The 56341-nt window shown below is 73.2% G+C and carries 55 protein-coding genes, 1 tRNA gene and 1 other RNA gene (1 of these 57 cut by a window edge); 38 read left to right on the top strand and 19 right to left on the bottom strand.

What is annotated here, in order from left to right:
- The 5 genes in view from ACIBR0_RS25215 to ACIBR0_RS25195 are tightly spaced (each overlapping or abutting the next) and all read right to left on the bottom strand, a layout consistent with a single transcriptional unit that may run on beyond the window.
- On the bottom strand, positions 1–546 hold the beginning of the coding sequence (locus ACIBR0_RS25215; protein ID WP_396719638.1) for a DUF58 domain-containing protein. It extends 762 nt beyond the left edge of the window; 546 of the gene's 1308 nt are visible here — the first part of the coding sequence; its start codon is at positions 544–546; its stop codon lies beyond the left edge, outside the window.
- Positions 543–1535 (bottom strand): AAA family ATPase, encoded by a 993-nt coding sequence (locus tag ACIBR0_RS25210; protein ID WP_396719637.1) that lies wholly within the window; start codon positions 1533–1535, stop codon positions 543–545. Before ACIBR0_RS25210 ends, ACIBR0_RS25215 begins: the two co-directional genes overlap by 4 nt.
- Positions 1532–3046: a DUF4350 domain-containing protein gene (locus ACIBR0_RS25205; protein WP_396719635.1), complete on the bottom strand. Its 1515-nt coding sequence runs from the start codon at positions 3044–3046 to the stop codon at positions 1532–1534. Before ACIBR0_RS25205 ends, ACIBR0_RS25210 begins: the two co-directional genes overlap by 4 nt.
- Positions 3043–3630, bottom strand: coding sequence for a DUF4129 domain-containing protein (locus ACIBR0_RS25200; protein WP_396719633.1), 588 nt, complete (start codon positions 3628–3630; stop codon positions 3043–3045). Before ACIBR0_RS25200 ends, ACIBR0_RS25205 begins: the two co-directional genes overlap by 4 nt.
- A complete protein-coding gene (locus tag ACIBR0_RS25195; RefSeq protein WP_396719631.1) occupies positions 3627–4466 on the bottom strand; it encodes a hypothetical protein in 840 nt (279 codons plus the stop codon). The genes ACIBR0_RS25200 and ACIBR0_RS25195 overlap by 4 nt, the downstream gene beginning before the upstream one ends.
- A gap of 217 nt (positions 4467–4683) precedes the next feature.
- Here ACIBR0_RS25195 and mtrA point away from each other — a divergent pair, with 217 nt between their 5' ends.
- The 5 genes from mtrA to hpf all read left to right on the top strand — a co-directional run bounded on the left by mtrA (position 4684) and on the right by hpf (position 10536).
- Positions 4684–5373, top strand: a complete 690-nt coding sequence (mtrA, locus tag ACIBR0_RS25190; RefSeq protein ID WP_120733217.1) for an MtrAB system response regulator MtrA — start codon at positions 4684–4686, stop codon at positions 5371–5373.
- A 13-nt stretch (positions 5374–5386) separates the two neighbouring features.
- Complete coding sequence (gene mtrB, locus ACIBR0_RS25185; RefSeq protein ID WP_396719628.1) at positions 5387–7141, top strand: MtrAB system histidine kinase MtrB; 1755 nt, start codon at positions 5387–5389, stop codon at positions 7139–7141.
- The gene (locus tag ACIBR0_RS25180; protein ID WP_396719626.1) at positions 7138–8940 is read left to right on the top strand and encodes an LpqB family beta-propeller domain-containing protein; all 1803 of its coding nucleotides are present in this window, start codon (positions 7138–7140) and stop codon (positions 8938–8940) included. Before mtrB ends, ACIBR0_RS25180 begins: the two co-directional genes overlap by 4 nt.
- 4 nt (positions 8941–8944) lie before the next feature.
- Positions 8945–9649 carry a ComF family protein gene (locus ACIBR0_RS25175; protein ID WP_396719624.1) on the top strand — a complete coding sequence of 235 codons (705 nt, stop codon included), beginning with the start codon at positions 8945–8947 and terminating at the stop codon, positions 9647–9649.
- Positions 9650–9900: 251 nt separating this feature from the next.
- Entirely contained in the window at positions 9901–10536 is a 636-nt protein-coding gene (gene hpf / locus ACIBR0_RS25170) for a ribosome hibernation-promoting factor, HPF/YfiA family (protein WP_396719622.1), read from the top strand.
- A 57-nt stretch (positions 10537–10593) separates the two neighbouring features.
- Here hpf and ACIBR0_RS25165 read toward each other — a convergent pair whose 3' ends face one another.
- Both ACIBR0_RS25165 and ACIBR0_RS25160 read right to left on the bottom strand, forming a co-directional pair.
- On the bottom strand, positions 10594–11703 hold the full coding sequence (locus ACIBR0_RS25165) for a GNAT family N-acetyltransferase (protein WP_396719620.1): 1110 nt from the start codon (positions 11701–11703) through the stop codon (positions 10594–10596).
- Complete coding sequence (locus ACIBR0_RS25160) at positions 11700–12842, bottom strand: GNAT family N-acetyltransferase (RefSeq protein ID WP_396719618.1); 1143 nt, start codon at positions 12840–12842, stop codon at positions 11700–11702. The genes ACIBR0_RS25165 and ACIBR0_RS25160 overlap by 4 nt, the downstream gene beginning before the upstream one ends.
- 169 nt (positions 12843–13011) lie before the next feature.
- Here ACIBR0_RS25160 and secA point away from each other — a divergent pair, with 169 nt between their 5' ends.
- Positions 13012–15933: a preprotein translocase subunit SecA gene (gene secA, locus ACIBR0_RS25155; RefSeq protein ID WP_396719616.1), complete on the top strand. Its 2922-nt coding sequence runs from the start codon at positions 13012–13014 to the stop codon at positions 15931–15933.
- Positions 15934–16021: 88 nt separating this feature from the next.
- Here secA and ACIBR0_RS25150 read toward each other — a convergent pair whose 3' ends face one another.
- Both ACIBR0_RS25150 and ACIBR0_RS25145 read right to left on the bottom strand, forming a co-directional pair.
- Positions 16022–16621: an Rv3235 family protein gene (locus ACIBR0_RS25150; protein ID WP_396719614.1), complete on the bottom strand. Its 600-nt coding sequence runs from the start codon at positions 16619–16621 to the stop codon at positions 16022–16024.
- 104 nt (positions 16622–16725) lie between these two features.
- Positions 16726–16977 (bottom strand): helix-turn-helix domain-containing protein, encoded by a 252-nt coding sequence (locus ACIBR0_RS25145; protein WP_357029719.1) that lies wholly within the window; start codon positions 16975–16977, stop codon positions 16726–16728.
- Positions 16978–17171: 194 nt separating this feature from the next.
- Between ACIBR0_RS25145 and ACIBR0_RS25140 the strand changes: the two genes are divergently transcribed.
- Entirely contained in the window at positions 17172–17681 is a 510-nt protein-coding gene (locus ACIBR0_RS25140) for a DUF6912 family protein (RefSeq protein WP_396719612.1), read from the top strand.
- A gap of 22 nt (positions 17682–17703) precedes the next feature.
- Here the strand turns inward: ACIBR0_RS25140 and ACIBR0_RS25135 are convergent, their stop codons facing one another.
- Positions 17704–18687, bottom strand: coding sequence for a hypothetical protein (locus ACIBR0_RS25135; protein ID WP_396719610.1), 984 nt, complete (start codon positions 18685–18687; stop codon positions 17704–17706).
- A 232-nt stretch (positions 18688–18919) separates the two neighbouring features.
- Here ACIBR0_RS25135 and pruA point away from each other — a divergent pair, with 232 nt between their 5' ends.
- The 9 genes from pruA (at position 18920) to ACIBR0_RS25090 (ending at position 27397) form a co-directional block, all read left to right on the top strand.
- Positions 18920–20548, top strand: a complete 1629-nt coding sequence (gene pruA, locus ACIBR0_RS25130; protein ID WP_396719608.1) for an L-glutamate gamma-semialdehyde dehydrogenase — start codon at positions 18920–18922, stop codon at positions 20546–20548.
- 207 nt (positions 20549–20755) lie between these two features.
- Entirely contained in the window at positions 20756–21271 is a 516-nt protein-coding gene (locus tag ACIBR0_RS25125; RefSeq protein WP_357029711.1) for a PadR family transcriptional regulator, read from the top strand.
- Between the two features lie 19 nt (positions 21272–21290).
- Positions 21291–22412 carry a peptide chain release factor 2 gene (gene prfB / locus ACIBR0_RS25120; RefSeq protein ID WP_357029709.1) on the top strand — a complete coding sequence of 374 codons (1122 nt, stop codon included), beginning with the start codon at positions 21291–21293 and terminating at the stop codon, positions 22410–22412.
- A 118-nt stretch (positions 22413–22530) separates the two neighbouring features.
- A complete protein-coding gene (gene ftsE / locus ACIBR0_RS25115; protein WP_117665857.1) occupies positions 22531–23211 on the top strand; it encodes a cell division ATP-binding protein FtsE in 681 nt (226 codons plus the stop codon).
- A 67-nt stretch (positions 23212–23278) separates the two neighbouring features.
- Positions 23279–24154 (top strand): permease-like cell division protein FtsX, encoded by an 876-nt coding sequence (ftsX, locus tag ACIBR0_RS25110; protein ID WP_396719605.1) that lies wholly within the window; start codon positions 23279–23281, stop codon positions 24152–24154.
- A 193-nt stretch (positions 24155–24347) separates the two neighbouring features.
- Positions 24348–24827, top strand: coding sequence for an SsrA-binding protein SmpB (smpB, locus tag ACIBR0_RS25105; protein WP_357029704.1), 480 nt, complete (start codon positions 24348–24350; stop codon positions 24825–24827).
- A gap of 106 nt (positions 24828–24933) precedes the next feature.
- Positions 24934–25310, top strand: a transfer-messenger RNA (tmRNA) gene (gene ssrA, locus ACIBR0_RS25100).
- Positions 25311–25371: 61 nt separating this feature from the next.
- Positions 25372–26373, top strand: a complete 1002-nt coding sequence (locus tag ACIBR0_RS25095) for a GNAT family N-acetyltransferase (RefSeq protein ID WP_396719603.1) — start codon at positions 25372–25374, stop codon at positions 26371–26373.
- A 79-nt stretch (positions 26374–26452) separates the two neighbouring features.
- Positions 26453–27397, top strand: a complete 945-nt coding sequence (locus ACIBR0_RS25090) for a hypothetical protein (protein ID WP_396719601.1) — start codon at positions 26453–26455, stop codon at positions 27395–27397.
- A gap of 24 nt (positions 27398–27421) precedes the next feature.
- On the opposite strand, the gene mdlC is transcribed toward ACIBR0_RS25090, so the two are convergent.
- Entirely contained in the window at positions 27422–29017 is a 1596-nt protein-coding gene (mdlC, locus tag ACIBR0_RS25085) for a benzoylformate decarboxylase (protein WP_396719599.1), read from the bottom strand.
- Positions 29018–29080: 63 nt separating this feature from the next.
- Positions 29081–29884: an S-methyl-5'-thioadenosine phosphorylase gene (locus ACIBR0_RS25080; protein ID WP_396719597.1), complete on the bottom strand. Its 804-nt coding sequence runs from the start codon at positions 29882–29884 to the stop codon at positions 29081–29083.
- 149 nt (positions 29885–30033) lie between these two features.
- On the opposite strand from ACIBR0_RS25080, the gene ACIBR0_RS25075 reads away from it, so the two are divergent.
- Positions 30034–30624: a YqgE/AlgH family protein gene (locus ACIBR0_RS25075; protein WP_396719692.1), complete on the top strand. Its 591-nt coding sequence runs from the start codon at positions 30034–30036 to the stop codon at positions 30622–30624.
- Positions 30625–30710: 86 nt separating this feature from the next.
- Positions 30711–30783: transfer RNA gene (locus tag ACIBR0_RS25070), tRNA-Ala, on the top strand.
- Between the two features lie 64 nt (positions 30784–30847).
- On the opposite strand, the gene ACIBR0_RS25065 is transcribed toward ACIBR0_RS25070, so the two are convergent.
- Complete coding sequence (locus tag ACIBR0_RS25065; RefSeq protein WP_396719595.1) at positions 30848–31258, bottom strand: type II toxin-antitoxin system VapC family toxin; 411 nt, start codon at positions 31256–31258, stop codon at positions 30848–30850.
- Entirely contained in the window at positions 31255–31533 is a 279-nt protein-coding gene (locus ACIBR0_RS25060; RefSeq protein ID WP_396719593.1) for a type II toxin-antitoxin system Phd/YefM family antitoxin, read from the bottom strand. The genes ACIBR0_RS25065 and ACIBR0_RS25060 overlap by 4 nt, the downstream gene beginning before the upstream one ends.
- Before the next feature lie 146 nt (positions 31534–31679).
- On the opposite strand from ACIBR0_RS25060, the gene ACIBR0_RS25055 reads away from it, so the two are divergent.
- From ACIBR0_RS25055 to ACIBR0_RS25045, 3 genes are all read left to right on the top strand, one after another.
- A complete protein-coding gene (locus tag ACIBR0_RS25055; protein ID WP_396719591.1) occupies positions 31680–32582 on the top strand; it encodes a lytic polysaccharide monooxygenase in 903 nt (300 codons plus the stop codon).
- 72 nt (positions 32583–32654) lie between these two features.
- A complete protein-coding gene (locus ACIBR0_RS25050) occupies positions 32655–32930 on the top strand; it encodes a type II toxin-antitoxin system Phd/YefM family antitoxin (RefSeq protein ID WP_396719589.1) in 276 nt (91 codons plus the stop codon).
- A complete protein-coding gene (locus ACIBR0_RS25045) occupies positions 32927–33184 on the top strand; it encodes a Txe/YoeB family addiction module toxin (RefSeq protein WP_396719587.1) in 258 nt (85 codons plus the stop codon). The genes ACIBR0_RS25050 and ACIBR0_RS25045 overlap by 4 nt, the downstream gene beginning before the upstream one ends.
- 65 nt (positions 33185–33249) lie before the next feature.
- On the opposite strand, the gene mgrA is transcribed toward ACIBR0_RS25045, so the two are convergent.
- Complete coding sequence (mgrA, locus tag ACIBR0_RS25040) at positions 33250–34239, bottom strand: L-glyceraldehyde 3-phosphate reductase (RefSeq protein ID WP_396719585.1); 990 nt, start codon at positions 34237–34239, stop codon at positions 33250–33252.
- A gap of 40 nt (positions 34240–34279) precedes the next feature.
- Here mgrA and ACIBR0_RS25035 point away from each other — a divergent pair, with 40 nt between their 5' ends.
- The 4 genes from ACIBR0_RS25035 to ACIBR0_RS25020 all read left to right on the top strand — a co-directional run bounded on the left by ACIBR0_RS25035 (position 34280) and on the right by ACIBR0_RS25020 (position 38368).
- A complete protein-coding gene (locus tag ACIBR0_RS25035; protein WP_396719583.1) occupies positions 34280–35248 on the top strand; it encodes an aldo/keto reductase in 969 nt (322 codons plus the stop codon).
- 67 nt (positions 35249–35315) lie between these two features.
- On the top strand, positions 35316–36557 hold the full coding sequence (locus tag ACIBR0_RS25030; protein ID WP_396719581.1) for a sensor histidine kinase: 1242 nt from the start codon (positions 35316–35318) through the stop codon (positions 36555–36557).
- 14 nt (positions 36558–36571) lie between these two features.
- Positions 36572–37219: a response regulator transcription factor gene (locus tag ACIBR0_RS25025; protein ID WP_357029723.1), complete on the top strand. Its 648-nt coding sequence runs from the start codon at positions 36572–36574 to the stop codon at positions 37217–37219.
- A gap of 78 nt (positions 37220–37297) precedes the next feature.
- A complete protein-coding gene (locus ACIBR0_RS25020) occupies positions 37298–38368 on the top strand; it encodes a hypothetical protein (protein ID WP_396719579.1) in 1071 nt (356 codons plus the stop codon).
- A gap of 50 nt (positions 38369–38418) precedes the next feature.
- Here ACIBR0_RS25020 and ACIBR0_RS25015 read toward each other — a convergent pair whose 3' ends face one another.
- Entirely contained in the window at positions 38419–38883 is a 465-nt protein-coding gene (locus ACIBR0_RS25015) for a GNAT family N-acetyltransferase (protein WP_396719577.1), read from the bottom strand.
- A 94-nt stretch (positions 38884–38977) separates the two neighbouring features.
- On the opposite strand from ACIBR0_RS25015, the gene ACIBR0_RS25010 reads away from it, so the two are divergent.
- From ACIBR0_RS25010 to ACIBR0_RS25000, 3 genes are all read left to right on the top strand, one after another.
- The gene (locus ACIBR0_RS25010) at positions 38978–40411 is read left to right on the top strand and encodes a magnesium chelatase (RefSeq protein ID WP_396719575.1); all 1434 of its coding nucleotides are present in this window, start codon (positions 38978–38980) and stop codon (positions 40409–40411) included.
- Position 40412: 1 nt separating this feature from the next.
- Complete coding sequence (locus ACIBR0_RS25005; RefSeq protein ID WP_396719573.1) at positions 40413–42368, top strand: VWA domain-containing protein; 1956 nt, start codon at positions 40413–40415, stop codon at positions 42366–42368.
- 245 nt (positions 42369–42613) lie between these two features.
- Positions 42614–43078 (top strand): hypothetical protein, encoded by a 465-nt coding sequence (locus ACIBR0_RS25000; protein WP_357035676.1) that lies wholly within the window; start codon positions 42614–42616, stop codon positions 43076–43078.
- A gap of 61 nt (positions 43079–43139) precedes the next feature.
- On the opposite strand, the gene ACIBR0_RS24995 is transcribed toward ACIBR0_RS25000, so the two are convergent.
- The gene (locus tag ACIBR0_RS24995; protein ID WP_396719570.1) at positions 43140–44153 is read right to left on the bottom strand and encodes a GlxA family transcriptional regulator; all 1014 of its coding nucleotides are present in this window, start codon (positions 44151–44153) and stop codon (positions 43140–43142) included.
- 56 nt (positions 44154–44209) lie between these two features.
- Between ACIBR0_RS24995 and ACIBR0_RS24990 the strand changes: the two genes are divergently transcribed.
- Entirely contained in the window at positions 44210–45508 is a 1299-nt protein-coding gene (locus ACIBR0_RS24990; protein ID WP_396719690.1) for an MFS transporter, read from the top strand.
- A gap of 16 nt (positions 45509–45524) precedes the next feature.
- On the opposite strand, the gene ACIBR0_RS24985 is transcribed toward ACIBR0_RS24990, so the two are convergent.
- On the bottom strand, positions 45525–46250 hold the full coding sequence (locus ACIBR0_RS24985; RefSeq protein WP_357035673.1) for an RICIN domain-containing protein: 726 nt from the start codon (positions 46248–46250) through the stop codon (positions 45525–45527).
- Positions 46251–46308: 58 nt separating this feature from the next.
- Entirely contained in the window at positions 46309–46593 is a 285-nt protein-coding gene (locus ACIBR0_RS24980) for a DUF427 domain-containing protein (RefSeq protein ID WP_396719568.1), read from the bottom strand.
- 83 nt (positions 46594–46676) lie between these two features.
- Between ACIBR0_RS24980 and ACIBR0_RS24975 the strand changes: the two genes are divergently transcribed.
- The 9 genes from ACIBR0_RS24975 to ACIBR0_RS24935 all read left to right on the top strand — a co-directional run bounded on the left by ACIBR0_RS24975 (position 46677) and on the right by ACIBR0_RS24935 (position 56175).
- On the top strand, positions 46677–48065 hold the full coding sequence (locus tag ACIBR0_RS24975) for an FAD-binding oxidoreductase (RefSeq protein ID WP_396719566.1): 1389 nt from the start codon (positions 46677–46679) through the stop codon (positions 48063–48065).
- A complete protein-coding gene (locus tag ACIBR0_RS24970) occupies positions 48062–49405 on the top strand; it encodes a class I SAM-dependent methyltransferase (RefSeq protein WP_396719564.1) in 1344 nt (447 codons plus the stop codon). Before ACIBR0_RS24975 ends, ACIBR0_RS24970 begins: the two co-directional genes overlap by 4 nt.
- A 91-nt stretch (positions 49406–49496) precedes the next feature.
- Positions 49497–50054, top strand: coding sequence for a helix-turn-helix domain-containing protein (locus tag ACIBR0_RS24965; RefSeq protein ID WP_396719562.1), 558 nt, complete (start codon positions 49497–49499; stop codon positions 50052–50054).
- Positions 50047–50910 carry an SRPBCC family protein gene (locus ACIBR0_RS24960; protein WP_396719560.1) on the top strand — a complete coding sequence of 288 codons (864 nt, stop codon included), beginning with the start codon at positions 50047–50049 and terminating at the stop codon, positions 50908–50910. Before ACIBR0_RS24965 ends, ACIBR0_RS24960 begins: the two co-directional genes overlap by 8 nt.
- A gap of 120 nt (positions 50911–51030) precedes the next feature.
- Positions 51031–51264 (top strand): zinc-ribbon domain-containing protein, encoded by a 234-nt coding sequence (locus tag ACIBR0_RS24955; RefSeq protein ID WP_396719558.1) that lies wholly within the window; start codon positions 51031–51033, stop codon positions 51262–51264.
- Positions 51265–51588: 324 nt separating this feature from the next.
- Positions 51589–52677, top strand: a complete 1089-nt coding sequence (locus tag ACIBR0_RS24950; RefSeq protein ID WP_396719556.1) for a hypothetical protein — start codon at positions 51589–51591, stop codon at positions 52675–52677.
- Positions 52674–54146, top strand: coding sequence for a hypothetical protein (locus tag ACIBR0_RS24945; protein WP_396719554.1), 1473 nt, complete (start codon positions 52674–52676; stop codon positions 54144–54146). Before ACIBR0_RS24950 ends, ACIBR0_RS24945 begins: the two co-directional genes overlap by 4 nt.
- Positions 54147–54218: 72 nt before the next feature.
- Positions 54219–55304, top strand: coding sequence for a hypothetical protein (locus ACIBR0_RS24940; protein WP_396719552.1), 1086 nt, complete (start codon positions 54219–54221; stop codon positions 55302–55304).
- A gap of 112 nt (positions 55305–55416) precedes the next feature.
- Positions 55417–56175, top strand: a complete 759-nt coding sequence (locus ACIBR0_RS24935; RefSeq protein WP_396719550.1) for a MerR family transcriptional regulator — start codon at positions 55417–55419, stop codon at positions 56173–56175.
- Positions 56176–56341 lie beyond the last annotated feature (166 nt).

Raw genomic sequence — 56341 nt, 5'->3', positions numbered from 1 at the left:
GGTGCCGTCGATGACGCGCAGCCGGGACAGCTTCTCCGGCAGGTGCCGGCGGGAGTCGAACCGGGGCAGCACCCGCAGTGTCCACGCGGGCGTCGCCGGGCGGCCGGAGCGTTGCCGGAACGCCAGGCCCAGCGGGCCGACGGAGCGGACGGTGAGCGCCGTCGCCGGGCGGTCGCCGCGCCGCAGCGGGGTCAGCCGGGTGGGCAGCGACACCGTTCCGCCCGGCTCGACCCGGACGACCCGGGACGGCGGTACGTCGGGGTGGGCGCCGGCCGACGGCACCCAGGCGTCGCGGACCCGGGCGCGCAGCGTACGGCCGGTGGGGTTGTGCAGCACCAGCGCGACGGTGGCCGTGTCGCCGAGCCGGACCGCGCGGTCCCCCTCGCGTGCGGCGGTGAGGGCGCCCGGCGGCACCGCCAGCGTCCGGTCGAGCAGGGCCACCAGCAGCACGGCGGAGGCCATCACCAGCAGGCCGGCGAACGGCGACGGCCAGAGCGGCAGGGTGACCGCGCCCGCCGCCAGCAGGGCCGCCGCCCGCCAGGTCATCGCGGCGTCGGCACGGTGGCGAGCACCGTGTCCAGCACCGCGTCGACGGTGACGCCCTCCAGCTCGACCTCGGGCCGCAGCCGCAGGCGGTGCCGCAGGGTGGGCCGGGCGACCGCCTTGACGTCGTCCGGGACCACGTAGTTCCGGCCCGCCAGCCACGCCCACGCCTTCGCCGTGCCGAGCAGTGCCGTCGCGCCCCGGGGGGACGCGCCCAGCTCCAGGGCGGGGGTGGCGCGGGTGGCCCGGCACAGGTCCACGATGTAGCCGAAGAGTGGTTCGGCCAGGTGGACCTGCCCGACCGACGCGCGGGCGGCCGCCAGGTCCGCGGCCGTCGCCACCGGCCGTACGCCGGCCGCCCTGAGGTCCCGGGGGTCGAAGCCGGCGTGGTGCGCCCGCAGCACGCCCAACTCCTCCTCCCGGCTGGGCATCGGCACGGTCAGCTTGAGCAGGAACCGGTCGAGCTGCGCCTCGGGCAGCGGATAGGTGCCCTCGTACTCGACCGGGTTCTGGGTGGCGGCCACGATGAACGGGTCGGGCAGCGGACGCCGCTCGCCCTCCACCGAGACCTGCCGCTCCTCCATCACCTCCAGCAGCGCCGACTGAGTCTTCGGCGGGGTGCGGTTGATCTCGTCGGCGAGCAGCAGGTTGGTGAAGACCGGCCCCTCGCGGAAGGCGAACGCGGCGGTGTGCGGGTCGAAGATCAGCGAACCGGTGACGTCGCCGGGCATCAGGTCGGGGGTGAACTGGACCCGCTTGGAGTCCAGGTCCAGTGCCGTGGCCACGGTGCGGATCAGCAGGGTCTTCGCCACTCCCGGCACGCCCTCCAGCAGCACGTGCCCCCGGCAGAGCAGGGCCATCAGCAGGCCGGTGACGACCCCGTCCTGCCCGACCACCGCCTTGGCGACCTCCTGGCGCAGGCGGTGGAGGGCGGCACGGGGGTCGTCCGGGGCGGTGGCCGTCGGCTCGGCGGTTCCGGCGGGTCGGGTCACCGGGGTTCTCCTTCGGGTCGGTGCGGGTGCGGAGCCTCGGCCGGCGGGAGCGGCCCGGCGGGGTGCGGGGCCACCGTACGGGCCACCCGGTCCAGGGCGCGGGCCAGCTCCAGCAGCTCCTGGTCGGAGTCGGGCGCCGGCCCGTACAGCAGGTCGTCGGTGCGGTCCTCGCTCTCGCCGGTGTGGGCGGTCACCGCCGTGACGATCTCGCCCGGTGGGGTGGTCGCCGGGAGGTTCAGCCGGGGCAGGAGCCGGGCCAGGGTGGCGGTGCGCAGCGTACGGGCGGCGGCGTCCCGGGCACCGGCCTGCTGGTAGAGGCGTGCGCGACCGAGCACCGTCTCCGTCGACCGGACGGTCACCGGCAGTGGTTCCGTGCTCGGCGGGCCGAGCCGGCGGCCCCGCCAGAGCGCGGCGAGCAGTGCGGCCAGGGCGAGCTGGAGCAGCAGGGCCCAGAACCAGCCGGGGAAGGCGTTCCAGAGCGGGTTCGGCGGGTCGGAGGCGCCGTCGGCGGAGTCGTCGCCGTCGGTCGAGCCCTCGCCGTCGGTGGATCCCTCGCCGGAGCCGTCCCCGTTGCCGGGCCCACCCGGGCGCCCGTCCCCGTTGCCGGGCCCACCCGGGCGCCCGTCCCCGTTGCCGGGCCCACCCGGGCGCCCGTCCCCGTCGCCTGTCCCGCTACCGTCGCCGGTGCCGTCACCGGAGCCCGGTCCCCGGTCCCCGGGACGGTCGCCGGTGGGGCCGGAGGCGTAGGTGGGCGCCGGCGCCGGACCGTCGAGGTCCAGCCAGACCACCCGGCCGGTGCCGCCGAGCAGGGCGGTGGCGAACGCGCGGTTGTCCCACTCGTCGAGTCGTGCGTTGCGGAACGGGTCGCTCGCCCCCACCACGACGGTGTCCGCCGTCGTGGACCCGAGCCGCACCAGGTGATCCGCGAAGCAGAAGTCGGCGTCCACCACCCGGTCCGAGGAGGTCGTCCAGCGCTGGAGACCGAGGGCGACCCGGCCGGTCCCGGTCAGCTCGGGCAGCGGGCAGGACAGCCCCCGGGCGTCCGGCCCGACCTCCCGCGCCGCCCAGCGGCGGTCGCCCGGGGCCACGGACAGCCCGGCGGAGAGCAGCACCCGCAGCGGCGGGTCGACCAGCACCACCCGGGTACGGGCGGGCAGGGCACCGAGGGCGGCGACCGTCCGGGGGTGCACCAGGGCCGGGGACGGTACGAACAGCGTGGCGGACCCGGACCGGGCGGCCGCCAGCGCGCGCAGGGTGTCCGTCTCCCGCTGCACGGTCACCCCGCGCTGTCGCAGCGCCTCGGCGAGGCGGCTGCCGCCGTCCGCGCCGGTCGACACGGGGGACAGGAAGCCGCCGTCGGTCGGGTCGGGCTGGTCGACGGCGTGGGTGACCAGGGTGGTGACGAGCAGCGCCGCGGCCAGGCCGAGCGGGAGCAGGATCCGGTGCCGGCGTCGCCGGGGGCGAGCGGTGGCGCGGGACGCCGGTGGGGCGGTGGTGACGCCGGCGGTCACGGTGCCTCCCCGGCCAGCAGGCGGTGCAGGTCGTCGGCATGCTCTCGCATGCGGCGGTCGTGCTCGGCCGTGGCGGGCTGCCGCGCGTACCACAGCTCGGTGAAGATCGCCCCGGCGGCGCCGAGCGGTGGCGCGACCGGTGGGCGGTTCCGGGCCGCGGCGGCGACCACCTCGACCACGGTCATGCCGGGTTCCGGCGTCAGCACCCGTCGGGTGACCAGTTCGCCGATCATCGCCCGCAGGCGCTCCCGGACCGCCTCGGCGTAGCGGCCCTGCGTCGCCAGCCGGTCCGCCAGGGAGACGTGGCCGGGCAGCGTCGGCTCCGCCTCGGGTTCCCGGGGCGACGGTACGGCGGGCGCGGCGCCGGCCTGTGCCCGTGCCCGCCGGCGCCGTTTCGCCCGGCGGGGCAGCCGCAGACGGGGCAGCCGCAACCGGGGCAGCCGGCGGGGCACCCAGGCCGGGAACGTGTACCAGGCGACGGCGACCAGCACCGCCCCGAGCACCAGCAGCAGTGCCACCAGCGGAAGCGGTACCCGGTCACCGAGGTTCGCGGTCGTCTCGGTCCACCACCGGCTGAAGCTCATCGGCCGACCGCCAGCAGCGTCTCCTCGGGTGCCTCCGCACGAGCCCGGGACAGCCGGATGTCCAGCCCCTCGGTGCGCATCCGGGCCTCCAGGTGCAGCACCGCGTCCAGGCAGGCCAGCGCCGGGTACGCGACGGCGTTGACGGCCGCCCACAGCCCCAGCGACAGCGCGACGGCCCAGTCGTCGTCCAGCAGGTTCAGGGTCTCGACACCGTAGAAGACGCCCACACCGAGCCCGACCCGCACGATCCACCACACCAGGTAGCCGAGGAGCCGCAGGGCGGCCGCCCGACCACCGCGTACGGCCAGCGCGGCCGAGCGCGGCAGGGCCCGGGCGGCACCCACCCGGTCCACGACCAGGGCCGGGGCGATGCCGCCGAGCAGGGCGAAGCCGAGCAGCCAGACCGGGCCGAGGAGGGCGGCGACCACCATGACCAGCGCGACCAGGGGAGCGTTCAGCAGGGTGGCGCCCCAGCGTGCCCCGGCGGGACGCACCAGTTCCCGCGCCCCCGCCGTACGCCCGACCAGGGCGGCGCCGGCGGCCCGCCCGGCCGGGTTGCCGAGCAGCAGGACGATCACCGCCTCGACGGCGGCGCCGACGGCCAGCAGCGGCCAGAACAGGGCGAACCCGTCAAAACCCACGATCCAGGTGGGCGGCCCGGTGCCGGCGGCGAGGCGCAGCGGGTACAGCAGCAGCTGCTCGCCCACCGTCAGCACCAGGGCGAGCGGGACCAGCACCGCGGCGTGGTCGCGCAGCAGCAGGACGGCCGAGTCGAGCACCTCGCCCACCGTGAGCGGACGGCGCGGGAGGACGACGGTCGGGCCGGCGTCGGGCACGCGTACTCCTCAGGCGGTGGACGGACGGGCGCCGCTCGGCGGTGGCGCGCGGCGCCGCACGCAGGGATCATGGTGACACGTGCGGTCCCGATCGGGTGGACCGCACGCCGCCCGGCGACGCCCGGACGCCGCCTGCTGTGCGTCGGCGGCCAACGGCAGTACCGTGCCGGGTGACGCCGATCCCACGCCAACGGAACGGGGATGGAAAATTAACCCCATGAGAGCCCGGGTACTGGTGGTCGACGACGACCCCGCGCTCGCCGAGATGCTCGGCATCGTCCTGCGCAGCGAGGGCTTCCTGCCCTCGTTCGTCGCCGACGGGGAACGGGCCCTGGCCGCGTTCCGCGAGAACCGGCCGGACATCGTCCTTCTCGACCTCATGCTGCCCGGCATGAGCGGCATCGACGTGGCGCGGTCCATCCGCACCGAGTCCGGGGTGCCGATCGTCATGCTGACCGCCAAGAGCGACACCGTCGACGTGGTCCTCGGGCTCGAGTCGGGTGCCGACGACTACGTGGTCAAACCGTTCAAGCCCAAGGAGCTGGTGGCCCGGATGCGGGCCCGGCTGCGCCGGGGCGAGGACGTCGCGCCCGAGATGTTGACCATCGGCCCGCCCGACAACCAGATCACCATCGACGTGCCGGCGCACACGGTCAGCCGTAACGGCGAGGAGGTGAAGCTGACGCCGCTGGAGTTCGACCTGCTGGTCGCGCTCGCCCGCAAGCCGCGCCAGGTCTTCACCCGGGAGGTGCTGCTGGAGCAGGTCTGGGGCTACCGGCACGCCGCCGACACCCGCCTGGTCAACGTGCACGTGCAGCGGCTGCGCGCCAAGATCGAGCCGGATCCGGAGCGGCCGGAAATCATCCTGACCGTGCGGGGCGTGGGCTACAAGGCGGGTACCGGATAGCCTGGTCTGCACCGTGACCAGCACCCCGACCCCCCTGCCCGAGACTCCCGCCGGCTGGCGACCCGCCGCGCGGGCGCTCCGGCGTGCCCTGGTCGGCCGGGCCCTGGGCCTCGCCGCCGGGCTGCACCTCACCTGGCGGCGGTCGCTCCAGGTGCGGGTGGTGACCATCACGCTGGTCGCCTCCAGCCTCCTGGTCGGCGGCTTCGCGTACCTGATCGCCGACAAGATCACGAGCATCCTGCTGGACAACGCCGAGATCGACGTGAAGGCCCGGCTGGAGAGCGGCGCGACGTACGCGGCCAAGCAGTTCGGCCTCTACAACCAGCCGCAGGAGGCGCAGCTCCAGGACACCATCGACGGCACGGTCAACTACCTGGCCGGCGGTGATCCGCAGCAGGCGACCGGGGTCGTGGTCGCCCTGACGGCCGAGCGCTACCCGGGGGTCATCCAGCCGCGCACCTCGCCGGCCGTCGACGTCCAGCCGTTGATCAGCCGCGAGCTGCGTGGCGTGGTGGCCGGCGGCGACATGGCGAGCCAGATCAGCACCGGCACGGTCGCCGGCACCCGGACGAAGTACCTGGTCTACGGCTCCCCGGTGCCCACCCGGTTCGGCCAGGTGGAGCTCTACTACCTCGTTCCGCTGACCCGGCAGGACACCACCGCGGCCGACGCCCGGGCGACCGTGGTCGCCGTCGGGGTGGCCCTGGTGCTGCTCCTGGGCCTGCTCGCCGCCCTGGTCACCCGGCTCGTGGTGACGCCGGTGCGGGTGGCCGCGCGGACCGCCCAGCGGCTCTCCGCAGGGCTGCTCGACCAGCGGATGGTGGTCAACGGGGAGGACGACCTGGCCCTGCTCGCCGCCTCGTTCAACCAGATGGCGACCAACCTGCAACGGCAGATCCTCCGGCTGGAGGAGATGTCCCGTCTGCAACGGCGTTTCACGTCGGACGTCTCGCACGAGCTGCGGACGCCCCTGACCACCGTCCGGATGGCCGCCGACCTGATCTTCGCCGAGCGGGACGCGTTCGACCCGGCGGTCGCCCGCAGCGCCGAGCTGCTCCAGGCCGAGCTGGACCGGTTCGAGGAGCTGCTGACCGACCTGCTGGAGATCAGCCGGTTCGACGCCGGCTTCGCCATGCTGGACGCGGAGCCGACCGACCTGGTGCCGGTGGTGCACCGGGTGGCCGACCGGCTCGCCGGCCTCGCCGAGCGGGTCGGGGTGACCATCGAGCTGGACGTGCCCACCGCCCCGGTGATCGCCGAGGTGGACCCGCGCCGGGTCGAGCGGGTGCTGCGCAACCTGGTCGGCAACGCGGTGGAGCACGGCGAGGCCAAGCCGGTGCTGATCACCCTGGGCCTGGACGACACGGCGGTGGCGATCACCGTACGGGACCACGGGGTCGGGCTGAAGCCGGGCGAGGAGAAGCTGGTCTTCAACCGGTTCTGGCGCGCCGACCCGTCCCGGGCGCGGCAGACCGGCGGCACCGGGCTCGGCCTGTCGATCAGCCTGGAGGACGCCCGCCTGCACGGCGGTTGGCTGGAGGCGTGGGGTGCGCCCGGACAGGGCGCACAGTTCCGGCTCACCCTGCCGGCCCGGGCCGGCGACCGGCTGACCACCTCGCCGCTGCGGCTGGTGCCCGGCGACGCCGCACTGCCCTTCGGCGGTCCCCGCGACGGCGGACTGCTCGCCATCGGTCCGGGCAGCGGTGGGGTGCTGGCGATCGGACCGGCACCCGGTGGCGACGGCGGTCGGGCGGAGGTGGGCTCGTGAGGCGGCGGTTCGTGGCCGGTCTGATCGGGGGCGTCTGCCTGCTCGGCGGCACCACCGGCTGCGGCATCCCGGACCGCACCGAGGTCCGGGTCGAGGGGCCCGGCCCGGCGGTCGAGGGTGGTGCGACAAGCTCCGGCCGCATCGAGCCACCGTCCCGTACGGCCGCCGACAGCCCCGAGGACTTCGTCCGGAACTTCCTCGCCGCGCCGGCCGGCGAGCCCGACCGGGCGTACGACCGGGTGCGGCAGTTCATCGAGCCTCGCGACCGCTCCCGGCTGCAGGAGAAGCGGGGCAGTGAGGTCGGGCTGACCGTGGTACGCCTGACGAAGAGCCCGGAGATCACCCCCAACCTGGACGACATCGACGTCACGATCAGCGTCCAGCAGGTCGGCCGGCTGCGCGCCGACGGTGTGCTCGCCCCGCCGGAGGCGACCGAGACGTCGTACCGGTTCCGCCTGCGCCCGACCCTGGAGTCGGGTGACCAGACCGACTGGTACCTCGCCGACCCACCCAACGTGCTGCTGCTCAGCGTCGACGCGCTGGAGGACCACTACCTTCCCCGGCCGGTCTACTTCTGGAGCTCCGACCGCAGCCGGCTGGTCCCCGACCAGCGCTACCTGCCAAGAGCGGTGCCGGAGGACCGGCGGGTCAGCGAGGTGGTCAAGTGGCTCACCGCCGGCCCGTCGGAGTGGCTCGAACGGGCGGTCAGCCCACTGCCCGACCGCACCCAGCTGATCAACAACGCCACCCGGACGGACGACCGGTGGGAGGTCGACCTCGACATGCCCGGGGACGACCGGACCCGGGTGGACCAGCTCGGCACCCAACTGGCGTGGTCGTTGTCGTGGCTCGACGGCCAACTGGAGCTCAAGATCCGCAACCAGCAGGGCGTCACGATCGACCTGGAGCAACGCCGGCAGGAGCGGCCCCTGTACAGCGTCGAGGGCACCCCGCAGCGGTTCTGCGTGTACGAGGGGTCGATCCACGCGCTGTCGTACCCGGGTGAGCCGAGCGGGCCGGTGCCGGTGGCGGAGGCGGCCAACACCGGCGTGGTGTCCGCCGCGCTCAACCGGGCCGGCACCGGGGTCCATGCCGCGCTGGTCGTCGCCGGCCCGAACGGCCGCAAGCACCTCTCGGTCGGCAGCGGGTTCCCCCCGGTGTCCGCCTTCGCGCGCAGCGGCGGCCCGGGCTGGTCCAACGTGAGTCGCCCGGTCTGGCTGCGCTCGGCGGCGGCCGCCGCGCCGGTCGGGCTGGTCGTCGCGGACGGTGGTCTCTACCTGTTCGACGGCGGGGCAAAGGTGAGCGCGGTGCCGCTCGGTGTCACCGGCCCCGTCACCGCGGTGGCCGCCGCCCTGGACGGGCACCGGCTCGCCGTCGTCGCGGACGGCGTGCTCCACGTCGTGGCGGTCAACCTCGACGGGGGCGTGCTGGCCACCGGCCCCGCCCGGCGGCTGCCCACACAGCTGACCCGGTTGTCGGCCGTCGACTGGTACGACGAGAACCGGCTGATCGTGGCGGGTTCCGCGGCCGGCCGGTGGGCGCTGTACGAGCTGAGCGTGGACGGCGCGTTGGAGGTCACCCTCGAGCGGGACATCGGCTCCCCGGCGACCCACCTGGCGGCCTACCCGGCCAACCCGCGCGGGGGGCAGTTCGGGCTGGCGATGTACGTCGCCAACCAGGTGGCGTTCCGCACCGGGCGGCCCCCCGAGCGCATCCAGCGGGAACAGGTCGCCGAGGTCACCGCGCCGCCGAGCGGGGTCCGCCCCGGCAACCCGACCGCCCCCTTCTTCCTGTACTGAGCCCGTGCGGGACCTCGGCGGGCTCTGGGCGGACCTCACCGACCTGGTGCTGCCGGTGGAGTGCGCCGGCTGCCGGGAAAGCCGGCCGGGCCTGCGCCACGGGGTGTGCCCCGCCTGCGTCGCCGCGGTCCACGACCTGCGTCCGCGGCCGGTGCGCCCCACCCCGGCCCCACCCGGCCTACCGCCCTGCGTGGCCCTCGGCCCGTACGCCGGCCCGCTGCGCGAGATGCTGCTCGCGTACAAGGATCACGGTCGCCACGGCCTGGCCCGGCCGCTCGGCGCGCTGCTGGCCGAGGTCGTCGCGGCGGCGGTCGGTCCGGTGCGGCCGGTGCTGCTGGTGCCGGTGCCGGACACCTCGGCGGCAGCCCGGTCGCGTTACGGCGACCACCTGGACCGCCTGGCCCGACACTGCGCGGACCGCCTGCGCGCAGCGGGCTGGGCGGCGCGCGTGGCCCGACCGCTCGTGGCCCGGCCACGCGCGGACTCGCTGACGCTGGACAGCGCCGGTCGGGCGGCCGCGGCACAGGCGGCGTTCCGGATGCGGCCCGGGCCGGTGCCGGTGGCGGGCCCGGCCGCGGTGGTGGTCCTCGACGACATCGTCACGACCGGCGCCACCCTGGCTGCGGTCACCGCCGCGCTGACCGCGACCGGCCTGTCACCGACGGTCGCGGCGGTGCTCGCGGCGACCGAGAAGCGCCGGCTTCGGTAACCGTTCGTGTTTCCGTTTCACCCGTTGGTGTATGAGCTGTGAAAATTCCCGGACGGTTCCCACAACTGGGGGTGACTGCCGGACGAACACGAGTTAGCGTTTTCCTGTCGGGGGTAGGAGGTCATTCCCAGCCGCTCCCGGCGCTGGAAGGAGGCGTAGCCGTACTTGACCGGTCGACGCCGACCAGGACCCCTCCTGTAAGGCGGACGACCGGTACGCCGGATCGAACGACCACCGTACGAGGAGGTCACGTGGATATCGTGGTCAAGGGCCGTAACGTCGAAGTGCCGGACCATTACCGAGTGCACGTCGCGGAGAAACTCGCGAAGATCGAACGCTACGATCACAAACTCATCCGAGTCGACGTGGAACTGTTCCACGAGCGGAATCCGCGCCAGGCGGACCACTGCCAGCGGGTCGAGATCACCTGCGTCTCCCGTGGCCCGGTGATCCGGGCCGAGGCGTGCACGCACGACTTCTACAGCGCGCTCGACGCGGCCATCGCGAAGCTCGACACCCGCCTGCGCCGCGCGGCCGACCGCCGCCGGGTCCATCGGGGCCGGCACGCGCCGCTGTCCGTCGCCGCCGCCACCGCCGGCCTGCCGGTCGCCGGCCTCCCTCCCCTCGCCACGTCCACCGACGGCGCGTCCGCCGGTGCGGCCACCGCCGTCGCCGAGCGGGTCGAGGAGGAGTACGACGACCAGCCGTGGCACATCGCGCGGGAGAAGGTGCACCCCGCCGAGCCGATGACGGTCGACGACGCGCTGTTCGAGATGGAGCTCGTGGGCCACGACTTCTACCTGTTCCACGACAAGGAGTCGGGGCGGCCGAGCGTCGTCTACCGGCGCCACGCCTACGACTACGGGATCATCTCGCTCGCGATCTGACCCGGCCGACCGTGGTGGCGGCGGTCGCCGCCACCACGGTCGTTCCCCCGTCACGCGTCAGCGCAACTCCTCGGGGAGCAGGCCGAAGACCAGGTCGTCGACCCGGGTCCCGTTCAGGCCGGGCAGCCGCCCGCGCAGCAGCCCCTCCCGGCGGAAGCCGACGTTCTCCAGCACCCGGTGCGAGGCGGTGTTGGTGGGCATGGTGCCGGCGACCAGCCGGGCCATCCCCGCCGGCCCGAACGCCCAGCCGGCGAGCAGGCGGACCGCGCGCGTGGCGTACCCGCGACCACGCCAGGCGGGCAGCAGGGCGTAGCCGACCATGCCCTCGCCGAACGCCGGCTCGGTGACCGACAGGCCGCAACTGCCCGCCGGCTCGCCGGTCGCCGCGTCGAGGATCAGCAGGCGGGCGATGGTCCCGGTCAGCCATGCGCTGCCCGCCAGCGCGCAGCGCCGCTCGATCGCCTCCCGCGTCGGCGGCACCGGGGGCGGCTGGTTCGCCACCACCTCGGGGCGGGTGTGCAGCCGGAACATCAGATCCGCGTCGTCCGGGCCCACCGGGCGCAACGTCACCACGCCGTCGGTCAGCCGGCCGTCGGGCAGGTCGGGCAGCGCGCGCGGCGCCGGGCCGGGCGGGTCGTCGGCGAGGCGCACCCAGGCGATCAGGTCGGTCCGGCCACCGTCGCGGGTCGGGCCGGTCGCCCGGCGTACGCCCTCGTGGCGGAAGCCGGCGGCGAGCGCCACCCGCTGGCTGGCGGTGTTCTCGGCGTGGGTGAACAGCTCCAGGCGGGCGATGCCGGTGGCGACGGCGTGCTCCGCGAGCGCGCGGGTGGCCGCGGTGGCCACGCCCCGGCCCCGCGCCCACGGCGCGACCCAGTAGCCGATCTCGGCCTGCGACCGGTACGCCACGACCTGGCCCAACCCCACACCGCCGAGCAGCCGGTCGGTTTTCGGATCGGCGATCGCGTACGCGGCACCGCCGGCCGCCCAGGCGGCGGGCGCGCCCTCGGTGATCCACCAGCGGGCGTCCGCCTCGGTGTACGGCGACGGCAGACCCGGCAGAAACCGCTGGGTCAGCGGGTCGTCGCAGCCGGCGGCGGCGTCGGCGGCGTCCTCGGCGCGGTACGGCCGCAGCCGCACGCCGTGCGCCGCGACGATCTCCGGGGTCATGCCAGGTCCTCCGCGAGCAGCCCGCCGACCCAGGCGTCGACGCGGGCGCCGCGGTGGGTCAGCGCTCCGCGGACGGTGCCCTCCACGGTGAAGCCGGCCTTCTCGGCGGCCCGCCGGGAGGCGGTGTTGCCGACGTTGGCCCGCCACTCGACGCGGGTCAGGCCCAGTGTGGCGAAGCCCCAGGTGGTGAGGGCGCCCAGCGCGGCCGGCAGGTAGCCTCGGCCGCGTGCCCACGGTGCGGTGAAGAAGCCCACGTCGGCCAGGAGCGGGTCGGTGGGGTGCAGCCGCAGGTCGATCGTGCCCGCGAAGCGGTCGTCGGGATCGGCGACGGCGAAGCAGGCGCTGCTGCCCGCGGCCCAGGCGCCGCGCCCGTAGGCCAGGTACCACTCGGCGTCGGCGTGGTCGTACGGGTCCGGCACAGTCGTCCAGCGGATGGTCTCCGGGTCGCGGCAGGCGATCACCACGTCGTCGAGGTCCCGCTCCTCCAGGGGGCGTAGCCGCAGCTCACCGTCGGCGGCGGTGGTGAAGAGGGTGGGCTGGGGGCGGCCGAGGACCGCGGCCCGGCGGGCGTCCAGGGTGCCCGGCCCGGCCGGTCCGACCGCACCCGGTGCGGGGACCTCGCCGGGCAGCAGCGAGCCGATCCAGCCGTCCCGGCCGCTGTCGGGGAGGCGGAGCCGTCCCTCGACGCGGAAGCCGGTGCGCAGGGCGACGAGGCGGGAGGCGTGGTTGCCGACCTCGGCCCGCCAGATCAGCTGGCGCAGCTTGAGCGTGTCGAAGGCCCAGCGGGCGACCGCCCGGGCGGCCCGCACGGTGACGTTCCGGCCCCGCGCCCACGGGGCCGCCCAGTACCCGATCTCGCCGCTGCCGGTGCCGGCGTCGATCGTGACGAGGCCGCAGGAGCCGAGCAGGTCGCCGGTGGCCGGGTCGCAGACGGCGAACGGCGTTCCGGTGCCCCGCGCCCATGCCTGGCCGGCCATGTCGGTGACGAAACCGTGGGCGTGTTCCGGCAGGTACGGGCGCGGTACGGTGGTCCATCGCTGGATGTCCGGATCCTGGCAGGCGCGGAGGACCGCCTCGGCGTCGGTCGCCCGCCACGGCCGCAGAAGCACGCCGTCTTCGATGATCTCCACAGGCTCCATCCGTGCATGGTGCCGGATCGTTCGCCTACGGCGTAACCGGATTAGCGCGTGATTGGCGGGCGGTACGAGCTTTATGTCGGGTTGACCGGCTCCGACCGCCGCCACCAGTGACCATCGCGCCGATGGAGCGCCTACGATGGTTCGAGACTGTCTAGGGGAGCGTTGATCCGTGTCGATTCTGGAAAAGGTCCTTCGCGCCGGCGAGGGCCGCATGGTGCGCCGGCTGAAGGCGATCGCCGCCGCCGTCAACTCGATCGAGGACGACTACGTCAACCTCACCGACGCCGAGCTTGCCGGCATGACCGAGCACTTCAAGGAGCGGCTCGCCGACGGTGAGACCCTCGACGACCTGCTGCCGGAGGCGTTCGCGGTGTGCCGCGAGGCGGCCGCCCGGGTGCTCGGCCAGCGCCCGTACGACGTCCAGGTGATGGGCGGCGCGGCGCTGCACTTCGGCAACATCGCCGAGATGAAGACCGGTGAGGGCAAGACCCTGACGTCGGTCATGCCGGTCTACCTGAACGCCCTCTCCGGCAAGGGCGTGCACGTGATCACGGTCAACGACTACCTGGCCCAGCGTGACGCCGCCTGGATGGGCCGGGTGCACGAGTTCCTCGGCCTCACCGTCGGTGTGGTGCTGCCCAACCGGCCGTCGGTGGAGCACCGGGCCGCGTACGAGTGCGACATCACCTACGGCACCAACAACGAGTTCGGCTTCGACTACCTGCGCGACAACATGGCGTGGTCGAAGGAGGAGCTGGTCCAGCGCGGCCACAACTTCGCGGTCGTCGACGAGGTCGACTCGATCCTCATCGACGAGGCCCGCACCCCGCTGATCATCTCCGGCCCGGCCGAGCACTCCGCCCGCTGGTACGGCGAGTTCGCCGGCGTGGTCGCCCGTCTCCAGGCCGGCAAGGACGGCGAGGGCGACTACGAGGTCGACCACTCGAAGCGCACCATCGCGGTCACCGAGCGGGGTGTGGCGAAGGTCGAGGACCGGCTCGGCATCGACAACCTCTACGAGTCGGTGAACACCCCGCTCGTCGGGTACCTGAACAACGCGATCAAGGCCAAGGAGCTCTACAAGCGCGACAAGGACTACATCGTCAGCGACGGCGAGGTCCTGATCGTCGACGAGTTCACCGGTCGCATCCTGCACGGGCGCCGCTACAACGAGGGCATGCACCAGGCGATCGAGGCCAAGGAGGGGGTGGAGATCAAGCAGGAGAACCAGACCCTCGCCACGATCACCCTCCAGAACTACTTCCGCCTCTACGAGAAGCTGTCCGGCATGACCGGTACGGCCCAGACTGAGGCGGGCGAGTTCAACAAGGTCTACAAGGTCGGGGTCGTGACCATTCCGACCCACCGTCCGATGGTCCGCCAGGACCGCCCGGACGTGATCTACAAGACCGAGAAGGCCAAGTTCAACGCGGTCGTCGAGGACATCGCCGAGCGGCACGCGGCGGGCCAGCCGGTGCTCGTCGGCACCGTCTCGGTGGAGAACTCGGAGATCCTCTCCCAGTTGCTGCGTCGGCGCGGCATTCCGCACTCGGTCCTGAACGCGAAGTTCCACGCGCGTGAGGCCGAGATCGTCGCCCAGGCCGGCCGCAAGGGCGCGGTCACCGTCGCCACCAACATGGCCGGCCGTGGCACCGACATCCTGCTCGGCGGCAATCCCGAGTTCCTCGCCGCGAACGAGCTGCGCCAGCGCGGTCTCGACCCGATCGAGAACGAGGAGGAGTACGCCAAGGCGATGGAGGAGGTCCTGCCCCAGTGGAAGCAGGCCTGCGACGCCGAGGCGGATGAGGTGGCCACCGCCGGCGGCCTCTACGTGCTGGGCACCGAGCGGCACGAGTCGCGCCGCATCGACAACCAGCTGCGGGGTCGCTCCGGCCGGCAGGGTGACCCGGGTGAGTCCCGGTTCTACCTCTCGCTGCAGGACGAGCTGATGAAGCGCTTCCGCTCCGGGGCGGTCGAGGCGGTCATGGAGCGCTTCAACATCCCGGAGGACGTGCCCATCGAGTCGAAGATGGTCACCAAGCAGATCAAGAGCGCGCAGGCCCAGATCGAGGGCCAGAACGCCGAGATCCGGAAGAACGTCCTCAAGTACGACGAGGTCATGAACAAGCAGCGCCAGGTGATCTACGCCGAGCGGCTGCGGGTGCTCAACGGCGAGGACCTGTCGGACCAGGTCCGCAACATGATCGACGACGTGGTCGGCGCGTACGTCCAGGGCGCCACCTCGGACGGGTACGCCGAGGACTGGGACCTGGAGCAGCTCTGGACCAGCCTCAAGCAGCTCTACCCGGTCGGCATCACCATCGAGGAGATGGAGGAGGAGGCCGGTGGCTCGCGTAGCGGCATCGACGCCGACTTCCTGCTCTCCCGCCTGAGGGAGGACGCGCACGCCGCGTACGACCGCCGTGAGGAGCAGCTCGGCGAGGAGGGCACCCGGCAGCTGGAGCGGATGGTCCTGCTCCAGGTGATCGACCGGAAGTGGCGCGAGCACCTCTACGAGATGGACTACCTGCAGGAGGGCATCAGCCTGCGGGCGTACGCGCAGCGCGACCCGGTGGTCGAGTACCAGCGCGAGGGCTTCGACATGTTCGCCACCATGATGGACGGCATCAAGGAGGAGACGGTCGGCTTCCTCTACAACCTGGAGGTGCAGGTCCAGGAGCCGGAGCCGGAGGCCGAGCAGGTCACGCTCCTCGACAAGCCGGTCGAGATCCGGGCCAAGGGCCTCGACCGGGCGCCGCAGCCGCAGGGCTTGCAGTACTCTGCGCCGACCATCGACGGCGAGGCCGGCGCGGGTGCGGTGGCCCTGGAGCGTCAGGACGAGTCCGCCCCGGCGCTCGGTGTGGGCCGTCCCGTCCCGGCCGCCCCGGCGGCACCGGGCCGCACGGCTCCCGCCGCGCCGCAGCGTCCGGCGGCCGGTCTGCGGGGGCCCGGGATCGCGTCCAACGCGTCCCGTCGCCCGAACCCGGGGCAGGCCGAGGCCGGTAACGGCCCGTCCCGCAACGCGCCCTGCCCGTGCGGCTCGGGCCGCAAGTACAAGCGCTGCCACGGTTCCCCCAACGGCGGGGCCTGACGGCTTCGGGGGCGCTGCCCCACCCGGTACGAGCGAGCCGCGGTCCTCTCGGAGGGCCGCGGCTCGTCGCTGTTCCCGTACACCTGCGTCAGAGGACCTGGAGGGCGGTGCAGAGCCAGGTGCCGCGCCGGTGTTCCAGGCGCAGGGCCATCGCCCAGGTGCGTCCGCCGGTGCCGGCCAGGACCGCGGCGACCTCTACGGCCGCCGGGCGCGGTTCGCAGACCCGCAACCGGCGCAGGTGTACGCCGGGACGGGTGGAGCGGCGCCGGGGTGGACCGGATCGGGCGGTGGCCCGCGCCAGCTCGGGGAGCAGGTCGGCGGCGTGGACCGGGTCGAGAAGGGGGCGGAGCTGACCGGGCGGGCGGTACCCGTTGAGCACCTCCAGGCAGGTGCCGACGAAGCGGTGCGCGGCCCGGGTCGCCTCCGGTGTGGCGGTGACCAGCGCACCGGGCGGAAGGGGGCCGGCGGGGCGGCGGGCCGGACCGGCAGGGGTCGGCGCGAGCCGTTGTCGCCGCCGGTCCGGCGGTCGACCGGCGCCCCGGCGGGCGGCTTCGAACACGTCGAGGGCGAGCTGCTCCGGGGCGGGCCAGCGGGACACGTCCTCGTCGGTGAAGGGCGGTTCGGACGACGGCGCGGGCCGGAGCCGGACGGCAGGGCGGGACGGTCCGGGGCGGCGTGAGTCGGTCATCCGGTGACCCTCCCTGATCTTGCGTTTACCTACGTTTGCCTTCGATCAGCCCCCATTCTCGGCCAGGGAGAGCCGACGGTCAATGGCTGTGCGGAGGGATCCGGCTACTCGGGGTCCCGGTCGCTGAGCGGATTTCCGCGGACCCACTCGGCGGTCTCCGCGTACTTCCGTTCGATGTACTCCTCCAGGCGGGCACGTTCGACGCGCCACTGGCCCCGACCGCCGATCTTGATCGCGGGCAGTTCCCCGCTACGCACCATGTGGTAGACCTGCGAGTCCGAGACGTTGAGCTCGGCAGCCACGTCGGCGAGCAGCAGGAATCTCGGCTCCACGGACAAACTCCCACGGGTTGACATCGTTTGCTTGAGTTTGCCATCAACGGCCCACGCCGGACAGGTCTCGGCCCGGGTTGTCGACGAGGCCGGAGAGGGACACACCGGCACGGAACTTCCGCCGGGCCGGCGCGGGGTGTATGACGGTCACGGCGTACGGCATGATCGGCGCCCGGGACCGGCGGCCGCCGGTGCGGACTGAGCAGGGGAGACGACCGGTGACCGACGAGCTTGTCCGGGTGTACGTACCGGCGACCGTCCCGATGCTGACCCTGCTGCGCGGGGAGGGACTGCCCGCGGCGTCGGCGCACGCGGTCACTCCCGCGCTGCGCGAGTGGTACGCGGAGGGCGACGAGGAGGAGTTGGAGTACGTCGCCTTCATCCGCGCCGCCCAGGACGCCCTGCAGTTGTTGCGGGCCGACCCGGCCGCGCCCCGCCGCCGGGTCGTGGTGTCGGTGGACCTGCCCGCCCCGGCGGTCGGCCGGGGCGACGGCGAGCTCGGGTCCAGCCTGGTCGAGGTGACCGATGTCGTGCCGTTGACGGCGGTCGCCGCCATCCACGTCGACGGCAGGGACGCGGCCGAGGACGTCGCGGCGGCGGCCGACGTGGTCGTCGAGGCGCTGGCCGGCGATCCCGACGCACAGTTCACCGTCGACGGCGCCGAGGATCACGAGCTGGAGTGGTACGACGTGACCGAACTGGAGCTGCTGCTGGGCGCCACCTCCTGACGCCCCGGTCGGGCGGGGGAGGTCAGGCGCTCTCGGCCGGCTCCTCGTCCGTGTGGGCGGGGCCGAGTGTGCGGCCGAAGGCGATCATGGCGGTCAGCGCGCCGACGAAGAGCACCCAGATGGCGTTGTCGATGCGGGAGGTCCCCAGCGACGTCTGCGCGACCGCGTCCGCCTCGCTGAGCGCGCTCGCCAGGTCGAGCAGTTCCCGTCCGCCGACGCGGAGGATGACCTCGGCGACCAGCAGGAGCAGGCCCGGCCCGGCGCCGGCGAGCAGGTACGCGGGCCAGCGCAACGCGGGCGCGTCGGCGTCGACGCGGGTGGCCCGGCGGCGGGCCCAGGTCAGGTAGGCGAACGCGAGCAGCCCGGCGACCAGGCCGGCGAGCAGCGACTCGGTGCGGGACACCCACTTGGCCGCGTTGAGCAGCGACTCCTCGGTGTCCCCGGCGCCGAAGAGATCGAACAGCGGGTCCCGGGCCCGGCTGAACGCCACGACGAACACCAGGGTCCCGAGTGCGGCGGCCACCACGGACCCGACCACCGGAGCGGTACGCGCCCCGGCGACCGCTCCGCCGATGATCGCGGCCGCGGCGGTGGTGCCGGCGATCACGTTGGTGGTCGCGTTGTCGGCGTACGTCAGGTTGACCGCGAACGCGGCTGCGAGCGCCACCAGCAGGCCGGTGGCGATCGCGGCGACGAAGCGCAGGGTGGCGCGGTCGCTTCCCCGCCGGGCCAGCAGGTCCACGCCGAACAGCGCGAACGCGGCACCGGCGACCAGCGCGGCCGAGATCACACCGGGCAGCGCGAAGGCGGAGAGGCTGAGTGCGGTGATCCCGGCGGCGGCGGAGTTGATCGCCTCGCGGGTCGACCAGAGCATCGCGGCCAGCCAGCCGAGCGCCAGCAGGGCGAGCACCGGCGTCCCGGGCGCGAGCGCCTCCGGTGCCACGCCCGCCGTCGGCTCCGACCGCTCCGACTCCGCGGCGGCGGAGTTGCCGGACTGCTTGGTCATCGTCTCTCCTTCGACGGACACCGGGCGGGGCCGGCGGTTCACCGGTCACCCAGGGTACGCGTCCACCCGCCCCACGCCTCCCAGCGGGAAGCGGTCGCCGGGCGTGGGAGAATCACCGGAGGTCCCGCCGCCGCGACCGGCTCTGGCCGGATGGTGCCCGGTGTCCGGTCGTCCGGCTGGCGCCCGCGGGTCCGATTTCGCCACCGCTGTCGAGATCGCACAGGAGCCTGTGATGGACGCCGTGTTCTCCGTACCCGAGCCGCGCAACGAGCCGGTACGCAACTACGAGCCGGGGAGCGCCGACCGGGAGCGACTCCAGCGGCGGCTGACCGAGCTGGCCGCCGAGCGCATCGACCTGCCGATGACCATCGCCGGCGAGCAGCGGATGGCCGGCGGCGCGTCGATCGACGTGGTGCAGCCGCACAAGCACGCCCACGTGCTCGGCGTCACCGCCCACGCCACCCACGACGACGCCCGGGCCGCGGTCAAGGCCGCCAAGGACGCCGCGCCGATGTGGCGGGCCCTGCCGTTCGAGGAGCGTGCGGCGATCTTCCTGCGCGCCGCCGAACTGCTCGCCGGTCCCTGGCGGGACACCCTGAACGCCACCACGATGCTGGGCCAGTCGAAGACCGCGATCCAGGCCGAGATCGACGCGGCCTGCGAGTTCATCGACTTCCTCCGGTTCAACGTGTTCTTCGCCCGGAAGCTCCTGGAGGAGCAGCCGCAGTCGTCCCCGGGCGTGTGGAACCGCTTCGACCACCGCCCGCTCGAGGGCTTCGTCTACGCGGTCACCCCGTTCAACTTCACCGCCATCGCCGGCAACCTGCCCTCGGCGCCGGCCCTGCTGGGCAACACGGTGGTCTGGAAGCCGGGCCCGACGCAGCAGTTCGCCGCGCACTTCACCATGCGGCTCTTCGAGGCGGCCGGCCTGCCCCCCGGTGTGATCAACATGGTCACCGGCCGGGGCGAGGAGGTCTCCGACGTCGTGCTCGCCGACCCGGGCCTGGCCGGCATCCACTTCACCGGCTCGACCAAGGTCTTCCAGCACCTGTGGAAGACCGTCGGCGACAACATCTCCCGCTACCGTGGCTACCCGCGCCTGGTGGGTGAGACCGGCGGCAAGGACTTCGTGGTCGCGCACCGCAGCGCCGACGTCGACGCCCTGCACACCGCCCTCATTCGGGGCGCCTTCGAGTACCAGGGGCAGAAGTGCTCGGCGGCCTCCCGGGCGTACGTCCCGCGGTCGCTCTGGGAGGGCGGCCTGCGCGACCGGCTGGCGGCCACCGCGGAGGCCCTCACCTACGGTGACGTCACCGACTTCGGCAACTTCGGTGGCGCGGTGATCGACGACAAGGCCTTCTCCCGGCACACCGCCGCGCTGGAGCTGATCAACGACGACGACGCCTGCCGGGTGATCGCCGGCGGCACCGCCGACGACTCGGTCGGGTACTTTGTCCGGCCCACCGTGTTCGAGTGCACCGACGCCGCGCACGAGACCTTCACCACCGAGTACTTCGGCCCGATCCTCGGGGTGCACGTCTTCGACGACGGCCGGTTCGACGAGGTGGTCGCCCAGGCCGAGTCGATCGCACCGTACGCGCTGACCGGGTCGATCTTCGCCAACGACCGCCGGGTGGTCGAGGCGGTGGCCGAGAAGATGCGGTACGCGGCCGGCAACTTCTACATCAACGACAAGCCGACCGGCGCGGTGGTCGGGCAGCAGCCGTTCGGCGGCGCCCGGGCCAGCGGCACCAACGACAAGGCCGGCTCCTGGCACAACCTGGTGCGGTGGATGTCGCCGCGGACGATCAAGGAGACGTTCGTCCCGCCGACCGACCACACGTACCCGCACATGGGCTGAGGTCCGTAGGCGGCCCCCCGGCTCCGGCCGGGGGGCCGTCGCGCGTCCACGGTGCTCCCACCGGACCCCGCTCCGGGTCCCGCCGGGCCGGTGTCCGCGCTCCCCGCCGGACTGTCGCCCGCCGACAGTGCACATAGGAACCCCCTACCGGGTGGCGAAACCGGCAAATCCTGGACGCCGGGTCGGCAAAGTGGCAGCGTGAGGGGCATGGCGGATTCCGGAGTCAACCCCACGGCGGCGGCCCTGCTCGGGCTGCTCCACGAGGGTCCCATGACAGGCGGCCAGTTGATGGCCGCCGCCGAGCGACGGCTGGCGCCGTACTGGTCGATGACCCGTAGTCAGGTCTACCGCGAGCTTCCGGTGCTCGCCGAGAAGGGGCTCGTCCGCCTGGGCAAGCCCGGGCCGCGCTCCAGTCAGCCGTACGCGCTGACCGCGTCCGGGAAGCGGACCTTCTCCCGGTGGCTCGCGGAGGACCCGGGGCGGGACACGATCCGCAACCCGATCGCCCTGCGGATCGCGTTCGGCAACCTGCACTCGGCCAGCCAGCTGAAGAACCTCCAGGCGGCGGCGAACGAGTACCACACGGAGGCGCTCGCCCGGGTCCGGGAACAGGTGAAGAGCGCCAAGAAGGAAGGCGACCCGTACGACGCCAGCGCGCTGGAGTTCGCCGTCGCCTATCACAAGGCCGCTCTGACGTGGCTGAAGTCCGCCCCCGTCGGGTGAAGCAGTACTCTTGTCTGTCGTGACCGCTGCCGATTACGCCGAACAGCTCAAGGACCTCGACGCCACCCTCCGCAACATCGAGGCGGTGCTGGACCTCGACCGCCTGCGGAAGGACAAGGCCCGCCTGGAGCAGGCGGCGTCCGCCCCGGACCTGTGGGACGACCAGGCCAAGGCACAGGAGGTCACCTCCCAGCTGTCGTACGTCAACGGCGAGATCAGCAAGCTGGGCAGCCTCCGTTCCCGGCTGGACGACGCCCAGGTGCTGCTGGAACTCGCCGAGGCGGAGTCCGACCCGGGCGTGCTGACCGAGGTCGAGTCGGAGATCACCGGGCTGACCAAGGCCATCGAGGAGATGGAGGTCCGCACCCTGCTCTCCGGCGAGTACGACTCCCGCGAGGCCCTGGTGGCCATCCGGGCCGGCGCGGGCGGCGTGGACGCGGCGGACTTCGCCGAGATGCTGCTGCGGATGTACCTGCGCTGGGCCGAGCGGCACGGCTACCCCACCGAGGTCTACGAGACCTCGTACGCCGAGGAGGCGGGCCTGAAGTCGGCCACCTTCGCGGTCAAGGTGCCCTACGCGTACGGCACGCTCAGCGTCGAGTCGGGTACCCACCGGCTGGTCCGGATCAGCCCGTTCGACAACCAGGGCCGTCGGCAGACCAGCTTCGCCGGTGTCGAGGTGCTGCCCGTGGTCGAGCAGACCGACAGCATCGAGATCCCCGAGAACGAGATGCGGGTCGACGTGTACCGCTCCTCCGGCCCGGGTGGGCAGAGCGTCAACACCACCGACTCCGCCGTCCGGCTCACCCACATCCCGACCGGCATCGTGGTCACCTGCCAGAACGAGAAGTCCCAGCTGCAGAACAAGGCGTCCGCGCTGCGGGTGCTCCAGGCCCGGTTGCTGGAGCGCAAGCGGCAGGAGGAGCAGGCCAAGATGGCCGGGCTCAAGACCGACGCCGCCGGCTCGTGGGGCGACCAGATGCGCTCGTACGTCCTGCACCCGTATCAGATGGTGAAGGATCTACGAACCGAGCAGGAGACGGGCAATCCGTCCTCGGTGTTCGACGGTGAACTGGACAGCTTCATCGAGGCCGGGATCCGCTGGCGCAAGCAGCAGCAGCTCGCCGGCGACAGTGCGTGACGACGCCGAGGCGGAGCGCGTCATCGATCTTCTCTTTTCCCAGTGAATCGATGACGCGACCCGCATCGGAGGGGCGTGGCGCTTGGCTCCCCGGTTACACCACGTAGACTCACCTCCCGTGATTCAGCTTGAGCAAGTGACGAAGACGTACCCGAAGGCGTCCCGGCCTTCGCTCGACAACGTGTCCGTCTCGATCGAGAAGGGCGAGTTCGTCTTCTTCATCGGTCCATCCGGCTCCGGCAAGTCCACGATCATCAAGCTGCTGCTGCACGAGGTCACGCCCAACAAGGGCCGTGTCGTCGTCAACAGCAAGGACGTCACGTCGATGCGCTCCTGGAAGCGACCCCACTTCCGGCGCTCGATCGGCTGCGTCTTCCAGGACTTCCGGCTGCTGCCGAACCGCACCGCGTACGAGAACGTGGCGTTCGCCCTTGAGGTGATCGGCAAGACCAAGGCGGTCGCCCGCCGGGTCGTGCCCGAGGTGCTGGAGCTGGTGGGACTCGGTGGCAAGGAGCACCGCTACCCGCACGAGCTCTCCGGTGGTGAGCAGCAGCGGGTGGCCGTCGCCCGGGCGTTCGTCAACCGTCCGCTGATCCTGCTCGCGGACGAGCCGACGGGAAACCTCGACCCCGACACCTCGATCGAGATCATGCGTCTGCTGGACCGGATCAACCGCACCGGCACGACCGTCGTGATGGTCACGCACGACTCCAACATCGTGAACCAGATGCGCCGCCGGGTCATCGAGATCGAGAGCGGCCGCATCGTGCGCGACCAGGCCCGCGGCGTCTACGGGTGAGCCGGCTTCCCACCCCTGCGCAGCCTGACGACGAACACTTCATGCCGGAGACCCGGAGGAATCCCCGATGCGCGTGAAATACGTCCTGTCCGAGGTACTGGTCGGACTGTGGCGCAACGTGACCATGACCATCGCGATGATCATCACGATGGCGGTCTCGCTGACCATGCTCGGCGCCAGCGGTCTGATCTACACCAAGGTCGCCGACATGAAGGACCTGTACTTCGAGAGGATCGAGGTCTCGATCTTCCTGGAGAAGGACGTCAGTGAACAGCAGCGCACCGACATCGCGGCCAAGCTGGACAGCGACCCGCTGATCCGCGAGGTCACCTACGTCAACAAGGACGAGGCGTACAAGCGCTTCCAGGAGATGTTCCGGGACTCGCCCGACCTGCTGAGCGTGGTCAAGGCCGACCAGCTGCCCGAGTCGTACCGGCTCAAGCTGGTCAACCCCGCGGAGTACAAGGCCGTCTCGGACCAGTACTCGACGATCGAGGGGGTGGACCAGGTCGTCGACCAGAGCCGGGTACTGGACAAGATCTTCAACCTCTTCACCGCCGGGCAGAACATCGCCCTGGTCGCCGCGATCGCGATGGCGATCGCCGCCCTGCTGCTGGTCGCGAACACCATCCAGGTCGCCGCGTACAGCAAGCGGCGTGAGGTGGCGGTCATGAAGCTGGTCGGCGCGTCGAACTGGTTCATCCAGGCCCCGTTCGTGCTGGAGGCGGTGGTGGCCGGCCTGATCGGATCGGTTGTCGGCCTCATCGCCCTGATCGGGTTGAAGCAGTTCCTCTTCGACGGCGCGCTGAGCACCCTGCAGGGACTCTTCGCACCGGTCACCTGGGGCGAGGTGTTCCTGACCTTCCCGGTGATGGCCGGCGTCGGTGGCCTGATCAGCGCCGTCACCGCCTGGGTCACCCTCCGCTTCTACCTGCGGGTCTAGCACCCTCGCGAAGCGACGGCCCCCGTGCGTTCCCCCGGTCTCCGGGAGCGCGCGGGGGCCGTCCGTGTGCTCCGGGACGGGGTGCGTCCGGAATAAACGACGCCGGGCGGCTCTTGTCGTTCGGGTAGCATGATCTCCGCTCTCCGGCCGGTCGCGGCCGTGCCGGAGGCGACCAGGAGAGGGGGTGGCGCCGATGCCACGGGAAAAGGGACGCAAGGTCGTCGCCTCCAACAGGAAGGCCCGGCACGACTACTCGATCCTCGACACCTACGAGGCGGGGATGGCGTTGACCGGCACCGAGGTCAAGTCCCTTCGCGCGGGCCGCGCGTCGCTGGTCGACGCGTTCGCCCAGGAGCGCAACGGGGAGCTCTACCTGCACGGCATGCACATCCCGGAGTACACCCAGGGCACCTGGACCAACCACGAGCCCCGACGTACCCGCAAGCTCCTGCTCAACCGGCTGGAGATCGACCGGTTGATCGGGAAGACCCGCGAGGGCGGTCTGACCATGGTGCCGTTGCAGGTCTACTTCTCCGACGGCTGGGCGAAGGTGGAGATCGCCCTGGCGAAGGGCAAGAAGTCGTACGACAAGCGGCAGGACCTCGCCAAGCGGGACGCCGACCGGGAGATCGCCCGGGTCAGCGGCCGGCGCGGCAAGGGCATGTCTGAGTGATATGTCTGCCTTTGTCCTGGACGGCACGCCGGCCGGGACCTCGGGATGAAACCCGTTGCGGCAGGCGTTACGCTTGACGGAGCCGCCCACAGGGTGGCCACGTCGAGGGGGTGACTGGTTTCGACTTCGTACGTTGCGGCAGGGGAAGCGAGCCGAGGAAGCCGACGTCGTCTCGTGAATCGGTCGTCGGAAACCAATAAGCGCCAAGAACAATCGCGCTGACTTCGCTCTCGCCGCCTGAGGCGAGTAGCTAAGTCTGTCGGCCTGGGAACGCCTTCGTCCCAGTCAGCCGGCATCAGCTAGGAGGCTGGCCAATCGGACCCGGTCGCGGGGTCCGTGCGGCGAGATCAATCAGCGACTGGGCCCGTCACACCAACTCGCTCGCGTGATTGGTGGGGCCGAGTAGAGGCACAGCGAGCTGCGCTCGGAGAAGCCCTGACAAACCGGCGAAGGACCCGGGTTCGATTCCCGGCACCTCCACAGGAAAGGGAGAGGGAGTGTCTTCTGACACTCCCTCTCCCTTTTTGCCGTCCAGGAAAATCGGGTGTCCGCCGCGCCGATGGTGCGTACCGTGCCGGCCATGTCCCGGTTGGAGCTGCGGCCGCTGGCGGCCGCCGACCTGCCTGCTTGCGGCACACTGCTGGCCGACCGGCACCGCCGGCACCGCGTCGCCCAGCCACTGCTGTCCGCGCGGTTCGAGGATCCCGCCGTCGCCCTGGCGGAGTTGACCGCCGCGTACGAGACGCCCGACTCTTCGGGAGTCGTCGCGTACCGCGCCGGTGTCCCGGTGGGCTTCGTCCTCGGTGCCCCGAAGCCGTCACCGCTGTGGGGGCCGAACATCTGGGTGGAGGCGGCCGGGCTCGCGGTCACCGACGCCGAGGTGATGCGCGACCTGTACGCGGTCGCCGCCACCCGGTGGGTCGACGAGGGCCGCACGGCGCACTACGTCGTCGTGCCGGCGCACGACGCCGGACTGGTGCGGGCCTGGTTCCGCCTGGGCTTCGGCCAGCAACACGCGCACGCCATCCGGCCGGCCGCGCGGCTGGGGACGGGTACGCCGGCAGGGCTGTCGGTGCGCCGGGCGACCCGGGCCGACATCCCGGTGCTCGCGCAACTCGATGTCGAGTTGCCACTGCATCAGGGACTGTCCCCGACGTTCTCCGCCGGCCGGGTGGGCACGGTGGAGGAAAGCCTCGCCGAGTGGGCAGCCGACTTTGACGACCCCGCGTACACCACCTTCGTGGCCGAGTCGAACGGCCGCGTCATCGGCGCGGCCGTCGGCTGCGCACTGGAGCAGTCGAGCGGTCATCTGAGCCTGGCCCGTCCGGACCACGCGGGGTTCCTCGGGTTCGCGGCGGTCTTCCCGGATGCTCGTGGCATCGGTGCTGGACGGGCGCTCGGCGCAGCCGTCATCGACTGGGCCGTGTCGACCGGGTTCGACAGTGTGGTCACCGACTGGCGGGTGACCAACCTGCTCTCCTCGCGGACCTGGCCGGCGCTCGGCTTCGCCGAGACATTCCTCCGTCTGCACCGCCTGATCCGCTAGGAGCTCCGCAACGCCATCGAGCAACGCGGCGAGGACCGACCGGGCGGAACCGGGCGGCGACGATGGACGTCCAACCCGTATGCGCCCAGTTGTCGCCGTGCTGAGTCTGTCCCTGCTGGTCGTCGCCGGATGCGCACCGGCCGGTTCGGAGCCGGCCGCCGCCCCGCCCACGGATCGGCAGTGGCCCGCGTTCGAGCAGCGGGCCGCGGAGGTCGCTGACAGCTGGCGACCCGGCCCCCAGTGGCGCGACGGGTACGTCCCGCTCCAGGAGCCGACCGTGCTGGCCGGTGATCCTGGGTTCAGCCCGGACACCCTGACCGCCTTTCACGCGGGCTGGTACCGGGACCAGATCCCGCTGCCGGCGGATCGGCCGGGGGACGGGACCATCCGGTTCCCCGGCGGCACCCTCACCGTGCCGCTGGCCAGTGCCGAGGAGGCGTACCGGCAGCTCGGCCAGGGAGATCCGCCGACCTGCGACGGGCGGCCGAAGAACCCGGCCACGCCGCCCCCGGCCCAGCCGAGCGGGCCGGATGCTCCCATGAGCAGCACACCGGGGAGCGCCTGCATCCCGCTGACCGTGACGGGCGTCGAGCTGGGCAGTGTGCCGATCCGCACCAGTCGGGGCGAGGCCGAGGTGCCGGCGTGGCTGTTCACCGTCAACGAGCTGACCGCCCGGGTGGCTCGGCTCGCGGTCGCGCCGACCGCGGTCGGCGCGGTGCCGCAGCCCACGGCTCCCGCCGTGCCGTTGCCGGCCGAGGTGGTCGGCGCCCAGGACCTCCGCGCCGTGGACGGCGCGACGCTGACCGTACGGTTGGGGGTCGGGGCCTGCGACACCGGGATCACCCCGCTGGTGCTGGAGCGCGACGACCTCGTGGTGGTGGGTGGCGGGGTCACCCGGTCCACCGGCCCCTGCCTGGACGTACTCAAGATCGAACCGGTCACCGTCACACTGCGCGCACCGCTTGGCGCCCGGCCGGTCCTCGACGTGAACACGGGCCTGCCGCTCCGGATCACCCCGTTCTGACCCGCGAAGCCGGGCGGCGGCGAATCAGAGCAGCCCGGGGATGTCGGTACGGATCGGCACCGGCAGCACCGTCGGCCGGTCCGCCCGCAGACCCGTCGTCAGGGCCGCGCCGAGTTGGTCGGGCGTCTCGACGACCTCGGCGGCGCAGCCGTAGCCCCGGGCGAGCGCCGTGAGGTCCATCCCGGGCAGGTCCAGGCCGGGCACTCCGACGGTCTCCTTGAACTCGGCGAACGACTTCAGGATCGCGTACTGCTGGTTGACCGGGACCACCACGACCAGCGGCAGACCCAGCCGTGCCCCCGTCCACAGGGCCTGCACGGAGTAGTGGAACGATCCGTCGCCGATGACCGCGACCACCGGTCGGTGCCGGCCCGTGTCGCGCTGCGCGAGCGCGATGCCGACCGCCGCCGGCAGGCCGTAGCCCAGGCCGCCGCTGGCCATGGTGAAGTACGAGCCGGGCCGGGTGATCGGCAGCCGACGGCGTAGCGCCGACAGGTTCGACGGTGACTCCTGCACCAGCACCCCGTCGGCCGGCCAGTGCCGGGCCAGCGCGGCGAAGAGCGCGTCCGCGCTGAGCGGCGAGCCGTCCTCGGGCGGTGCGGGCGCGGACCGCGCCGGTGGCGGTGGACGGTCCATGGCCGGGATCAGGTCGAGCAGGTCCGCCATGGTCAGCCCGGCGTCGCCGAGCAGGCTGTTGCCCACCGGCGCCCGTGCCGCCTCCTCCGGGTCGTCGGTGACGTGCAGCAGGCGTACACCGGTGGGCAGGTGGTCGCCGGGGACGTGCGGGTAGTAGCGGAACACCGGCGCGCCCACCACCAGCACCGCGTCGTGCCCGCGCAGCTTCTCGGCCAGTGGCGCGATCGCGTACGGCAGCACGCCCTGGTAGTACGGGTGGTCCTCGGGGAACGGCGTCCGCTCCGGCGCGGGAGCGGTCCACACCGCCGCGCCGAGCCGCTCGGCCAGGGCCACCGCCGCCGGCCAGGCGTCAGCCCGGTCCACCGACGCCCCCAGGACCAGCGCCGGTGACCGGCTGGCCGCCAGCACCGCGGCGAACTCGCCCAGCCGGTACGGATCCGGGGCGATCCGGGTGGACACCGTCCGCACCGGCGGGGGAGGGTCGGCGGGCTGCGCCCAGTCGTCCAGCGGCAGGGACAGGAAGACCGGCCCGGCCGGTGGCTGCACGGCGGTGGCGTACGCCCGCATGACCGCCGCCGGCACGTCCTGCGCGCGCGCCGGCTCGTGGCTCCACTTCACGTACGGCTGGGGCAGCTCGGTCGCCCGGCGGCTCGTCAGCCGGGGCTCGATGAGCAGCATCTCCCGGGTCTGCTGGCCGGCGGTGACGATCAGCGGCGCGCGGTTGTGCCAGGCGGTGACGAGGTTGCCCATGGCGTTGCCGGTGCCCGGCGCCGTGTGCAGGTTCACGTGCGCGGGGCGACCGGTGACCTGCGCGTACCCGTCGGCCATCGCCACCGCCGACGCCTCGTGCAGCGCGTGCACGTAGTGGAAGTCCTCCGGGAAGGCGGCGAGGAACGGTTCCTCGGTGGAGCCGGGGTTGCCGAAGACGGTGGTCATGCCCAGGGCGCGCAGCAGGTCGTACGTGGTGTCGCGGACGGTGGCCATCGCCCTCGACGTTATCGCCGCTCAGGCGTCCCCCTCGGCGTTTCCGCGCACCCCGGCCCGGGCTCAGGGCAACGCGAAGGGCAACTTGATCCCGTCCAGTGCGCGCCCGCAGTCGCAGTCGCGTTCGGCGGGCAGCGCGGGCACGGCCTCCAGCAGCAGGCCGCGCAGCCGGTCGGTGTTCTCCCCGAAGACCCGGAACACCTCCTCCTGCGTCACCGAACCACCACCGGCCACACCGGCGTCGTGGTCGGTCACCAGGGCGATGGAGGAGTAGCAGAGGGCGAGCTCCCGGGCCAGCACGGCCTCCGGGTGCCCGGTCATGTTGACCACCGTGCCGCCGATCGAGGCGAACCAGCGCGACTCGGCGCGGGTGGAGAAGCGCGGGCCCTCCACCACCACGACCGTGCCGCCGTCGACCGCCGGGACGTTGCGCCGGGCCGCGGCGTCGAGCAGGGTACGGCGACCGACCGGACAGTACGGGTCGGCGAAGGACACGTGCACCGCGCCCCGGTCGTAGTAGGTCTGGGCCCGGCCGCTGGTGCGGTCGACGAGTTGGTCGGGCACCACGAACGTTCCCGGGCCCAGCTCGGGGCGCAGGCCGCCGACCGCGCACGGCGCGAGCACCTGGCGTACGCCGAGGGACCGCAGCGCCCACAGGTTGGCCCGGTACGGGATCAGGTGCGGCGGGTGCCGGTGGTCGCGGCCGTGCCGGGGCAGGAACGCCACCCGACGCCCACCGATCTCGGCGATCGTGACGGCGTCGGAGGGTGGCCCGTACGGCGTCTCCACCTCGTGCTCGGTGGCGCCGTCGAGGAGGGCGTAGAGGCCCGATCCGCCGATCACCGCCAGTTCCGCCGTTGGACTCACGTGGTCCTCCCTGTTCCTGTCGATCACCCGACGGTCAGACCTTAGCCACGGGCGCAGGTGCAGGCTATGGTGCCAGGCATGGCGTTGACAGCATGGACGGCACCGGCGCCCCGGCGCGTCCCGGTGGGGCCGGTCTGACGGTGTCCGGCATGCAGGGAGAGGGGCAGGCGATCGGCGGACGGGCGATGGATTCGATGACCGGGCGGCTCCTGGTCGCGACTCCGGCGCTGAAGGACCCGAACTTCGACCGTACGGTGGTGCTGCTGGTCGCGCACGAGCCCGGCGGGGCTCTCGGGGTGGTTCTCAACCGCGCCACCGAGGTCCCCGTCGCGGACGTGCTGGGCGACTGGAGCGAGCTGGCCCGGCACCCGGCGGTCCTGTTCGAGGGCGGCCCGGTGCAGCCGGACTCGGCGATCTGCCTGGCCCGGATGCGGCACCCGCTGCAGCGCGTCAAGGGCTTCCACCAGGTCTCCGGGGCCGTCGGCACGCTGGACCTGTCGGGCGACCCGGAGCGGCTGCGGGAGAACCTGGGGGCCATCCGGGTCTTCGCCGGTTACTCCGGCTGGGGCGCGGGTCAGGTCGAGCAGGAGATCGAGGACGGCTCCTGGTTCGTACTGGACGCCCTGCCCGGTGACGCCTTCGTCGACCGGCCCGACGACCTGTGGCCGATGGTGCTCCGCCGGCAGGGCGGGATGATGGCCGCGGTGGCGCACTTCCCCTCCGACGTGGCCCTCAACTGACCCGCTCCGGGGGCACCCCCGCGAGATGACCATGCCGGACGGCGTGTGTATAGTTCTTCCCGTGCCCGGGCGACCGGGCGAGGTAAGGGGCCGTGGCGCAGCTGGTAGCGCACCACACTGGCAGTGTGGGGGTCAGGGGTTCGAGTCCCCTCGGCTCCACCCTTTCGACCAGGGCGTTCGTCAGACATGACGGACGCCCTTCGTCGTTCCTGGCGAGGGAGGGTCAGTTCTGACCGGGACTTGCTACGGGCAGTCCTGCGGCCTTGGCGGATTCGAGCAGTCGCCGGTCGTAGGTCACGAAGGCGGTGAGCGCCGTTCCGGACTCGTTGGTCAGAACCTGGGCGGTGGCGAGGTGGATGGCGTCGAGGCTGCGTAGCGTCGGCTCGGCGAACGCTGCCGCAGTCGCGCGGATCGTACCGTCGATCTCGAGTCGGAAGAGCCGTCCGACGGCCGCCGGCACTCCGATCAATGCTTGCGGAGCTGATCGGCGCAACGCTCTGGGCACTTCCACCTCGACGAGAGCGGAGGAGACCAGCGGCACATCGCCGTGGGTATTGAGCCAGGAGACGAGGTCAGCACTGCATGCCTCCTGCCGAACCAGCTTGACGACAGCGGCGGAATCGAGGTAGATCACCAGCGCTCCTCGTCACGCGTCGCGGCGAGCGCGGCGGCCACGTCCACGTCCTCGTCACCGAGCTTCGGCGGTAGCGGAACAGGGCCACCGCCAGTCGGGGCGGCGGCCCGCCCCGCAGCTACCAGCTTGGCCAGCATCGACGTGTCGTCCCCTACCGGCACAAGTCGGGCGATCGGGCGCCCACGATCGGTGATCTCGACGGTCTCGCCGCCGCTCACCCGAGCCAACACCTGGCTCGTGTTCTGGTTCAGCTCCCGGACACCGATGCGTTCCATGGACCAAATTGTAGAACCAAATGTTCTACGCCGCCAGTTGCTCGCGTGACCGGGGCCTTCTCCCGCCAGGACCAGAACCGCTGTGGCGGCGTTGAATCGAACCCTTGACCGTTCGCGTCCGTACCAGTGTGCGGGAGGTCGATGCCATGCCCGTCCGCCGAGTCGTCGCCGCCGGGCTGGTCGCCGTGGCGGCCGTGCCGATGACCGGTACACCCGCCTCCGCCCACGGTGCCCCCACCAGCCCGATGAGTAGGGCCGCCGCCTGTGGACCGGAGGGTGGACAGGCGAGCACCCCGGCCTGCCAGGCTGCCGTCGACGCCGGGGCGGCGCTGCGCGAGTGGGACAACATCCGGGTGTTCGGCGTCGACGGGCGGGACCGGGAACGGATCCCGGACGGGGAGCTGTGCAGCGGTGGGCTGTCCGCGTACCAGGGACTGGACCTGGCCCGGTCGGACTGGCCGGCCACCGAGTTGACGGCCGGCGCGGCGTTCACCTTCCGCTACCGGGCGACGATCCCGCACAAGGGGACCTTCCGGCTCTACGTCACCCGCGACTCGTACGATCCGGCCCGCCGGCTCACCTGGGCCGACCTGGAGACCGTGCCGTTCTTGCGGGCGACCGACCCGCCGCTGCGCGACGGCGCTTACCAGGTGCGCGGGCGGCTGCCGGACCGCTCCGGCCGGCACCTGATCTACACCGTGTGGCAGAACTCCGACTCCCGGGACACCTACTACTCCTGCTCCGAGGTCGTCCTGCGCCTGGAGGGGGCGGCGGACGGACCCACCCCGGTAGCCGCCTCCGGCGGGGTGGCCGACGGCCCGCGTACCGAATCGGGTTTCGGGACCGTCGCCGAGCCCGGCGTGCCGGTTGCGGCGGTGACCGACCTCGGCGGCGGCCACTGGCGGTTGGTGGGTGGCGGTGGCGCGGCGGCGGTCACCCTGCTGCTCGCCGTCGTGGTCGCGGCCCGCGCGCGACGCCGGCCCGCCGCGCCGGCCGGGCCTCCCTGTGAGGTACGCAACCACCGGGCCGGCCGCCGCCGGCAGTGGTGACGACCGGCCCCGGTCCGCGCATGCTCGGGTGTACGCTTTCCTGTACATCGCAGCGTGCCCCGGAGGCGACTCGTGCGTACCGTGAACTTCAGCCATCTGAGGAAAAATCTGGCGGCCGAGCTCGACAGCGTCGTCAACGACGCGGAGGAGGTCGTGGTGACTCGCTCGGGCCACGAGCCGGTCGTGATCGTGCCGCTGGCCGAGTACGAGTCGATGAAGGAGACGGAGTACCTGCTCCGCAACCCGGCCAACGCCGGCGCGCTGCGCCGGTCGATCGAGGAACTGGACAGCGGCCGAAGCGCCGAGCGGGACCTCGTCGACCCGGCGAGCGTGCGGGATGTGGCGTGAGGCTGATCTTCACCGCGACAGCGTGGGAGCAGTACCTGAGTCACACGGACCGCAAGCTGGTCAGGCGGATCAATGACCTGCTCGCTGACGTGATGCGGAACGGCTACGAGGGCATCGGCAAACCGGAGCCGCTCCGTGGCGAGCTGTCGGGGTTCTGGTCGCGACGGATCGACCGCGAGCACCGACTGGTGTACCGGGTCAGCAAGGACGACGTCGAGATCATCGCTTGCCGGTACCACTACGGCGACCGGTGACGGCGGGACGCAACCACCGGGCCGGCCGCCGCCGGGAGTGGTGACGACCGGCCCGGGTGGTGCGCTCAGCTCAGGTGACGCTCGATCTCGGCCAGTTCGTCGGCGGTGAAGTCGAGGTTGTCCACGGCGGCGATGTTCGTCTCCAACTGGCTGACGCTGCTCGCCCCGATGATCAGGCTGGTCATCCGCGGGTCGCGCAGTGCCCACGCGAGCGCGAGCTGGGCCAGGGACTGGCCGCGGCGGGCGGCGATGTCGCCCAGCGCCCGGATGGCGGCCATCCTCTTCTCGTCGAGGTCGCTCTCGTTGAGGAAGACGCTGGTGCGGACCCGGGAGTCCTCCGGGATGCCGGCGAGGTAGCGGTCGGTCAGCAGGCCCTGGGCCAAGGGGCTGTACGCGATGCAGCCGGCACCCACCCGCTCCAGCGTGTCGAGCAGGCCGTCGTCCTCGGTCCACCGGTTGAGCATCGAGTACGACGGCTGGTTGATCAGCAGCGGCGTACCCAGGTCCCGCAGGATCGCGGCGGCCCGCTCGGTCTGCTCGGAGTCGTAGTTCGAGATGCCGACGTAGAGCGCCTTGCCGGAGCGGACGATGGCGTCGAGCGCGCTCATCGTCTCCTCCAGTGGGGTGTCCGGGTCGAACCGGTGGGAGTAGAAGATGTCGACGTACTCCAGGCCGAGGCGGCGCAGCGACTGGTCCAGGGACGAGACGAGGTACTTGCGGGAGCCCCACTCGCCGTACGGGCCGGGCCACATGAGATAGCCCGCCTTGCTGGAGATGACCAGCTCGTCCCGGTACGGCTTCAGGTCGGTGGCCAGCATCCGACCGAAGTTCTCCTCGGCGCTGCCCGGCGGCGGGCCGTAGTTGTTCGCCAGGTCGAAGTGGGTCACCCCGAGGTCGAAGGCGCGGCGGACGATGTCGCGCTGCCGCTCGTACGGGCGGTCCGGGCCGAAGTTGTGCCACAGGCCGAGCGAGATCGCGGGCAGCCGCAGGCCGCTGCGGCCGCTGCGCCGGTAGGTCATGCTGTCGTATCGCTCATCAGCGGCGAGGTAGGTCATGATCACGACCCTATCCCCGCCCGGCGGGTAGGTTCACGGCATGCGTTACGTGCAGCTCGACACGCCAAAGCCCCTGTCCAAGATCGGCCTCGGCACCTGGCAGTTCGGGTCCCGGGAGTGGGGCTACGGCCCCGACTACGAGCGCCGCGCCGCCGAGATCGTCCGCCGGGCCGTCGACCTCGGTGTCACCCTCTTCGACACCGCCGAGGTGTACGGCTTCGGCCGCAGCGAGCGGATCCTCGGCGCGGCGCTGGGCGACGAGCGGGCGAAGGTCGTGGTCGCCAGCAAGGTCTTCCCGATCCTGCCGGTCGCCCCGGTGGTGGAGCAGCGGGCCGTGGCCTCGGCCGCCCGGCTCGGCGTCACCAGCATCGACCTCTACCAGGTGCACCAGCCCAACCCGCTGGTCGCCGACCACACCACCATGCGCGGCATGCGGGCGTTGCAGGACGTCGGGCTGGTCGGCGAGGTGGGCGTGAGCAACTACAGCCTGCGGCGCTGGCAGGTCGCCGAGGCCGCCCTGGGTCGGCGGGTGCTCAGCAACCAGGTCCGGCACAGCATGGTCGACCGCGGACCGGAGCACGACCTGCTCCCGTACGCGCGGCAGGCCGGCCGGGTGGTCATCGCGTACAGCCCGCTGGCGCAGGGATTCCTCTCCGGCCGGTACGACGCGAAGAACCCGCCGAGCGGGGCCGTGCGCCGGGCCAACCCGTACTTCCTGCCGGAGAACCTGGAGCGGGGTGCCACCCTCATCGAGAGCCTGCGCCAGGTCGCCGACGCGCACGACGCGACGCCCAGCCAGATCGCCCTGGCGTACGTGCTGCGGCACCCCAACGTGGTGGCCATCCCCGGTGCGTCCAGCGTGGAGCAGATGGAACGCAACGCCGCCTCCGCCGAGATCGACCTGGCCGATGACGAGTACGACGCGCTGGCCCGCGCGGCCCGCGAGTTCCGTCCGGTCACCGGGCTGGCCGCGATGCCGCGCCTGCTGCGGGCCCGCACCGGACGGTGAGTCGGGTCGCCCTGACCTCCCCGGCGCGGGGGAGTCGGGAACGGGCGGGCGGCGGGAGAATGGGCGGGTGAACCCCCGCGCGGTCCTCGTCCCGCTGGTGGCCGGCAGCACCTGGCGACGAGGCGTGTTCCTGCTGCTCGGCGGCGTGCTCGTGCTGCCCTACGCGCTGCTGGCGGTGACCTTCGCCCAGCTGCTGACCGATCCGGACGTCCCGCGGGCGCTGGCGATCGGCCTGCTGGTGATCGCGGCGGCCATCGCGCTGGTGCCGGTCTTCCTCGACGGCAGCCGCGCGCTGGAGATCGCCGCCGTCCGGGCGTTGCTCGGCGTCGACCTGCCCGACCCGACCCCCGGGCACCGCCCCGACCGGGAGACCCGGCTGCGGTCCGCGCTCTGGATCGCCACCCACCTCGCCGTGGGCGGGCTGGTGATGACCGCGTTGTTCAGCGCCCTGCCGATGGCCGTGGCGTTCATCGCCCAGCAGTTCGGGATCGGCGACGAGTTCGTGGGGCGGGAGCAGTTCGGGCCGCTGAGCGGATGGGACACCCGCTGGGTCACCGCCACCGGAGTGGTGCTGCTGGTCGGGCTCGGGTACGCGGTGGCCGGGCTCGGCGCGCTGGCCGTGTCGATGGCACCGGTGCTGCTCGGTCCCGCGCAGGCGGAACGGATCGCCGCCCTGGAGGCACGCGCCGCCGGCCTCGCCGAGCGCAACCGGCTGGCCCGGGATCTGCACGACTCCGTCGGGCACGCGCTGACCGTGGCGACCCTCCAGGCGGGGGCCGCCCGACAGGTCCTGGACCGCGATCCGGAGTTCGTCCGGCGGGCGCTCACCGCGATCGAGGAGACCGGGCGGGCCGCCATGGACGACCTCGACCACGTGCTGGGGCTGCTGCGGGACTCCGGTGGCGGCACGGCGGCGGCTCCGCAGCGTACGCTCGCCGACCTGGACCGGCTCGTCACCGACACCCGCGCGACCGGGCTGCGGATCGACTGCCGGCGCACCGGCGACCCGGCCGACGTGCCGGCGGCGGTCTCCCGCGAGGGCTACCGGATCCTCCAGGAGGGACTGACGAACGCCGCCCGGTACGGCCGGGGCCCGGTGACGCTGCGCCTCGACGTCGGCCCGGACACCCTGGACCTGGAGCTGGTCAACGCCCTCGCACCGAGACGCCGGTCGAGTCCGGGGCGCGGCGGCCGGGGGTTGGACGGGATCCGCGAGCGGGTCCTCCTGCTCGGCGGCCGCCTCACCGCCGGTCCGGACGCCGGCCGCTGGCGGATGCGGGTCCGCCTGCCGATGGCGGGATCGCGGTGACCGACGGGGGCCCGGTGACCGGGGTGCTGATCGTCGACGACGACGAGCTGGTCCGCATCGGCCTGCGGGCCATCCTCGACGCCCAGCCCGACCTGCACGTGGTCGGCGAGGCCGGAGACGGGTCGGCGGTGCTGCCGCTGGTCGCCCGGCTCCGCCCCCACGTGGTGCTGATGGACGTGCGGATGCCCCGGATCGACGGCATCCAGGCCACCCGGCGGCTGCTCGCCGCGTCCACCGACCCGCCCCGCGTGCTGGTGGTGACCACCTTCGCCAACGACGAGTACGTCTACGACGCGCTGCGTGCCGGGGCCAGCGGCTTCCTGCTGAAGCGGGCCCGGCCGGCCGAGGTCGTGGAGGCGGTACGGGTGGTCGCCCGGGGCGAGTCGCTGCTCTTCCCGGCGGCCATCCGGCGGCTCGCCGGGGCGTACGGGGGGCGGGGCGCCGACCGGTTGTCGGCCGCCCGGCTCACCGAGCGGGAGGCCGAGGTGCTGCGCCTGATGACCACCGGCCTGTCGAATCCGGAGATCGCCGCCGAACTGGTGGTCGGGGTGGAGACGGTGAAGACGCACGTCGGCAACGTGCTCGCCAAGCTGGGGGTCCGCGACCGCACCCAGGCGGTGATCGCCGCGTACGAGTCGGGCTTCGTCACCCCCACCGGTTGACGGGTTCCCCCGGGCGGGGGAGCCGGTTCCCCGTCCTCCGGGAGGGTTTCCGGGGCGTACCGGCCGAGGCTGGGAAGCATGACGACGACCGCTCCGCACCGACACCACGACACGGCCCGCCGGCCCGACCGGCTCGCCCCGCTCGCCGCCGGCTGGCTCGGCCTGTGGGGCGTGCTCGCCCTGATCGCCACCGCCACCGACACCGGATACCCGTTCGGCGCCGACGACCCGAACCGGGAGTCGAGCCTGCTGCGTTTCCTGCCGGCCGACCTCGGGCCGCCCCTGTTCGCCGGGATGCTGCTGGTGGCCGCGGTGGTGGCGCTGGCCCTGACCGCTCCCGCGACCCGACCCGCACGCCCGGTCCGGGCGCTGCTGCTCGGCTACGGCTGGGCGGTCGCCTTCGCGCTCGCCGTCGTCGTGCCCGGCATGCAGGTGCTGGTCATCCTCGGCTACGCCCCGATGCTGCTGCTCGGTGCCCCGTTCGGCTGGCCCCCGGTCGACTACGCCGACGTCTTCACCTGGCCACTGGCCGCCCGGACCGCGTCGATGGTGGGCGGTGTGCTGCTGGCCGGAGCGGTGCTGGTCTGGCAGCGGCGTACCGCCGGTGCCTGCGCGGCGTGCGGCCGGGACGGCACCGGCCGGGGCTGGACCACCCCGGCCGCCGCCGCCCGCTGGGGCCGGTGGGCCGCCGGGATCGCCGCCGTCGTCCCGTTCGGGTACGCGCTGACCCGCTTCGCCTGGGCGGCCGGTATCCCGCTCGGCATCGACCCCGACTTCCTCACCGAGATGCGGGAGACCGACGCGGTCTGGGCGGGGGCCGGGCTGGGTGCGTTCGCCACGGTGGGCGCGGTCCTCACGCTGGGTCTGGTGTCGCGCTGGGGTGAGCGGTTCCCCCGGTGGACCCCGGTACTGGCCGGCCGGCGGGTGCCGGTGCGGCTCGCCGTCGTCCCGGCGACCGTGGTGACGCTCGCCGTCACCGCGACCGGCCTGAGCGCGCTGAGCAGCGCGAGCTTCGTGGACCTGGGCGGCGGCCCGGTGGCCTGGGGGCCGCTGCTGCTCTTCCCGCTCTGGGGCGTGGCGCTGGGCGCGGCCACGTACGCGTACCACCTGCGTCGCCGTGGCGCCTGCCGCCACTGCCGGAGGGGTTGATCCCCAAGTGGCCCGGTCCCGGCACGGGGCGGGACCGGGCCACCCGGCGTTCAGGGCAGGTCGCGGGCGTAGCAGACGGACAGTGGTTCACCCCGGTACGGCCCGAAGTTCTCGATCCGCCGGTAGCCCTCCCGCTCGTAGAAGCGCATGGCCTCGGGCTGGGCGGTACCGGTCTCCAGCAGCAGGGTGCGGATTCCGGCCTCCCGGGCGGCGTCCTCCAGCGCCCGCAGGATCGCCGTCGCCACGCCGGTGCCCCGGGCGGGCGGGTCGACGTACATCCTCTTGATCTCGGCGGAGCCGGCGTCCAGGAACCGCAACCCGCCGCAGCCCAGGGCGACCCCCGCGGCGTCGCGGGCGACCAGGAAGACGGTGACGCTCTCGGCGGTCGGCGGCGCGCCCGGCTCGTGGTCGCCGTTGCCGTAGCGGGCGTCCAGTTCGGCCCGCTGCGCGGCCCGCAACCGGGCGGCGTCGACCGAGTCCCACGGCTCCCGCTCGACCGACAGGGTCTGCTCCACGGGTCCCCCTTCCGTAACGGGTGTCACCGTAGCGCCGCCCCGGACCTGCCCTACGCACCGGTCGACGCCGATCCGGTGAGCTAGCGTTGGGCGGGTGACTGCGCCTACCCCGGTTACCCCGGTCCCCCCGGCCGACCTGCCCGCCACGCTCGGCGCGCTGCGCGCGGCCGGTCACCGGTACCGCACCGTCAAGCAGGAACTCCGCGACAACCTCCTGGCCCGGATGCGTTCCGGCGCCGACCGTTTCCCCGGCATCGTCGGCTATGACGACACGGTGCTGCCCGAGGTCGAGCGGGCGCTGCTCGCCGGCCACGACATGGTGCTGCTCGGCGAGCGGGGGCAGGGCAAGACCCGGCTGATCCGCTCCCTGGCCGGGCTCCTCGACGAGTGGACGCCGGTCATCGCCGGCTCGGTGCTCAACGAGCACCCGCTGCACCCCCTCACCCCGGCCTCCCGCGCGCTGGTCACCGAGGCCGCCGACGACCTGCCGGTGGCCTGGCTGCACCGCTCCATGCGCTACGGCGAGAAGCTCGCCACCCCGGACACCAGCGTCGGTGACCTGATCGGCGACGTCGACCCGATCCGCATCGCCCAGGGCCGCACCCTCGGCGACCCCGAGACCATCCACTTCGGTCTGGTCCCGCGCACCAACCGGGGCATCTTCGCCGTCAACGAGCTGCCCGACCTGGCCGAGCGGATCCAGGTGGCGCTGCTCAACGTGCTGGAGGAGCGGGACATCCAGGTCCGCGGCTACCAGCTGCGGCTGCCGCTGGACCTGTTCCTGGTGGCCAGTGCCAACCCGGACGACTACACCAACCGGGGCCGGATCATCACCCCGCTCAAGGACCGCTTCGGCGCCGAGGTCCGCACCCACTACCCGCTCGACCTGGAGCTGGAGCTGGACCTGATCCGCCAGGAGGCCGACCTGGTGGCCGAGGTGCCGGGCCACGTGCTGGAGGTCCTCGCCCGGTTCGCCCGCGCCGTGCGCGAGTCGCCCTCGGTGGACCCGCGCTCCGGTGTCTCCGCCCGGTTCGCCATCGCCGCCGCCGAGACGGTCGCCGCCGCCGCGCTGCGCCGCTCGGGCCTGCTCGCCGCCGGCTCCGAGGCGGCCGTGGCACGGGTGGGCGACGCGGTGTCCGTGACCAGCACCCTGCGCGGGAAGGTGGAGTTCGAGAGCGGTGAGGAGGGGCGGGAGGTGGAGATCCTCGGCCACCTGCTGCGTACCGCGACCGCCGAGACCTTCCGCGCCCGGCTCGCCGGCCTGGACCTCTCCGGCTTCACCGCGCTGGTCGAGGACGGGAAGGCGATCGAGACCGGCGAGCTGGTCGGCTCCGCCGAGCTGCTGGGGCAGGTGGGCACCGTGCCGGGCCTGGCCAAGGTGCTGGACCGGCTCGGCCTCGGCGACGCCCCCAGCCCGGAGCAGGCCGCCGCCGGTGTCGAGTTCGTCCTGGAGGGTCTGCACCTGACCCGACGCCTCGGCAAGGACGTCACCGACTCCGGCCGGACCCGCTACGGCGACCGGTCCTGACGTGGCCGGCAACCGGTTCCGGTACGGCCAGTGGCACGGTGGTCCCGACCCGCTGGCACCCCCGTACGACGTGCGGGCGGCGGTGGACGCGGTCGGTTCCGAGGTGCTGGCCGGCGGGAGTCTCCGGGAGGCGCTGCGCAACCTCCTGCGCCGTGGCCCGCAGGGGCGCGCTGGTCTCGACGACCTCGCCGCGCGGGCCCGGCGGCTGCGCCGGGAGACACTGCGCCGCGGTGACCTGGACGGGGCGGTGACCCGTGCCCGCGCACTGCTCGACCAGGCCCTCGCCGCCGAACGCGACGCGCTGCGCGGGCGTGACGACGAGAGCGCGCGGTTCTCCGAGGCGGTGCTGGACAACCTGCCCCGCTCGACGGCCCGCGCGGTGGAGGAACTGTCCGGGTACGAGTGGGCCAGCGACGAGGCCCGGCAGACGTACCAGCGCATCCTCGACGGGCTGCGCGACGAGGTGCTCGGCCAGCGCTTCGCCGGCCTGCGCGACGCGGCGCGGGCGGCCGGCGACCCGGAGGTCCAGCGTCGGCTCGGCGAGATGATGCACGACCTGAACGACCTCCTCGCCCGGCACGCCCGCGCGGAGGACACCACCGACGCGTTCGCCGAGTTCATGCGCCGGCACGGCGAGTTCTTCCCGGAGCAGCCGAAGGACGTCGACGAGCTGGTCGACGTGCTGGCCCGACGCTCGGCCGCCGGCGAGCGGCTGATGCGGTCGCTGTCCGACCGGCAGCGGGAGGAGCTGGCCGGGCTGATGCGTCAGTCCCTCGGCGACCGGCTCGCCGACGAGCTGGCGGCCCTGGACGGCAACCTGCGGGCGCTGCGGCCCGACCTGCGCTGGGGCCGGGGCGAACGGGTCCGGGGCGAGGAACCGCTCGGGTACGCCGACGCGGCCGGCGCGCTCGGCGAGATCGGTGAGCTGGACGACCTGTTGGACTCCCTCGACCAGGAGCACCCGGGCGCCACGTTGGACGACATCGACGTGGACGCGGTGTCCCGGACGCTGGGCCGGGACGCCGCCGACGACGTACGCCGGCTGCGTGAGCTGGAGCAGGAACTGCGCCGGCAGGGATGGGTGAGCCGCGACTCCGACGGCCTGACCCTGAGCCCGAAGGCGCTGCGCCGCCTCGGCGGCACCGCCCTGCGACGGGTCTTCGCCGACCTGACCGCCGGGCCGCGCGGCCAGCACGACCTGCGCTCGGCGGGCGCGGCCGGCGAGGTCAGCGGGGGCTCCCGCCCCTGGGAGTACGGCGACGAGCAGCCGCTGGACGTGGTGCGCACGCTCACCCGGGCGGTCAGCCGGGCCGGGTCGGGCGTGCCGGTGCAGCTGGCCGTCGAGGACTTCGAGGTGGTGGAGACCGAGCGCCGGGCGTCGGCGGCGGTGGCGCTCTGCGTCGACCTGTCGTACTCGATGATCTCGCAGGGCCGTTGGGGTCCGATGAAGCAGACGGCGCTGGCGCTGTCACACCTGATGGCGACCCGGTTCCCGCAGGACGCGCTCCAGATCGTCGGCTTCGGCCGCGAGGCGCTGCCACTGACCCAGCAGGAGCTGGCGGCGGTCGAGCCGGACCTGCAGCAGGGCACCAACCTCCAGCACGCGTTGCGGCTGGCCGGCCGGCACCTGCGACGCCACCCGGACTCCGAGCCGGTCGTGCTCGTGGTCACCGACGGCGAGCCGACCGCACACCTGGACCCGGACGACGGGGAGGCGCTGTTCCACTGGCCGCCGCTGCCGGAGACCATCGAGGCCACCGTCCGCGAGGTGGACCGGCTGGCCCGGTACGGCGCCACGCTCAACCTGTTCATGCTCGGTGACGATCCCGGCCTGCGCCGCTTCGTCGACGCGGTGGCCCGTCGCTCGAAGGGCCGGGTGTTCACCCCCGACCTCGACGACCTCGGCGAGTTCGTCGTCTCCGACTACCTCCGCTCCCGCCACACCCGCCGCCGCTGACACCGTGCGGCTGGTCGGCCCCTGTCGAGCTGCCCCACGAGTGAGTCCGCGCCGGCGCCGCACCGTGGTCTCACACGTGGGGCAGCTCGACAGCAGCAGGCCGTGGTCGTCGAGCGCAGCCGGGGCGTGGTCGTTCGTGGCCCGGTCGCTCCGGCGCGCACGGTTCCGGCGGTCACCACACGTCCGGGTGACCGCGACCGTCGAACGCGGGAGCGGCGCGCGGGTACCGGGGTTGACTGGAAGGCATGGACAGCGGGGCGTTGCGGCGGGCGTACTCCGACGTGCTCGCGGAGGTCGACGGCGGAGGGTTCGGGGATCCGCCGGCCGGGATGCTCGGCGCGGAGCAGATCGTGGCGCACCTCGCGGCCAACGACGAGCTGATGAGCGAGGCGACCGAGGCGGTGCTCGCCGGGGCCCCCTTCGCCTACTACGACCTCGCGGGCGTGCACCGGCCGGAACTCGACGCCCTGGCCGCCGAGTGCGGCGGCCTGGACGGCCTGGCCACCCTGCTGCGGGCCACCAGCCAGAAACTGGTGACGCTGGTCGAGCGGCTCGGCCCGGCGGCCGACACCCCGGTGGAGACCCACCTGCGCGAAGGCTTCGACCTGGTCGTCGACGGACCCCTGCCCTGGGGGCGGGTCCTCGACCTGCACACTCGCGTCCACCTGCCCAAACACCTGGCCCAGCTCCGCACACTCCACACCCCGTAACCGCCGCGCCGATCGGTGACGGCCCAGCGGTACGATACGCGGTCCTGGTGCCGCTGAGCCGTCACCGACCGGTGTGTGCCGGGTTCGGGGCGCGGCGGAACGTTCGCCGGTACGTGGACGGGGCGACGCCCACACGCTGGTGGAGTTGCTGGCGCAGGGCGGCGGCGGTGCCGAAGCCACAGCGGCGGGCGACCTGGTCGACGCCGAGGTCGGTGGTCTCCAGGAGGAGGCGGGCGTGGTCGGTGCGCTGCTGGAGCAGCCACTGCGCCGGGCTGAGCCCGGTCTCCGCCCGGAACCGCCGGGTGAAGGTGCGGACGCTCATCCGCGCCTGCTCGGCCAGGTCCCGCAGACCCACCGGCTCGTGCAGCCGCTGCCGGGCCCACTCCCGCGCCCCGGCGGTGCTGGTGTCGGCGGCCTTCGGCACCGGGCGCTCGATGTACTGCGCCTGACCGCCCTCCCGCCACGGCGGCATCACGCAGCGCCGGGCGGCCCGGTTGGCGATCTCGCTGCCGTGGTCGGTGCGGATCACGTGCAGGCAGAGGTCGATGCCGGCGGCGACCCCGGCCGAGGTGAGCACCCGGTCGTCGGGGATGAACAGCACGTCCGGGTCGAGGTCCACGGAGGGGTGCAGGCGGCGGAAGCGGTCGGCGTACGCCCAGTGGGTGGTGGCCCGCCGGCCGTCGAGCAGCCCGGCGGCGGCCAGGACGAAGGCGCCGGTGCAGATCGACAGGATCCGCGCTCCCCGCTCGTACGCCGCCCACAGCGCGCCGGCCACCTCGGGCGCGATCAGGTGCCCGTCGCGCAGCGCGTCGCCGTGCAGGCCGGGCACGACCACGGTGTCGGCGGTGGTCAGCAGCTCCAGCCCGTGGTCGGGAAGGAGCCGGTAGCCGGCGGTGGTGCGGACCGGGGCGCCGCCCGGCGTGCAGACCTCGACGGTGTAGAGAGGTGATCCGTCGGGGCGCCGGGCGGTGCCGAAGACCTGGGCGGGCGTGCCGAGGTCGAGGCCGACGACCTCGTCGAGAGCGAGGACCGCCACGCGGTGCGGAGCAGGCAGCATGGCCCGATTATTGCGCATGATGGCTTCCCGGCCACTCGTCCGGCGGCCCGTACCGGGTGAGACTCGGCACCGTGATCCGAAACCGTCGTCTCCACCCGGCCTGGGCCGTCGCGGTCGTCGCCTTCGTCGCGCTGGTCGGCGCGGCCGGCTTCCGTGCCACCCCGTCGGTGCTGCTGCACCCTCTGCACGAGGAGTTCCGGTGGCCGCTGGCCACCATCTCGGCCGCCGTCTCGGTCAACCTGCTGCTCTACGGGCTCACCGCGCCGTTCGCCGCCGCGCTGATGGACCGCTTCGGCATCCGCCGGGTCGTCGCGGCGGCGCTGCTGCTCGTCGCCGCCGGCAGCGGGCTGACCGTCTTCATGAGCGCGAGCTGGCAGCTGATCCTCTGCTGGGGCGTCCTGGTCGGGCTGGGCACCGGCTCGATGGCGCTCGCCTTCGTGGCGACCGTCACCGGGCGCTGGTTCGTGCGCCGCCGGGGCCTGGTCACCGGCGTGCTGACCGCCGGCGGCGCAGCCGGCCAGCTCGTGTTCCTTCCGCTGGTGGCGCTGCTGGTACGCGAGCACGGCTGGCGTCCGGCGGCGCTCGTGGTGGCCGGGGCGGCGCTGGCGGTCGTACCCCTGGTGGTGTGGCTGCTGCGCGAGCACCCGGCGGATCTCGGCCTGCCTCCCTACGGCGGTGCCGAGGTCGTCGCCCCGGAACCGCCGGCCGGGGGGGCGGCAGCGCGGGCCGTCGGCGCGCTCGCCGCGGCGGCCCGAACCCGGCCGTTCTGGCTGCTGGCCGGCGGCTTCGCGATCTGCGGCGCGACCACCAACGGGCTGGTCGGCACCCACTTCGTGCCCGCCGCGCACGACCACGGCATGCCGCAGACCACCGCCGCCGGGCTGCTCGCGCTGGTCGGCCTCTTCGACATCGTCGGCACCATCGCCTCCGGCTGGCTGACCGACCGGGTGGACAGCCGGCTGCTGCTCGCCGCCTACTACGTGCTGCGCGGCGCGTCCCTGCTCGTGCTGCCGAGCCTGTTCACCGGCTCCGCCGGGCCGAGCATGCTCGTGTTCATCGTCTTCTACGGGCTGGACTGGGTGGCGACCGTGCCGCCGACGGTTGCGCTGTGCCGGGAGTGGTTCGGCACGGCCGGTGCGGTCGTCTTCGGCTGGGTCTTCGCCGCGCACCAGGTCGGTGCGGCGCTCGCCGCCACCGGGGCCGGTCTGGTCCGCGACCGGTTGGGCGACTACGCGATGGCCTGGTACGTCGCGGGCGCCCTGTCCATCGGCGCGGCCGGGTTGTCCCTGCTGCTGCGCCGTCGCGGGCCGTCCGACGAGCCGATCGTCGCGGTCGTGGCCACCCCGACCCGGGCCTGGGCCTATCGTGGCTGAGCGCCTGCGGTGACCGTCAGCCCACCAGCCACTGCTGCTCCACCCCACCGCCGCACGGGGCCTGCTCGACGTCGTCGCCGGCCTCGGTGCCGCCGTCGTCGACCTGCGCGCACTTGCCGCTGTGCAGCGCGACGAGCAGCACCGGGCCGGTGCCGGTCGCGGCCATCCGCCACTGCTGGTTGGCCTGGCCGTGGCAGGGGAACTGCTGGAGCTTCGTTCCGTCGTCGCCGCTGGCGCCCTCGACGTCCAGGCAGAGCCCGTACGCCGCGTTGGTCAGCGTCACCACGTCCGGGGCGACCGGGTTGGCCACCCACTGCTGCTCGGGACCGCCGGTGCAGGCGGCGAGCTGCGCGGTCGCCTTCTCGCCGCTGCCATCGACGCCGAAGCAGAGGCCCGACGCGACCGCGCGGAACACCTTCGGCCCGCTGACCGGGGCCGGCGCGGTCGTGGGCGGGGCCGACGGAGTGTCCGACGGCGCGGCCGGGGTGGTGGGCTCCGGCTCGACCGGCGTCGGGGTCGGCTCGGCCTCCGCCGTCGGAGCGCCGGCCGCCGCCGGCACGACCGGCTCGTCGCCGCCGCCACCGAGCACACCGGTCGCGAAGAACACCCCCAGGAGTACGCCCACCACGCCGACGATCAGCGCGGTCCGCAACAACGGGTCACCGGGCAGCCCGGGGCGGGCGGCTCGACCGCCTCCGTAGACCGTGCCGGACTCGTCGGGGCGGTGCGCGGGGGCGGACATACCGGCATCCTCACCCACTCGTGGGGCCGATGGCCAGCCGGCCCCTGCGCGGACGGGATCAGTCGACGACCCGTACGTCCTTCCAGAACGCCACCCGGTCGCGCACCATCTCCGCGTCCGGCTTCGGCTCCGGGTAGTACCAGACCGCGTCGGCGCTGGTCCGGCCGTCGTGCTCCAGGGTGTAGTAGGAGGCGGTGCCCTTCCACGGGCAGACCGTGTGCGTGCCGGACTCGCGGATCAGGTCGTCGCGGAGGGCGGCGCGGGGAAAGTAGTGGTTGCCCTCCACCACCACGGTGTCGTCGCTCTCGGCCACGACCAGGTCGTTCCAGACGGCTTTCGGCATGCTCTCCACGCTATGCCGTCCGACGCCACTCGACCACCGTGGACATCCCACGGAATCGCGTGTCGGGCGCGTAAGGTGATCTCATGCACGCGTTGCGTGATCATGACCAGGCGGTGGCCCAGCTGCGACGGTCGTACGCGGCGGTGCCACCGGGGAAGCCGGTCCGGCTCGCCAAGCGCACGTCCAACCTGTTCCGTCCCCGCAGCGCGCCCCGCACGCCCGGCCTTGACGTCAGCGGGCTGGTCGGGGTGCTCGGCGTGGACCGGGCCGCCCGCACCGCCGACGTGCAGGGCATGTGCACGTACGAGGACCTCGTCGACGCGACCCTGCCGCACGGGCTGATGCCGCTGGTGGTGCCGCAACTGCGCACCATCACGCTGGGCGGGGCGGTGACCGGCCTCGGCATCGAGTCCACCTCGTTCCGCAACGGGCTCCCGCACGAGTCGGTGCTGGAGCTGGACGTGCTGACCGGGGCGGGGGAGATCGTCACCGCCCGCCCGGACGGCCCGCACGCCGACCTGTTCGCCGCCTTCCCCAACTCGCTGGGCAGCCTCGGTTACGCCACGCGGCTGCGTATCGAGCTGCAACCCGTACGCCGGTTCGTGGCCCTGCGCAACGTGCGGTTCACCCGGCTGGAGGCGCTGACCGACGCGATCGCCGAGGTCACCGCCACGAGGGCCTGGGCGGGCGAGCCGGTGGACGTCATGGACGGGGTGATGTTCAGCCCCGGCGAGGCGTACCTGGTGCTCGGCTCCTTCACCGACGACACCGGGCGCGTGCCGCCCAGCGACTACACCGGTCAGGACATCTACTACCGGTCGCTGCGCCGGCGCACCCACGACCTGCTGTCCACGTACGACTACCTGTGGCGCTGGGACACCGACTGGTTCTGGTGCTCGGCGGCGTTCGGGGCGCAGCACCCGGTGGTGCGGCGGGTCTGGCCGGCGCGCTGGCGGCGCAGCGACGTCTACCACCGGCTGGTCCGGTTGGAGCACCGGCACCGGGTGGCCGCCCGGATCGACCGGTGGCGGGGCCAGCCGGAGCGTGAACGGGTCGTGCAGGACGTGGAGATCCCGCTCGACCGCACGGCCGACTTCCTCCGCTGGTTCGCCCACACGGTCGGGATGGCCCCGGTCTGGCTATGCCCGCTGCGGCTGCGGGAGCCGGACGGGCCCGGATCGGCTCGGGCCTGGCCGCTGTACCCGCTCCGGCCCGGGAGGGACTACGTCAACGTCGGCTTCTGGGGGAGTGTGCCGATCGCCGCGGGCGCCGCCGACGGCGACGTCAACCGGGCGATCGAACGCGAGGTGTCGGAGCTGGGCGGACACAAGTCGCTCTACTCCGACGCGTACTACGACCGGGTGGTGTTCGACCGGCTCTACGGCGGCGACACCTGGCGGACGGTGAAGGACCGCTACGACCCGGACCACCGGCTCACCGGACTGTACGAGAAGGCGGTAGCGCGACAATGAGCCTGACCGATCGAGACCAGGGAGCGGCGAGCCCTCCCGCGACCCCGCCGGCGGGGGGCCGGCGTTCGGGTCCCACCGTGGCGGACGTGGTCCGTGCACTGACCACCGGGGACCTGCCGGTGCGGGTCACCGGGTACGACGGCAGCGCGGTCGGCCCGGCCGACGCCGGGATCACGCTGTTCATCCGCTCCGAGCGGGGGCTGACCTACCTGCTCACCGCCCCCGGCGACCTGGGCATGGCCCGGGCGTACGTCAGCGGGGACCTGGCCCTGCACGGCGTGCACCCGGGCGACCCGTACGAGGCGTTGACCCTGCTCAAGGACGAGCTGCGGCTGCGGACGCCGTCCGTCGCCGAGGCGCTGAACCTGGTGCGGGGGCTGGGCTGGGAGCGGCTGCTGCCGCCGTTGCCCCCGCCGCAGGAGGCGTTGCCCCGCTGGAAGCGGGTGGTGAACGGGCTGCGGCACTCCCGTACGCGGGACAGCACCGCGATCTCCCACCACTACGACGTGTCGAACGCCTTCTACGAGAAGGTGCTCGGCGAGTCCATGACGTACACCTGCGCGGTCTACCGCTCGCCGGACGACACGCTGGAGGAGGCGCAGGCGGCGAAGTACGACCTGGTCGCGCAGAAGCTGGCGCTGAAGACGGGCATGCGGCTGCTGGACGTCGGCTGCGGCTGGGGCGGCATGGTCCGCCACGCGGCCCGCGAGTACGGCGTGAAGGCGCTCGGGGTGACCCTGTCGAAGGCTCAGGCGCAGTGGGCGCGGGCGGCGATCGAGCGGGAGGGGCTGACCGGCCTGGCCGAGGTGCGCCACCTGGACTACCGGGACGCGCCTCGGGAGCAGTTCGACGCGGTCTCCTCGATCGGCCTGACCGAGCACATCGGCGTACGCAACTATCCGGTCTACTTCGGGGCGCTGCGGGACCGGCTGCGGGTGGGCGGGCGGCTGCTCAACCACTGCATCACCCGCGCCGACAACCGCGCGCCGCACCGGTCGGGCGCGTTCATCGACCGGTACGTCTTCCCGGACGGCGAGTTGGCCGGGCCGGGCCGGCTGATCTCGGAGATCCACGACGTCGGCCTGGAGGTGCACCACGAGGAGAACCTGCGGCAGCACTACGCGCTGACGCTGGCCGCCTGGTGCCGGAACCTGGTCGCGCACTGGGACTTCTGCGTGTCCGAGGTGGGTGCGGGCACCGCCCGCGTGTGGGGTCTGTACATGGCGGGTTCCCGGATGGCGTTCGAGCGCAACGGGATCCAGCTGCACCAGGTGCTCGCCACGCGGAACGGCGCGGACGGGGGGAACGGCTACCCGCTGCGCCCGGACTGGCTGGCCTGACGGATCGATCGAAGGCCGCGCCGGTCGTGCCGGCGCGGCCTTCGTCGAACCGATTGACAAACAAGTTTTGTACGTACAAACTGATTTTGCCATGAGAGACGTCCTGTACCTCGAACAGATCGAGCAGGCCGAGGTCCTGCTCAAGCCCCAGCGCGTCGAGATCCTGCGACAGCTGGCCGAGCCCCGCACCTGCACCGAGGTCGCCGCTCGGCTGGAGCAGACGCCGCAACGGGTCTACTACCACGTCAAGCAGCTCGTCGCGGCCGGCCTCGTGGAGCTGGTCAGCGAACGCAGGGTGCGGGGTATCACCGAGGGCATCTACCAGGCGGTCGCCCGGTCCTACTGGCTCTCACCCCGCCTCGTCGGCCGCATCGGGGCGCGACGGGTGCGCGACGAGCTGAGCCTGGGCTACCTCCTGGACCTGATGGAGGAGGTCCAGGCCGACGTCGCCGCCCTGGACCGGACCGCCGGAGAGCTCCCCTCGGTCGGGGTGTCCGGCGAGATCCGGGTCCCCCCGGAACACCGCCAGCAGTTCCTGCACGACCTGCAGACGACCCTGCAGGACCTGTTCACGCGCTACGGCGGCGCCGAGGGAGACGCCTTCAAGCTCGCCGTGGCCGTCTACCCGAAGGGAACCGACCATGAGTGAACCGATGATCCTGCGGGTCCGCCTCGCCGCGCCGGTCGAGGCCGTCCACCGCGCCCTCACCGACCCCGCGGAGCTGCGCGTCTGGCTGGCCGAGCACGTCGAGGTCGAGCTGCCGACGCGGTACGAGTTCTGGGGGCGGTACACCCCCGAGGGCGATGCCCCGCACCAACGGCTGCTGCACGCCGACGACCACGGCCTGCGCTTCGCCTGGCTGCTCGACGGGGTGGAGACCACCACCGGCTTCACCCTCGAGGCGGAGAGCCGGGACACCACCGTGCTGACCCTCGACCAGAGCCACGTCGACTTCGCCGAGGCGATCAGCGGCAGCACCATCGGCGTCCTGCAGACCTTCTGGGCGCTGTCGCTGGCCAATCTGGCCGCCCACCTGGAGGGGCAGCCACTGCTGCCGAAGACGGACTTCACCTCCGCCGAGATGCGCGGCGAGCTGGTCATCGCGGCCCCCGCCGACAAGGTGTGGGAGTCGCTGACGGACTCCGGACAGGCCAGCGCCTGGTTCGGCTACCCGATCGGCATCGAGCCCTGGGTCGGCGGCCGGTACGCCATGGGCGGCTTCGAGTCCGGTCACGCGGCCAAGGTGGTCGACCTCGACCCGGGTCGGCGGATGTCCGTCGACTGGGGACCGATCGGTGTCACCACCTGGGAGCTGGCCGAGTCGCAGGGTAAGACCACGCTCACCTTCGTGCAGAGCGGCTTCGACGAGCAGAACCCCCCGTACAGCGCCTGGGCCGGGTCGGTCTCCGGGCTGGCGGAGCTGCGCCGCTTCCACGAGATGGCGGACTGGCAGCCGATCTGGCTCTCGGTCGAGGTGCCCGGCATGGAGCCGCTGACCGCCTGAGGGGGTGTTCCGGGAGATCTTGGTACGAATCGGCCTCCCCGGGGCCCTTTCGTACCAAGATTTCTTCGGCGCACGGGTTGATGGGGTGATTAAGAGGGTGGAAGTGGGTACTGGCGCGCGATGTTCTTCATCTTCGGTCTCCGTACCAAGGTCACCCAATCGGGCGTCACGCAGCAGGTCTGCCGCAACTGTGGCAACCACGCGGCGCAGGTGATCACCCGCCGCGCGACCAAGTTCAGCCTGTTCTTCATTCCGCTGATCCCGGTCCGCACCCGCTACATGCAGCAGTGCACCTTCTGCGGCGCCCAGTACGACGTGTCGAAGTCCGACGCGCAGCGTCTCCCGGTCGGCTGAGGCGGGGATGGCCCGTTTCCTCTGTTGGCTGATCGGCCGGCAACCCGTCGTACCGGCCTGCGCTCCGGTGCACACCGTCTCCCGGCCGCCGTGCACGCCGGGGCGGCGCCCGCGCCGCCGGAAGCGCCGGCCGCTGGCCGGTACCGCCCTGCCCCGCTCGCCCTGGAACCGGTCCGCCGGCCGCTGACCACCTCTGTGATCTCCGCCCTCGGCTCTGCCGGTACGCGCGAACCGACCACGATCACCGCCGGTCGTTAACAAGGGGCCCTTCCTCTACGCGAGGCGTTAATGGGGGGCCCTTCCTTTCATCTAGGGTGGCGGATCGTGACGAGCAGCGAGGAGCGACTGGCGGTGATCCGGGGCGGCGTGCCCGCCCGGCGGCACAACGCGCGCACCATCGCCGCGTTGACCGGCAACCCGGGCTGCACCCGGCGGGCGATCCTGGACGGCGCCGGGGTGGACAAGCCGGCGCTGGCCGAGCGGATCGGCTTCCCCGCCCGGTTCGGGCAGTCCCGCTTCGCCATCACCCGCGGCAACGCGTTCGAGGCGCAGGTCAAGGCCGACGGCGGGGCAGAGCTGCTGCGGCTGGTCGCCGAGCGGCTGGGCGTACCGGTGCCGGAGGCGGCGAGCTGGACGGACCTGGGCGGCGCGCAGGACCTGCCGGACCGGCAGGAGCGGTCGCGGGCGGCCCTGACCGCGCCCGGCGACGGTGCGGCGCTCTTCGACCACCCGCTGCTCGCCCTCGACGTGGCCGGTAAGCGGGTGCACCTGGAGCCGGACCTGGTGGCGGCCCGGCTCGCCGGCCGGTTCCACGTCGTGGAGGTCAAGTCGTTCCCGGTGATCGACGGGCAGGCCGACCCGGCGAAGGTGTCCGCCGCCGCGATCCAGTCCGCCGTGTACGTGCTGGCCCTGCGTGACCTGCTGGCCGCCGCCGGGCAGGACCCGGAGGAGGTCTCCCACGAGGTGGTGCTGGTCTGCCCGCGCGACTTTGCCAACCAGCCGGTGGCGAGCCTGGTGGACGTGCGCAAGCAGCTTCTCGTGCTGCGCCGCCAGTTGGAGCGGATGGCCCGGCTCGACACGCTGCTCGCCACGGTGCCCGAGGACTTCACCGCCGATCCCAGCGCCGACCCGGCCACACTCAAGGCCCAGTTGTCCACGGTGGAGGCCCGCTACGCGCCGGAGTGCCTGGCCGCCTGCGAGCTGGCGTACTTCTGCCGGCACGAGGCGCGTGGCCACACCGCCGCGCTGGGCCGACCGGTGCGCGAGGCGCTCGGTGGCGTCGGGACCGTGGACGACGTGCTGGCGCTGGCCACCGGCGAGCGCACCCCGGAGCCGGAGCGGGAGGAAGCCGCCGCGCTGCTGCGGGCCGCCGCCCGCCTGCGCGCCGACGCCCTCACCGGAGACCCCGCGTGAGCACGCTGCGCGCGCTCGCGAAGGCGCAGGCGCTCACCGCCGGCCGGGCCCAGCCGGTGGCCACGGTCCGGCACGTGCACCTGGTGGAACGGCCGCTGGTGCTGGTGCCGCTGGCGCTGGCCGGTGAGGCCAACGCCCCGCTCGCCGTGCTGGTCGGCGCCGCGCCGGACGAGGGGCGGCTGCTGGTGGTGCCGCAGCCGCGCAACCGGGACCAGCGCTTCGCGTTCGCCGCCGAGCTGGCCGGGATCGTGCTGGAGTACCTGGACGGCTTCCGGAGCGTCACCGAGGCGGTGCCCGTCGACCGGGGCCGCGACGTCCGCCACCGGTACGCCGACGCGCCGCAACTGCTCGTGCCGAGCCCGGCCGGGGTGACGTTCCTGCGGCTGTTCGGGCGTTCGACCCGGTTCCGTCGGACGGACGGTGAGTACCCGGTGCACCCGTCGGTGCCGCTGCTCGGTCGCTGGTTGACGTTCTTCGCGGAGCGGGCCGAGCATCCCGGCTCGTCGGCGCTGCTGGCGATGACCGACGCGCTGACCCTGCACTGGGCCACCGGCCAGAGCGCGGTGGAGGACCTGCACCTGCCGGCGCTGCTCGGCTGGGTCGACCCGCCGCCCGGGCTGACCGGGGCGCAGGCGGCGGCGCGTGCCGAGGACCCGTCGGTCTGCCCGCCGGCCGGCCCGGCCACCGACCCGGACTTCGACAACCAGGTGCTCGCCCCGGCGATGACCGCGTACGCGGAGGCGGGCGACGACGAGGTGGCGCGCGCCGGGGCGTACGCGGAGCTGGAGAGGCTGCTGCGCGACCAGCTCGCGCCCACCTGGGAGCTGATGTGGCGCGGCGTGGGGTTGCTCCGGTCCCTGCCGGCCGGCGCCCGGGTCGGGGGTCGGTGGGACGGGGACAAGGACGCCTTCACGGCACATGCCGAGCACGTCGACGCGGGCGGTGGACCGCAGCCCCGCCGGGACGGTGCCGTGGCGGCGGCGCAGCGGCTGCACCGGCTGGAACGGGCGGCGGCGTCGTACGCGGTGCAGCGCGCCTACGACGACCCCCTGGTCATGGCCGAGCACCGGCTGACCGGGGAGGCGTTCGTGGGGGAGGTGATCCTCGCCGACCCGAAGCGGGTGGACGACAGTGGGAAACGGCCGGTGCTGCGGCCGCGCATCCAGGTGGTGACCACCGAGCCGGTGGCGGTGCCGGTCGGAGCGACGCTGTGGTCCACGGCGCGTCCGGCGCAGAAGGCGCGCGTGGTGTTCCTGACCCCGGGCGACGGCAAGACCGAGGTGGTGCTGGAGCTGTCCGGTGGCATGGGGCGGGGGTTGACCGCGGCGCCGGGCAGCGTCCCCGAGGTGGGGGAGCGGCTCTGCCTCACCACGCTGTCCGAAGCGTACCTGCCGGTGGCGACGTTCCCGGCGGTGGAGGAGACCCCGTGGACCCACGGCGGTCGGCCGGCCGGGATGGACCCAGCGTGACGCCGGATGGTGCGGGCTGCGCCGCGGACCTCTGCCCCCTGCCAGGCTGTTCGGATTGTTAGGCTCCGCGCCATGTTCTCCGGCGATGCGGATGCTGACCTGCGGCAGATGGCCGACGACCCCACCTTCCCGCACCGCGATGCCGCCCGGTACGCGATGCGGTTCCGGTCCTCCGGCGACGTGGCGGATCTGGTCGCCGTCCACGACGATCCGCACCCGTGCGGGATGACCGACGTGGTGTTCGCCATGGCGGGATCGAAGCGGACGTGGCTCAACTGGGTGCCGATGCCCAGCGAGGCGATCAGCAACATCGCCAACGAGATCGGTGGCCGGCGGGCGCGCGGCGAGCAGCTCGAGGTCAGCGGCCTCGGGCTGTCGGGGGCGGAGCCGGCCAGCGCCATGACCGCCTGCCGCAGGATCGCCGGCCCGGTCGAGATCGGCATCGCCGAGTTCGCGCCCCCCGACATCCGGACGCCCGTACGGCCCGGCCGGTACGCGGTCTGGCGGTACGACGGCACCGAGCCGCTGCCCGCCCGGCCGGCGCCGTCGGAAGCCGCGGTCGGGCTGCTGCGGGAGGTTGCGGGGGAGCCGTGGCAGTCGCCGCTCTCGGGGTACGTGAAGGCCGCCCCGCTCGGCGAGCTGCCGCTGGACGACCTGCTCGGGCTGCTCGCCCACCTGCCCGCCCCGCCGGACACGCCGCGCTGGCAGCACCTGGCAAGGTCGACGCCGACGTACTGGTATCGGCTCATGCAGCCGTGGGTATGCCTCGGCATCCTGCACCACGCCAAGGACGAGCCGTGGCCGACCTCGACCCGACGCGAGGTGCTGGTGGACCTCGCCTTCGGCGTCGAGGATTGGGTCACCGACGCGGCGCTGTTCGCGCTGGTCACCGCCGCTTACCGGGAACCGGACCTGAGGCCGGAGGTACGCCAGCTCGTCCGGGCCCGGCTCGACGCGGTGGTGGCGGCGAACCGGCCGGTCACCATCGAGGAATCACTGGCGCAGCTGATGATCGTCACGCCCGGTTGCCGTCCGGACGACCGGGTGCTGGCGACGGCCGTGTTGGCCCGCGCGGCGCAGGACGACGACGAGGACGAGGAACCGTCGCCGTCGCCGTCGCCGGTCGCGAAGCGTCGCTGGTGGCGGCGGGGCAGCTAGTGCCCGAGTTGGAGAGGCCCCCGACGGACAAGCTGTGACACAGGTCGCGGAAAGCGGCTTGACCCTCCCGTAACGGCAGGCGGAAGCCTCGTTGACGGAAGGGAGGGGAACCATGGCGTACACGGTGGGACAGGTGGCGAAGGCCGCCGGGGTGACGGTGCGGACGCTGCACCACTACGACGAGATCGGGCTGCTCTCGCCGGGCGGGCGCAGCGCGGCCGGCTACCGGCGGTACGACGACGCCGACCTGGACCGGTTGCAGCTCATCCGGTACTACCGCGAGCTGGGGTTCCCCCTGGACGAGATCGCCGCGATCCTGGACGACCCGGCGAGCGACCCCACGGCACACCTGCGCCGCCAGCACGACCTGCTGACCGGGCGGATCGGGAAGCTCCAGGACATGGTCGCGGCGATCGAGCTCGCGATGGAGGCACGCAGGATGAACATCTCACTGACCCCCGAGGAGCGGTTCGAGGTCTTCGGCGACTTCGACCCGGACGCGCACGCCGACGAGGCGCGGGAGCGCTGGGGCGAGAGCGAGGCGTACCGCCAGTCGGCCCGGCGCGCCGCCGGCTACTCGAAGGACGACTGGCTGCGTATCAAGGCCGAGAACGAGGACTGGGGTCGGCGGTTCGTCGAGGTGATGGCCTCGGGCGCACCGGCCGACAGTCCGGCGGCGATGGACCTGGCCGAGGAGCACCGGCAGATCATCAGCCGGTGGTTCTACGACTGCTCGTACGAGATCCACACCGGGCTGGCCGACATGTACCTCGCCGACCCGCGCTTCACCGCGCACTACGAGAAGATCCGGCCCGGGATGGCCGCGTACCTCGCCGAGGCCATCCACGCCAACGCGATCACCCGCGCCTGAGCGGGCCGTGGGGGGGGGGGGGGGGGCGCCCGGGCCCCCCCCCCCCGGGGGCCGGGGGGGGGGGGGGGGGGGGCGGGGCCCCCCCCCCCCCCCCCCCCCCCCCCCCCCCCCCGCCTCCGGATACCTCCAGCACCAGGAGGCGGCAATGCTCCCTTGGAATTCGCCA

Source organism: Micromonospora sp. NPDC049497 (assembly GCF_044465805.1).
GTDB lineage: Bacteria > Actinomycetota > Actinomycetes > Mycobacteriales > Micromonosporaceae > Micromonospora.
The sequence above is the reverse complement of the archived record's forward strand: the minus strand, read 5'-3'. Positions and strand labels throughout refer to the sequence as shown.

Coding starts and splice junctions, on each gene's coding strand:
- ACIBR0_RS25150 (WP_396719614.1), bottom strand. CDS start 16,621: ATGACCGACTCACGCCGCCCCGGACCGTCCCGCCCTGCCGTCCGGCTC.
- ACIBR0_RS25035 (WP_396719583.1), top strand. CDS start 34,280: ATGCGTTACGTGCAGCTCGACACGCCAAAGCCCCTGTCCAAGATCGGC.
- ACIBR0_RS24940 (WP_396719552.1), top strand. CDS start 54,219: ATGTTCTCCGGCGATGCGGATGCTGACCTGCGGCAGATGGCCGACGAC.
- mtrA (WP_120733217.1), top strand. CDS start 4,684: ATGAGAGCCCGGGTACTGGTGGTCGACGACGACCCCGCGCTCGCCGAG.
- pruA (WP_396719608.1), top strand. CDS start 18,920: ATGGACGCCGTGTTCTCCGTACCCGAGCCGCGCAACGAGCCGGTACGC.
- mdlC (WP_396719599.1), bottom strand. CDS start 29,017: ATGGCCACCGTCCGCGACACCACGTACGACCTGCTGCGCGCCCTGGGC.
- ACIBR0_RS25090 (WP_396719601.1), top strand. CDS start 26,453: ATGCGCCCAGTTGTCGCCGTGCTGAGTCTGTCCCTGCTGGTCGTCGCC.
- ACIBR0_RS24980 (WP_396719568.1), bottom strand. CDS start 46,593: ATGCCGAAAGCCGTCTGGAACGACCTGGTCGTGGCCGAGAGCGACGAC.
- ACIBR0_RS25125 (WP_357029711.1), top strand. CDS start 20,756: ATGGCGGATTCCGGAGTCAACCCCACGGCGGCGGCCCTGCTCGGGCTG.
- ACIBR0_RS25075 (WP_396719692.1), top strand. CDS start 30,034: ATGCAGGGAGAGGGGCAGGCGATCGGCGGACGGGCGATGGATTCGATG.
- ftsX (WP_396719605.1), top strand. CDS start 23,279: ATGCGCGTGAAATACGTCCTGTCCGAGGTACTGGTCGGACTGTGGCGC.
- ACIBR0_RS24995 (WP_396719570.1), bottom strand. CDS start 44,153: ATGCGCAATAATCGGGCCATGCTGCCTGCTCCGCACCGCGTGGCGGTC.
- ACIBR0_RS24955 (WP_396719558.1), top strand. CDS start 51,031: ATGTTCTTCATCTTCGGTCTCCGTACCAAGGTCACCCAATCGGGCGTC.
- ACIBR0_RS25145 (WP_357029719.1), bottom strand. CDS start 16,977: ATGTCAACCCGTGGGAGTTTGTCCGTGGAGCCGAGATTCCTGCTGCTC.
- ACIBR0_RS25060 (WP_396719593.1), bottom strand. CDS start 31,533: ATGGAACGCATCGGTGTCCGGGAGCTGAACCAGAACACGAGCCAGGTG.
- smpB (WP_357029704.1), top strand. CDS start 24,348: ATGCCACGGGAAAAGGGACGCAAGGTCGTCGCCTCCAACAGGAAGGCC.
- ACIBR0_RS25135 (WP_396719610.1), bottom strand. CDS start 18,687: ATGACCAAGCAGTCCGGCAACTCCGCCGCCGCGGAGTCGGAGCGGTCG.
- ACIBR0_RS24965 (WP_396719562.1), top strand. CDS start 49,497: ATGAGAGACGTCCTGTACCTCGAACAGATCGAGCAGGCCGAGGTCCTG.
- ACIBR0_RS25000 (WP_357035676.1), top strand. CDS start 42,614: ATGGACAGCGGGGCGTTGCGGCGGGCGTACTCCGACGTGCTCGCGGAG.
- mgrA (WP_396719585.1), bottom strand. CDS start 34,239: ATGACCTACCTCGCCGCTGATGAGCGATACGACAGCATGACCTACCGG.
- ACIBR0_RS25020 (WP_396719579.1), top strand. CDS start 37,298: ATGACGACGACCGCTCCGCACCGACACCACGACACGGCCCGCCGGCCC.
- ACIBR0_RS25055 (WP_396719591.1), top strand. CDS start 31,680: ATGCCCGTCCGCCGAGTCGTCGCCGCCGGGCTGGTCGCCGTGGCGGCC.
- ACIBR0_RS24985 (WP_357035673.1), bottom strand. CDS start 46,250: ATGTCCGCCCCCGCGCACCGCCCCGACGAGTCCGGCACGGTCTACGGA.
- ACIBR0_RS24960 (WP_396719560.1), top strand. CDS start 50,047: ATGAGTGAACCGATGATCCTGCGGGTCCGCCTCGCCGCGCCGGTCGAG.
- ACIBR0_RS25165 (WP_396719620.1), bottom strand. CDS start 11,703: ATGACCCCGGAGATCGTCGCGGCGCACGGCGTGCGGCTGCGGCCGTAC.
- ACIBR0_RS24970 (WP_396719564.1), top strand. CDS start 48,062: ATGAGCCTGACCGATCGAGACCAGGGAGCGGCGAGCCCTCCCGCGACC.
- ACIBR0_RS24935 (WP_396719550.1), top strand. CDS start 55,417: ATGGCGTACACGGTGGGACAGGTGGCGAAGGCCGCCGGGGTGACGGTG.
- ACIBR0_RS25160 (WP_396719618.1), bottom strand. CDS start 12,842: ATGGAGCCTGTGGAGATCATCGAAGACGGCGTGCTTCTGCGGCCGTGG.
- ACIBR0_RS24975 (WP_396719566.1), top strand. CDS start 46,677: ATGCACGCGTTGCGTGATCATGACCAGGCGGTGGCCCAGCTGCGACGG.
- ACIBR0_RS25200 (WP_396719633.1), bottom strand. CDS start 3,630: ATGAGCTTCAGCCGGTGGTGGACCGAGACGACCGCGAACCTCGGTGAC.